General features: G+C 64.8%; 53 protein-coding genes (2 of these 53 only partly in view). 37 read left to right on the top strand and 16 right to left on the bottom strand.

Annotated features, from left to right (window positions below):
• Positions 1 to 1729: the 3' portion of an HdeA/HdeB family chaperone gene (locus tag QMG80_RS10580; protein ID WP_245300278.1), read on the top strand. 101 nt of this gene lie to the left of the window's left edge; 1729 of the gene's 1830 nt are visible here — the last part of the coding sequence; the start codon falls outside the window, past its left edge; it ends in the stop codon at positions 1727 to 1729.
• A 218-nt stretch (positions 1730 to 1947) separates the two neighbouring features.
• Here the strand turns inward: QMG80_RS10580 and clpA are convergent, their stop codons facing one another.
• Entirely contained in the window at positions 1948 to 4431 is a 2484-nt protein-coding gene (gene clpA, locus QMG80_RS10585; RefSeq protein ID WP_085772796.1) for an ATP-dependent Clp protease ATP-binding subunit ClpA, read from the bottom strand.
• 12 nt (positions 4432 to 4443) lie between these two features.
• Complete coding sequence (gene clpS / locus QMG80_RS10590; RefSeq protein ID WP_085772797.1) at positions 4444 to 4845, bottom strand: ATP-dependent Clp protease adapter ClpS; 402 nt, start codon at positions 4843 to 4845, stop codon at positions 4444 to 4446.
• Positions 4846 to 5271: 426 nt separating this feature from the next.
• Here clpS and QMG80_RS10595 point away from each other — a divergent pair, with 426 nt between their 5' ends.
• From QMG80_RS10595 to QMG80_RS10630, 8 genes are all read left to right on the top strand, one after another.
• Positions 5272 to 5505: a hypothetical protein gene (locus QMG80_RS10595; protein WP_085772798.1), complete on the top strand. Its 234-nt coding sequence runs from the start codon at positions 5272 to 5274 to the stop codon at positions 5503 to 5505.
• A 72-nt stretch (positions 5506 to 5577) separates the two neighbouring features.
• Positions 5578 to 7161 carry an OpgD/OpgG family glucan biosynthesis protein gene (locus QMG80_RS10600; RefSeq protein WP_085772799.1) on the top strand — a complete coding sequence of 528 codons (1584 nt, stop codon included), beginning with the start codon at positions 5578 to 5580 and terminating at the stop codon, positions 7159 to 7161.
• Between the two features lie 187 nt (positions 7162 to 7348).
• Complete coding sequence (ruvC, locus tag QMG80_RS10605; protein ID WP_085772800.1) at positions 7349 to 7855, top strand: crossover junction endodeoxyribonuclease RuvC; 507 nt, start codon at positions 7349 to 7351, stop codon at positions 7853 to 7855.
• Positions 7852 to 8457: a Holliday junction branch migration protein RuvA gene (ruvA, locus tag QMG80_RS10610; RefSeq protein WP_085772801.1), complete on the top strand. Its 606-nt coding sequence runs from the start codon at positions 7852 to 7854 to the stop codon at positions 8455 to 8457. The genes ruvC and ruvA overlap by 4 nt, the downstream gene beginning before the upstream one ends.
• 147 nt (positions 8458 to 8604) lie before the next feature.
• On the top strand, positions 8605 to 8775 hold the full coding sequence (locus QMG80_RS10615) for a hypothetical protein (RefSeq protein WP_158658845.1): 171 nt from the start codon (positions 8605 to 8607) through the stop codon (positions 8773 to 8775).
• Between the two features lie 104 nt (positions 8776 to 8879).
• Entirely contained in the window at positions 8880 to 9146 is a 267-nt protein-coding gene (bufA2, locus tag QMG80_RS10620) for a BufA2 family periplasmic bufferin-type metallophore (RefSeq protein ID WP_085772802.1), read from the top strand.
• A 104-nt stretch (positions 9147 to 9250) separates the two neighbouring features.
• Entirely contained in the window at positions 9251 to 10096 is an 846-nt protein-coding gene (gene bufB / locus QMG80_RS10625) for an MNIO family bufferin maturase (RefSeq protein WP_085772803.1), read from the top strand.
• Positions 10093 to 10908, top strand: coding sequence for an HvfC/BufC N-terminal domain-containing protein (locus QMG80_RS10630; RefSeq protein WP_085772804.1), 816 nt, complete (start codon positions 10093 to 10095; stop codon positions 10906 to 10908). The genes bufB and QMG80_RS10630 overlap by 4 nt, the downstream gene beginning before the upstream one ends.
• 24 nt (positions 10909 to 10932) lie before the next feature.
• On the opposite strand, the gene QMG80_RS10635 is transcribed toward QMG80_RS10630, so the two are convergent.
• Positions 10933 to 11472, bottom strand: a complete 540-nt coding sequence (locus QMG80_RS10635) for a formaldehyde-activating enzyme (RefSeq protein ID WP_085772805.1) — start codon at positions 11470 to 11472, stop codon at positions 10933 to 10935.
• Between the two features lie 471 nt (positions 11473 to 11943).
• On the opposite strand from QMG80_RS10635, the gene QMG80_RS10640 reads away from it, so the two are divergent.
• Positions 11944 to 12855, top strand: a complete 912-nt coding sequence (locus QMG80_RS10640) for a DMT family transporter (protein ID WP_085773813.1) — start codon at positions 11944 to 11946, stop codon at positions 12853 to 12855.
• Between the two features lie 19 nt (positions 12856 to 12874).
• On the opposite strand, the gene lipB is transcribed toward QMG80_RS10640, so the two are convergent.
• On the bottom strand, positions 12875 to 13591 hold the full coding sequence (lipB, locus tag QMG80_RS10645) for a lipoyl(octanoyl) transferase LipB (RefSeq protein WP_085772806.1): 717 nt from the start codon (positions 13589 to 13591) through the stop codon (positions 12875 to 12877).
• 72 nt (positions 13592 to 13663) lie between these two features.
• The gene (locus QMG80_RS10650) at positions 13664 to 14119 is read right to left on the bottom strand and encodes an RrF2 family transcriptional regulator (RefSeq protein ID WP_085773814.1); all 456 of its coding nucleotides are present in this window, start codon (positions 14117 to 14119) and stop codon (positions 13664 to 13666) included.
• 203 nt (positions 14120 to 14322) lie between these two features.
• Here QMG80_RS10650 and QMG80_RS10655 point away from each other — a divergent pair, with 203 nt between their 5' ends.
• Positions 14323 to 14628, top strand: a complete 306-nt coding sequence (locus tag QMG80_RS10655; protein WP_085772807.1) for a hypothetical protein — start codon at positions 14323 to 14325, stop codon at positions 14626 to 14628.
• 149 nt (positions 14629 to 14777) lie between these two features.
• Here the strand turns inward: QMG80_RS10655 and QMG80_RS10660 are convergent, their stop codons facing one another.
• Positions 14778 to 18125, bottom strand: coding sequence for an error-prone DNA polymerase (locus QMG80_RS10660; protein WP_245299968.1), 3348 nt, complete (start codon positions 18123 to 18125; stop codon positions 14778 to 14780).
• A 914-nt stretch (positions 18126 to 19039) separates the two neighbouring features.
• On the opposite strand from QMG80_RS10660, the gene QMG80_RS10665 reads away from it, so the two are divergent.
• From QMG80_RS10665 to QMG80_RS10680, 4 genes are read left to right on the top strand one after another with little or no spacing between them, the layout of a single operon-like run.
• On the top strand, positions 19040 to 20464 hold the full coding sequence (locus tag QMG80_RS10665) for an MBOAT family O-acyltransferase (RefSeq protein WP_085772810.1): 1425 nt from the start codon (positions 19040 to 19042) through the stop codon (positions 20462 to 20464).
• A 3-nt stretch (positions 20465 to 20467) separates the two neighbouring features.
• A complete protein-coding gene (locus tag QMG80_RS10670; RefSeq protein ID WP_085772811.1) occupies positions 20468 to 21682 on the top strand; it encodes an alginate O-acetyltransferase AlgX-related protein in 1215 nt (404 codons plus the stop codon).
• A gap of 46 nt (positions 21683 to 21728) precedes the next feature.
• The gene (locus QMG80_RS10675) at positions 21729 to 21983 is read left to right on the top strand and encodes a BrnT family toxin (RefSeq protein ID WP_085772812.1); all 255 of its coding nucleotides are present in this window, start codon (positions 21729 to 21731) and stop codon (positions 21981 to 21983) included.
• Positions 21958 to 22284, top strand: a complete 327-nt coding sequence (locus tag QMG80_RS10680) for a BrnA antitoxin family protein (protein WP_085772813.1) — start codon at positions 21958 to 21960, stop codon at positions 22282 to 22284. The genes QMG80_RS10675 and QMG80_RS10680 overlap by 26 nt, the downstream gene beginning before the upstream one ends.
• A gap of 51 nt (positions 22285 to 22335) precedes the next feature.
• Here the strand turns inward: QMG80_RS10680 and QMG80_RS10685 are convergent, their stop codons facing one another.
• Together QMG80_RS10685 and QMG80_RS10690 are read right to left on the bottom strand one after the other, a co-directional pair.
• Positions 22336 to 22584 carry a hypothetical protein gene (locus QMG80_RS10685; RefSeq protein WP_158658846.1) on the bottom strand — a complete coding sequence of 83 codons (249 nt, stop codon included), beginning with the start codon at positions 22582 to 22584 and terminating at the stop codon, positions 22336 to 22338.
• A 165-nt stretch (positions 22585 to 22749) separates the two neighbouring features.
• Entirely contained in the window at positions 22750 to 23580 is an 831-nt protein-coding gene (locus QMG80_RS10690) for an EcsC family protein (RefSeq protein WP_245299969.1), read from the bottom strand.
• Positions 23581 to 24048: 468 nt separating this feature from the next.
• Between QMG80_RS10690 and QMG80_RS10695 the strand changes: the two genes are divergently transcribed.
• The 4 genes from QMG80_RS10695 to QMG80_RS10710 all read left to right on the top strand — a co-directional run bounded on the left by QMG80_RS10695 (position 24049) and on the right by QMG80_RS10710 (position 31101).
• Positions 24049 to 26247, top strand: coding sequence for a KAP family P-loop NTPase fold protein (locus QMG80_RS10695; protein WP_085772815.1), 2199 nt, complete (start codon positions 24049 to 24051; stop codon positions 26245 to 26247).
• Between the two features lie 161 nt (positions 26248 to 26408).
• The gene (locus QMG80_RS10700; protein WP_085772816.1) at positions 26409 to 27410 is read left to right on the top strand and encodes an AAA family ATPase; all 1002 of its coding nucleotides are present in this window, start codon (positions 26409 to 26411) and stop codon (positions 27408 to 27410) included.
• Positions 27411 to 27412: 2 nt separating this feature from the next.
• Positions 27413 to 28348, top strand: coding sequence for a DUF58 domain-containing protein (locus QMG80_RS10705; RefSeq protein WP_085772817.1), 936 nt, complete (start codon positions 27413 to 27415; stop codon positions 28346 to 28348).
• A complete protein-coding gene (locus tag QMG80_RS10710; RefSeq protein WP_085772818.1) occupies positions 28339 to 31101 on the top strand; it encodes a DUF4159 domain-containing protein in 2763 nt (920 codons plus the stop codon). Before QMG80_RS10705 ends, QMG80_RS10710 begins: the two co-directional genes overlap by 10 nt.
• A 15-nt stretch (positions 31102 to 31116) precedes the next feature.
• On the opposite strand, the gene vapC is transcribed toward QMG80_RS10710, so the two are convergent.
• The gene (vapC, locus tag QMG80_RS10715; RefSeq protein ID WP_085772819.1) at positions 31117 to 31515 is read right to left on the bottom strand and encodes a type II toxin-antitoxin system tRNA(fMet)-specific endonuclease VapC; all 399 of its coding nucleotides are present in this window, start codon (positions 31513 to 31515) and stop codon (positions 31117 to 31119) included.
• The gene (gene vapB, locus QMG80_RS10720; RefSeq protein ID WP_085773816.1) at positions 31515 to 31748 is read right to left on the bottom strand and encodes a type II toxin-antitoxin system VapB family antitoxin; all 234 of its coding nucleotides are present in this window, start codon (positions 31746 to 31748) and stop codon (positions 31515 to 31517) included. Before vapB ends, vapC begins: the two co-directional genes overlap by 1 nt.
• 135 nt (positions 31749 to 31883) lie before the next feature.
• Between vapB and QMG80_RS10725 the strand changes: the two genes are divergently transcribed.
• Together QMG80_RS10725 and QMG80_RS10730 are read left to right on the top strand one after the other, a co-directional pair.
• Complete coding sequence (locus QMG80_RS10725) at positions 31884 to 34337, top strand: phosphoketolase family protein (protein WP_281926443.1); 2454 nt, start codon at positions 31884 to 31886, stop codon at positions 34335 to 34337.
• Positions 34338 to 34481: 144 nt separating this feature from the next.
• On the top strand, positions 34482 to 35072 hold the full coding sequence (locus QMG80_RS10730; RefSeq protein ID WP_085772821.1) for a histidine phosphatase family protein: 591 nt from the start codon (positions 34482 to 34484) through the stop codon (positions 35070 to 35072).
• Positions 35073 to 35209: 137 nt separating this feature from the next.
• Here the strand turns inward: QMG80_RS10730 and QMG80_RS10735 are convergent, their stop codons facing one another.
• From QMG80_RS10735 to QMG80_RS10750, 4 genes are all read right to left on the bottom strand, one after another.
• Positions 35210 to 35797, bottom strand: coding sequence for a hypothetical protein (locus QMG80_RS10735; protein ID WP_085772822.1), 588 nt, complete (start codon positions 35795 to 35797; stop codon positions 35210 to 35212).
• 56 nt (positions 35798 to 35853) lie between these two features.
• Complete coding sequence (locus QMG80_RS10740) at positions 35854 to 36576, bottom strand: DUF3142 domain-containing protein (RefSeq protein ID WP_245299970.1); 723 nt, start codon at positions 36574 to 36576, stop codon at positions 35854 to 35856.
• The gene (locus QMG80_RS10745; protein WP_245299971.1) at positions 36573 to 38720 is read right to left on the bottom strand and encodes a PA5441 family protein; all 2148 of its coding nucleotides are present in this window, start codon (positions 38718 to 38720) and stop codon (positions 36573 to 36575) included. The genes QMG80_RS10740 and QMG80_RS10745 overlap by 4 nt, the downstream gene beginning before the upstream one ends.
• 68 nt (positions 38721 to 38788) lie before the next feature.
• Positions 38789 to 39325, bottom strand: a complete 537-nt coding sequence (locus QMG80_RS10750; RefSeq protein ID WP_085772824.1) for a hypothetical protein — start codon at positions 39323 to 39325, stop codon at positions 38789 to 38791.
• Between the two features lie 180 nt (positions 39326 to 39505).
• Here QMG80_RS10750 and QMG80_RS10755 point away from each other — a divergent pair, with 180 nt between their 5' ends.
• A complete protein-coding gene (locus QMG80_RS10755; RefSeq protein ID WP_085772825.1) occupies positions 39506 to 41056 on the top strand; it encodes an NAD(P)H-hydrate dehydratase in 1551 nt (516 codons plus the stop codon).
• Positions 41057 to 41105: 49 nt separating this feature from the next.
• On the opposite strand, the gene QMG80_RS10760 is transcribed toward QMG80_RS10755, so the two are convergent.
• Positions 41106 to 42200, bottom strand: coding sequence for a hypothetical protein (locus QMG80_RS10760; protein WP_158658847.1), 1095 nt, complete (start codon positions 42198 to 42200; stop codon positions 41106 to 41108).
• Positions 42201 to 42492: 292 nt separating this feature from the next.
• On the opposite strand from QMG80_RS10760, the gene ribH reads away from it, so the two are divergent.
• From ribH to QMG80_RS10830, 14 genes are all read left to right on the top strand, one after another.
• Positions 42493 to 42984, top strand: a complete 492-nt coding sequence (gene ribH / locus QMG80_RS10765) for a 6,7-dimethyl-8-ribityllumazine synthase (RefSeq protein WP_085773818.1) — start codon at positions 42493 to 42495, stop codon at positions 42982 to 42984.
• Positions 42981 to 43439 (top strand): transcription antitermination factor NusB, encoded by a 459-nt coding sequence (gene nusB, locus QMG80_RS10770; RefSeq protein ID WP_085772827.1) that lies wholly within the window; start codon positions 42981 to 42983, stop codon positions 43437 to 43439. The genes ribH and nusB overlap by 4 nt, the downstream gene beginning before the upstream one ends.
• Before the next feature lie 195 nt (positions 43440 to 43634).
• Positions 43635 to 44381 carry a nucleoside deaminase gene (locus QMG80_RS10775; protein ID WP_245299972.1) on the top strand — a complete coding sequence of 249 codons (747 nt, stop codon included), beginning with the start codon at positions 43635 to 43637 and terminating at the stop codon, positions 44379 to 44381.
• A gap of 203 nt (positions 44382 to 44584) precedes the next feature.
• The gene (locus QMG80_RS10780; protein ID WP_085772828.1) at positions 44585 to 44911 is read left to right on the top strand and encodes a nucleotidyltransferase domain-containing protein; all 327 of its coding nucleotides are present in this window, start codon (positions 44585 to 44587) and stop codon (positions 44909 to 44911) included.
• 151 nt (positions 44912 to 45062) lie between these two features.
• Positions 45063 to 46028 (top strand): thiamine-phosphate kinase, encoded by a 966-nt coding sequence (gene thiL, locus QMG80_RS10785; protein ID WP_085772829.1) that lies wholly within the window; start codon positions 45063 to 45065, stop codon positions 46026 to 46028.
• Between the two features lie 184 nt (positions 46029 to 46212).
• A complete protein-coding gene (locus QMG80_RS10790; RefSeq protein ID WP_085772830.1) occupies positions 46213 to 48393 on the top strand; it encodes a sodium-translocating pyrophosphatase in 2181 nt (726 codons plus the stop codon).
• 150 nt (positions 48394 to 48543) lie between these two features.
• Complete coding sequence (locus QMG80_RS10795; protein ID WP_085772831.1) at positions 48544 to 48789, top strand: hypothetical protein; 246 nt, start codon at positions 48544 to 48546, stop codon at positions 48787 to 48789.
• Entirely contained in the window at positions 48786 to 49673 is an 888-nt protein-coding gene (locus QMG80_RS10800) for a hypothetical protein (RefSeq protein ID WP_102938128.1), read from the top strand. The genes QMG80_RS10795 and QMG80_RS10800 overlap by 4 nt, the downstream gene beginning before the upstream one ends.
• Positions 49670 to 50551 carry an alpha/beta hydrolase gene (locus tag QMG80_RS10805; protein ID WP_085772832.1) on the top strand — a complete coding sequence of 294 codons (882 nt, stop codon included), beginning with the start codon at positions 49670 to 49672 and terminating at the stop codon, positions 50549 to 50551. The genes QMG80_RS10800 and QMG80_RS10805 overlap by 4 nt, the downstream gene beginning before the upstream one ends.
• Before the next feature lie 207 nt (positions 50552 to 50758).
• Positions 50759 to 51469: an ABC transporter substrate-binding protein gene (locus QMG80_RS10810; RefSeq protein WP_085772833.1), complete on the top strand. Its 711-nt coding sequence runs from the start codon at positions 50759 to 50761 to the stop codon at positions 51467 to 51469.
• Positions 51454 to 51807 (top strand): cupin domain-containing protein, encoded by a 354-nt coding sequence (locus QMG80_RS10815; protein ID WP_085772834.1) that lies wholly within the window; start codon positions 51454 to 51456, stop codon positions 51805 to 51807. The genes QMG80_RS10810 and QMG80_RS10815 overlap by 16 nt, the downstream gene beginning before the upstream one ends.
• Before the next feature lie 96 nt (positions 51808 to 51903).
• Positions 51904 to 52866: an ABC transporter substrate-binding protein gene (locus tag QMG80_RS10820; protein ID WP_085772835.1), complete on the top strand. Its 963-nt coding sequence runs from the start codon at positions 51904 to 51906 to the stop codon at positions 52864 to 52866.
• Positions 52863 to 53588 carry an ABC transporter permease gene (locus QMG80_RS10825; RefSeq protein WP_085772836.1) on the top strand — a complete coding sequence of 242 codons (726 nt, stop codon included), beginning with the start codon at positions 52863 to 52865 and terminating at the stop codon, positions 53586 to 53588. The genes QMG80_RS10820 and QMG80_RS10825 overlap by 4 nt, the downstream gene beginning before the upstream one ends.
• A gap of 4 nt (positions 53589 to 53592) precedes the next feature.
• Complete coding sequence (locus tag QMG80_RS10830; protein ID WP_085772837.1) at positions 53593 to 54309, top strand: ABC transporter ATP-binding protein; 717 nt, start codon at positions 53593 to 53595, stop codon at positions 54307 to 54309.
• A gap of 27 nt (positions 54310 to 54336) precedes the next feature.
• Here the strand turns inward: QMG80_RS10830 and QMG80_RS10835 are convergent, their stop codons facing one another.
• Positions 54337 to 55149 carry a methyltransferase domain-containing protein gene (locus QMG80_RS10835; protein WP_085772838.1) on the bottom strand — a complete coding sequence of 271 codons (813 nt, stop codon included), beginning with the start codon at positions 55147 to 55149 and terminating at the stop codon, positions 54337 to 54339.
• Between the two features lie 191 nt (positions 55150 to 55340).
• Between QMG80_RS10835 and ppsA the strand changes: the two genes are divergently transcribed.
• Positions 55341 to 55934, top strand: partial view of a phosphoenolpyruvate synthase gene (gene ppsA, locus QMG80_RS10840; protein WP_085772839.1) — the start only. 1821 nt of this gene lie beyond the right edge of the window; the window shows 594 of its 2415 coding nt (coding positions 1-594); it begins with the start codon at positions 55341 to 55343; its stop codon lies beyond the right edge, outside the window.

Here is a 55934-nt window from a genome sequence, read left to right on the forward strand (position 1 = left end):
GGATAGGGTCGAGACGCGGTTTGGAACGCTCAAATTCTTCGACGGCTTTCCCGACCAGGCCAGCACCGAAAAACTATACGACAACCTCGATTTCCAGCGCGCCGTGCAAGCCTATCTGCTGGCCCTTCCTGTCGTCAGTCAGGCCGCCAATCGCGACGCGATTCTCTCCATCGGGCCAGCGAACACGACCGTGCCGATCTGGGAGCAAAGGGTCGACGCCCGTACCGTCGCGCTCACCGCGAACGACAACACGCCTTACACCTGGATCTGGCTCGATCTGCACAACGGTCCGCTCGTGCTGGAGGTTCCGCCCAAGGTCCTCGGGTTCGTCGACGACATGTGGAGTCACTGGGTCGGGGATGTGGGCATGACGGGCCCCGACAAAGGAGAAGGCGGCAGATATCTGCTTATACCGCCCGGCTATCAGGGCAGGATTTCGATGCGGGGCTACAACGTCCTGCGTCCCTCGACATACGGCGTCTGGGCGCCCTGGCGCAGCTTCCTCGTCAATGGCGATCCGAAGCCCGGCGTCGACGCGATCAAGAAGTTCACGAAAATCTATCCGTTCGGACAAGCCGGCCACGCACCGAAGCTCGATTTCGTGGACATGTCCGGCAAGCCGTTCAATTTGGTCCCGAAGGCGGACTATCATTTCTGGGAAATGCTGAACCGCGTTGTGCAGGACGAGCCGACCGACTCGGTCGACGCGACGACGCTCGGCTTTTGGGCGTCCATCGGCATCGTGAAAGGCAAGCCTTTCGCGCCCGACGAGCGCATGAAGAAGATCCTCACGGAGGCGGCCGCCGTCGGCGACTCCACCGCCCGCGCGATCACGTACAGATGGCGGACGGCCAACGGCTACTGGTACCCGGACAGCGCCTGGCGCCGCGGTTTCGTCGGCGGCTACAAGTTCGAGGACGGCGATGCGCGCCTTCTCGACGCTTACTCGGGGTTCTTTTTTTATGCGACGGGCGTCACCCCCACGATGGACACGCGCCTCGTCGGAGTCGGCTCGCAATATCTGGCGGCCTTCGTCGATTCCAAGGGAACGCCTTTCGACGGCGGTAAGAGTTACAAGCTGCGGCTGCCCCCGAACGCGCCGGTGAAGGACTTCTGGTCCGTCACGCTCTACGACGATCAGACGCGCTCCATGCTGCAGACGGACCAGCGATTCCCCAGCGTGAGCAGCCAAACCCAGGGCCTGCTCGTCAACGACGACGGGTCGGTTGATGTCTACTTCGGGCCGAAGGCGCCTGTGGGCAGGGAGAACAACTGGGTTCAGACGATTCCGGGGAGGGCGTGGAACACGCTGCTCCGCCTCTATGGTCCGCTGGAGCCCTTCTTCGACAAGACGTGGCGTCCCGGGGAGATCGAGCTTCAGCAGACGCAGACCGCGGATCTTTCCGTGCGCGCCGACGCTCCTCCAAGCGCCGCTCTTCCGGCTCCGAAAGCGGCCGCCGTCGCTCGCAAGAAGGCTCTGGGCAATTGGACATGCGAGGAATTTCTCGCGGTCGAGACGGATTATCAGCCTAAGGTCGTCTATTGGGCGACGGCTCAGGCGAAAGGCGGCAAGGACAATTCTTTCATCGATATCGAAGGCTCCGAGAGCGTCGTTCCGATGGTCATCGACGACTGCAGGAAGACTCCGAGCGGATCGTTCCTGCAAAAACTGCGCGAGGCGTGGCGTTCTATCGAAGCCGACGCAAAGAAGCTGAGAAAGAACCTCTGAGGACCCGATCGCCTAGATCACGATGCGCTTGAGCGGAATCGCTCAAACACAGATAACGTGATCGATTCCAAAGTTTTAGAGCGCGATTCGCGCGAAAAACCGGTTCCCACTTTTTCGCATCGCGCTCTTGCGTCGCCCCGCGCTCGCGGAGCGCGAGCGGGGACAGCTTAAAGCAGGTGAGGCGAGTGGGCGCGGCGGGGTTTCCGTCGCGCTTCCCTTCATCCTTGCAGCGGGGTGTTCGGCACGCTTTTCGGGGAGGGCTTGGACTCAGCCGCTTCCGCCTCGCGCTCGGGCCCGTCGGTCGGCGGCTCTTCCGAGGCGCGCTCCTTGCGCGCCTCGCCCTCCGTGGCGGCGCGCTTCTTGCCCGCTTCGATGATGTCGCGTTCCGGCCGCGGCAGCACGGGGCCCTCCGGATAGACAAAGCCGAGCGTCTTCTCGCCATCCTCGCTGGCGACGACCACCACATGCACGGCGCCGCCGTTCTTCAGGCGCCCGAACAGCACCTCGTCGGCGAGCGGCGTCTTGATGTGCGTGTGGATGATGCGCGCCATCGGCCGCGCGCCCATCGCTTCGTCGTAGCCGCGCTCGACGAGCCAAGCGCGCGCTTCGTCGGAGAGGTCGATCGTGACGTTGCGGTCGGCGAGCAGCGCCTCGAGCTGCACGACGAATTTGTCGACGACCTTGGCGACGACCTGCGGCGAGAGCTGGCCGAATGGGACGACCGCATCGAGCCGGTTACGAAACTCCGGCGCGAAGAGACGGTTGATCGCCTCGCTGTCGTCTCGTCCCTGCTGCGAGCGCGTAAATCCGATCGGCGTGCGCGCCAGATCGGTGGCGCCGGCGTTCGTCGTCAAGATCAGGATCACGTTGCGGAAGTCGATCGTCTTGCCGTTGTGGTCCGTGAGCTTGCCGTGATCCATCACCTGCAGAAGAATGTTGAAGAGATCGGGATGCGCCTTCTCGATCTCGTCGAGAAGCAGCACGCTATGCGGATGCTGGTCGATCGCATCCGTGAGCAGGCCTCCCTGATCGAAGCCGACATAGCCGGGAGGCGCGCCGATCAGCCGGCTGACCGTGTGGCGCTCCATATATTCGGACATATCGAAGCGCACGAGCTCGATGCCGAGCGCCGTCGAAAGCTGGCGCGCCGCTTCCGTCTTGCCGACGCCGGTCGGGCCGGAGAAAAGGTAGCAGCCGATCGGCTTCTCGGGATCGCGCAGGCCCGCGCGCGCGAGCTTGATGGCCGAAACCAGCAGCCCAACCGCCTTGTCCTGGCCATAGACGACTCGCTTCAAGGTCTCGTCGAGATGCGCGAGCACCTCGGCGTCGTCCTTCGACACGCTCTTTGGCGGGATGCGCGCCATCGTCGCGATGGTCGACTCGATCTCCTTGAGGCCGATCGTCTTCTTTCGCTTGTTTTCCGGCAGCAGCATCTGCGCCGCGCCGCTCTCGTCGATCACGTCGATGGCCTTGTCGGGCAGCTTGCGATCATGGATATGACGCGCCGAAAGCTCCACGGCGCCCTTCACCGCTTCGGCCGTGTAGCGGATCTTATGGAAATCCTCGAAATAGGGCTTCAGCCCCTTGAGAATCTCGATCGCGTCGGGAACGGTCGGCTCGTTGACGTCGATTTTCTGGAAGCGCCGCGCCAGCGCGCGATCCTTCTCGAAATACTGCCGATACTCCTTATAGGTGGTCGAGCCGATGCAGCGCAGCGCGCCTTGAGCGAGCGCGGGTTTCAGCAGGTTCGAGGCGTCCATCGCGCCGCCGGAGGTCGCGCCCGCGCCGATCACCGTGTGGATTTCGTCGATGAAAAGGATCGCCTTCTTGTGCTGCTCGATCTCCTTGACGACCTGCTTGAGGCGCTCTTCGAAATCGCCGCGATAGCGCGTGCCGGCCAGGAGCGAGCCCATGTCGAGCGCGAAGATCGTCGCATCCGCGAGCACGTCGGGAACCTCGCCCTGGGTGATCTTGCGCGCGAGGCCCTCGGCGATCGCGGTCTTGCCGACGCCCGGATCGCCGACGAGGAGCGGATTGTTCTTCTGGCGCCGGCAGAGCACCTGAATGGTGCGCACGACCTCAGGCTCGCGGCCGATCAACGGGTCGATGCGGTTGTCGCGCGCCTTGCGGTTCAGATTGACGCAATAGGCGTCGAGAGCGCCTTCCTTCTTGCGCTGGTCGCCGTCGCGTCCCTCGCGCCCGTCGCCCCGCTCGGATTCGTCCTCGACGCCGCGCGGCGTGCGCGCGGCGTCCGAGAGGCCGGCGCGCTTGGCGATGCCGTGGCTGATGTAGTTGACTGCGTCATAGCGGGTCATTTCCTGCTCTTGCAGGAAATAGACGGCGTGGCTCTCTCGCTCGGCGAAGAGCGCCACGAGAACATTGGCGCCGTTGACGTCCTCCCGCCCCGAGGACTGCACGCTGATGATGGCGCGTTGGACGACGCGGTGGAAACCGGAGGTGGGCTTCGCCTCCTCTGCGTCGCCGTTGACCAGATTGTCGAGCTCTCTGGCGATGTATTCGCGAAGATTGCGACCCAGCAGCTCGATGTCGACCGCGCAGGCGCGCAGGACCGAAGCGGCGTCGGGATCCTCGATGAGGCTCAACAGGAGATGCTCGAGCGTGGCGTATTCGTGCCGCCGCTCCCTCGCCAGCGACAACGCCCGATCCAGGGTTTGCTTGAGATTGCGCGAGATGGCCGGCATGCGTCCTGGCTCCTATTTCTTTTCCATGATGCACTGCAGCGGATGCTGGTGCCGCCTCGCAAACTCCATCACCTGAGTGACCTTGGTCTCGGCGACCTCGTAAGTATAGACCCCGCATTCGCCCACGCCGTGGTTGTGGACGTGCAGCATGATGCGCGTGGCTTCCTCGACGGACTTGTTGAAATATCTACGCAGCACGATGACCACGAATTCCTGCGTGGTGTAATCGTCGTTGAGGAGGAGCACACGATACATGTGCGGGCGGCGAGTGAGCGGCTTGGTCTTGGTGACGAGCGCCGTCCCCGAGCCGGGACCGCCCTCATCGTTCTTGCGAGGATCCTTGCTGGCGCGAGCCGGCGTCCCATTGGGACGAGACGCGGCGCGGCTGCTGCCGCGATTGGGGATCGTGATCATGGAGCGGTCCTGGCGATCCTTCCTTGCTCCGGCGCGGTTCCTTTGCCCCATATAGGAGGCTGGCGAAGACTTCGGCAGAGGGGGCATACAATTTTCGCGCCGCGGCGCTCCCGGCTCTCGGGGCGCCTCTCGGCTCCAGAATTGTCTTTTTCGCGGGCCGCTTGGCAAGCGGGAATTGCCGGACCTGCCAAAAAAAAGATCGAAAGCTGCGGCCATCGCCGCCTAGCGGCCGCAGCCTAAGACCCTGGAAGAGTCGGCCCGACAGCGCTTGCGCCATCGCGCCCGCGCCCCTATAGCTCTCTCTTGTCAGCGGGGCGCAATCTCGCTCCAGCGTTTTGATGTGGCGTGGTTTCTTGCTCCTCGAACGCTTCCGCTCGAGGGACGAGCGCGCGAGGGCAGCTTCCGGGCCGGACGGGTGTGAGCGAAATGAGCGATAAGCCGATCAACCTCGTTAGACTCTCCACACTTGTCGCCGTCGCGATCCTCGTGGGCACCGAGCTCGTTGGCGCATCCTGGGCGGCCGGCTGGGCGCTCGGCGGCCTGTTCCAGCTCGATCCGTTGGTCAGCCGCGCCTTCGAGGTGGTCTTCGCCTTGGCGGGCTTCGTCGGGCTCTATTTTTTCATGCGCACGGCCATCAAGCATGAGCCCATCCGGGGCTGAGGCGGGTCTCGCCTTGTTTTGCCCCCGCTTGATCGGGTCTGCGCCCTTCCCCTGACTGCTAGAGGATCATCGATGGTTGACGCGCCGGATCGCCGCGCCTTTCTCAAAGCTGCCGCGGCGACGGGCGCGGTCGGGGCGGTCGGCGCGTCTCCGGCTTCGGCGCAGTCGCAAGACGAGGGGATCAAATTCGGTCCGGCCGCGCCTTTCTCCTTCGATTTGCTCAAGGAGGAGGCGAAGCGCCTCATTGGCGAGCCCTATCGTCCGCCGGCCTTGCCCGATCCCGAGATCACCAGCAAGATCGACTACGAGGCCTGGGGCAAGATCACCTACAACACGGATCACGCCCTTTACGCCTTCGGCCCCGAGCGTTTCCCGGTCGAATTCTTCCACCTCGGCATGTTCTTCAAGAAGGCCGTGCGCATCCACAAGGTGGAGAAGGGCGAGGCGCGGGAGGTTCTTTACGACCCGGTCTATTTCAACATGCCCGCCGACTCGATCGCCCGCGGCCTTCCGCAGGGCGCGGGTTTCGCGGGCTTCCGCATCCAGGAGGCCAAGGACGGCGAGCTCCCCTGGAAGAAGAACGACTGGGTCGCGTTTCTGGGCGCCTCCTATTTTCGGGCGATCGGCGAGCTGCGCCAATATGGGCTCTCGGCTCGAGGCGTCGCGCTCGACACCTGGGTCGCCAACCGCTCCGAGGAATTCCCCGACTTCACCCATATTTACGTCGGGCCGGAGACCGAGACCGGCGTCGTGCTGCACGCGCTGCTCGAGGGGCCGCACATCGTCGGCGCCTATCGCTTCCTCATGACGCGCGGCAAGGGCGTCGTGATGGACATCGACTGCAAGCTCTATCTGCGCGGCGACTTTGTGCGCTTCGGCGTCGCGCCCCTGACCTCGATGTATTGGTTCTCGGAGACGCGCAAGCCCACGGCCGTCGACTGGCGTCCGGAAGTGCACGATTCCGACGGCCTCTCGATGTGGACGGGAACGGGCGAGCGTCTGTGGCGGCCGCTCAACAATCCCTCGCGCGTGATGGCTTCCGCCTTTGGCGACAATCATCCCAAGGGCTTCGGCTTGATGCAGCGCGACCGCACCTACGATCACTATCAAGACAACGTCTTCTACGATCGGCGTCCGAGCGTCTGGGTCGAGCCCAAGGGCGATTGGGGCAAGGGCGCGATCCATCTCGTCGAGATCCCGACCGACGACGAGATTCACGACAATATCGTCTGCGTCTGGGTGCCGGAAAAGCCCGCCGTCGCCGGCGCTGAGTTCGACCTCTCTTACCGCCTGCACTGGCTCGCCGACGAGCCCTATCCGACGCCGCTCGCCCGCTGCGTCGCGACGCGGCTCGGCAATGGCGGCCAGCCGGGAAAGCCCCGCCCGAAGGGCGTGCGCAAGTTCATGGTCGAGTTTTTGGGCGAGCCCTTGGCGAAACTGCCCTATGGCGTGAAGCCCGAGCCTGTGCTCTGGGCCTCGCGCGGAACATTCTCATACATCTACACCGAGTCCGTGTTCGACAATGTCCCCGGCCATTGGCGCGCGCAATTCGACCTCACCGTCACGGGCGACGAGCCGGTCGAGATGCGGCTCTACCTGAAGAACGGCGACGAGGTGCTGACGGAGAACTGGCTCTATCAGTATCATCCGTTTTAGGCGGCGGATTGCCCCCTCCCGTACCCTCCCCCGCTTCGCGGGAGAGGGCGGCGGCAGACGTTGCGCGAGACCTCTGTGACGCGAGGAGCCAGACTCCTTCTCCCGCGAATAGCGGGGGAGGGCTGGGGAGGGGGCGTTTCGAGGTGATCCCTGCCCCTGGACCAAAACCTTCGCTACACTTCGCCCCATGAGCGCGTCACCGATTCGCATCCTCGGCGTCGATCCGGGCCTTCGCAACACGGGCTGGGGGATCATCGACGCGCAAGGCTCGCGGCTCGTCTTCGTGGCCTCCGGCTGCCTCCGCACCGACACGAACTCGCCGATGGGGGAGCGGCTGCGGCGTTTGCTCGAAGGCTTGGGCGAAGTGATCGCGGCCTTCTCACCCCAGGAGGCGGCGGTCGAGGAGACTTTCGTCAACCGCGATCCGCAATCGGCGCTCAAGCTCGGGCAGGCGCGGGGGATCGCGCTTGCCGCGCCCGCGCTCGCCGGTCTGGCGATCGAGGAATACGCCGCCAATCTCGTCAAGAAGACGGTCGTCGGCAATGGCCACGCCGACAAGGCGCAGGTGGCGATGATGGTGCGCGTGCTCTTGCCGGCGAGCTTCGCCGCGAGCAAGGACGCCGCCGACGCGCTGGCGGTGGCGATTTGTCACGCGCAGCATCGGGAGGCGCTTTCGCGCGCGAGGCGGGCATGATCGGCAAGCTCAAGGGCGTCATCGACAGTTTCGGCGAGGATTTCGTGATCCTCGACGTCAATGGCGTCGGCTATGTCGTGACCTGCTCAAGCCGCACGCTGGCGCATCTGCCGCGCCCGGGCGAGCCCGCGACGCTCGCCATCGAGACGCAGGTGCGAGAGGATTCGATTCGTCTTTTCGGTTTCCTCCAGGAAGCCGAGCGCGACTGGTTTCGGCTCTTGCAGAGCGTGCAGGGTGTGGGCTCCAAGGTGGCGCTCGCCTTGCTCTCGACGCTCTCGGCGGACGCGCTCGCTGCGGCCGTCGCGGGGCAGGACAAGGCGATGGTCGCGCGCGCGCCGGGCGTGGGGCCGAAGCTTGCGGCGCGCATCGTCGCAGAGCTGAAGGACAAGGCGCCGGCGGGCGCCGTCGCCGCTTTCGCAGCTGAGCCCGCGGAAGAAACAAGCGTCGCCTCCGCCGCTCGCGACGCGATCTCGGCCCTCTGCAACCTCGGCTACGGCCGCCCCCAAGCGCAAGCGGCGATAAGCGCCAGCCTCGCCGCGCTCGGCCCCGAGGCGGAAGCCTCGGCGCTGATCCGACGCGGGTTGAAAGAACTCGCGCAATAGTTCTTGAGCGGGCGTCGCGCGCGCTATCTCGTTGTTAACTGCAAGCCCTCGCGAAATCGCGGTCCGATGATATAATCGTGGGGACCGATCGCCGCGACGCCGCAGCACAAGCCGTGATCGCAAGGCGCAGGTCGGGAGGAAATGCGTATGCACAAGAAGATCGCCTCGGGCTCGACGATCGCCGTCGCCGTGGCCGCTTTGCTGATGGCGGGAGCCACGCCCGCCGCGGCGCGCAAGCCTTATCCGGCGAACAAGGCGAAGGCCCCGGAAAGCTCTCAGAAGCACCGCTGCAACGCCAACGGGTGCCCGACCAAGTAACATCGCCTTTCGCCCGACCGAAAGAAGAAGCGCCGGCGGAGCGCGAAGCATCGCCGGGGACGGGCAGACGACGGCAGTTTTACCACTGAAGCGAAGGAGGTCACATGAAACAAGTTTCCCGTACCGGAGCCGCGCTCGCCGTCGCGGCGGTATCTCTGGCGCTCGCCGCACAGGCGACGAACGCTTCCGCGGCCATGAGCGGCAAGGCGGGCAAGGTGCACTGTCTCGGCGTGAATTCATGCAAGGCCAAGTCCGATTGCATGACTCCGAAAAACAGCTGCAAGGGCATGAATGAATGCAAGGGCAAAGGCTGGCTTTTCATGGACTCCGAGGCGGAGTGCACGAAAGGCGGCGGCAAGGTCCTCGACTGATCGTGACAGAAGGGCGGTCCGAGCTCCGGCTTCGGGCCGTTTCTCGATAGGGGGCCGTGCAGGCGCTTTCGCCCCGCGCTCCAGTGTCGAGGAGGAGAAAACCAATGGACTCGCTTCCCCGCCTCGGTTACGGGCTGGGCCTCAGGCCGGCTTATTATGAGGAGATCCTATCGAGCCGGCCTCCGGTCGATTGGTTCGAGATCATCTCCGAAAACTACATGATCCCGGGCGGTCGGCCGCTCGCCATGTTGGAGCGCTTTCGAGCCGATTATCCGATCGTCATGCACGGCGTCTCGATGTCGCTCGCCTCCGTCGATCCGCTCGACATGGATTATCTCGCCGCGTTGAAGCGCCTCGTCGATCGAGTCGAGCCCGCCTGGGTCTCCGATCATCTCGCCTGGACCGGCGTTCACGGCGTCAATCTTCACGATCTGTTGCCAGTGCCGCTCACGCATGAAGCGCTGGATCACGTCGTCGATCGCATCGCGCGCGTTCAGGATTTTCTGGGCCGACGCATTTTGGTCGAGAACGCGTCGACCTATGTTTCCTTCGCGCAATCGGAAATGACCGAGTGGGAGTACCTGGGAGAAATGGCGCGCCGCGCCGACTGTCTCTTGCTTCTCGACGTGAACAACGTCTTCGTCTCGTCCTTCAATCACGGCTTCTCGGCTGAAGATTACATCGACGCCATTCCGGTCGAGCGCGTCGCGCAGTTTCACATGGCTGGACACACCGACAAGGGAAACTACCGGATCGATACGCATGATCATCCGGTCTGTGAGGAGGTTTGGACGCTTTATGCGCGTGCGCGCCGCCGGTTCGGCCCGGTCGCGGCGATGATCGAGCGCGACGACAATTTCCCGCCCTTCTCGGAGCTGCTTGCCGAGCTGCAGCGCATGCGCGAGATCGACGCCGCGATCTCCGGCTCACCCGAGCGGAGCGCCGCATGAAGCTCGCCGAGCTTCAATCCGCCTTTCAATCCGCCGTCCTTTCGGGCGCCGCCAAAGACTCGAAGATGCTCGCGTGCTTGACGAAGCCTGCCGCGAGGGACCGGGCCGCCGGCTTCGGCGTCTATGTGAAGGGCTATCGTCTGCGCGTCGCGGAATATCTCGAAGAGGATTTTCCGGCGCTGAAGAGCCTTCTCGGCGACAAGCGGTTTGACGCCCTGGTTTCCGACTATCTCGCAGCCTCTCCCTCGCGCACGCGCAACGCGCGCTACTTTTCCACGCGCTTGCCGGACTTCATGCAGGAGTCCGACAAGTGGAGGGGGGAGGCGCAAGCCCTTGGCGTCGCGCTGCTGGAGCGCGCGCTGACCGACGCTTTCGATGCGCCCGACGGCGACGCTTGCGCGCTCCAGACGCTCGCGGCCCATGCGCCGCAGGACTGGCCGCGCCTCGTCTTCGCCTTTCATCCGAGCCTGCGTGTCCTCAGACTTCCCGCTGGCGTGGTCGGACTTTACGAGGCCCTTTCTTCCGAAGGAAAGACGCCGCTGCCGGAGGCGCAGGATGGCGAGGAAGCCGCGGCCGTCTGGCGCTCGGGGTTCGACCCGGCGTATCGAGCGCTCGAGACGGACGAATTTTTGGCGCTGAACGAGGCGCTCGCCGGAAAATCCTTTGGCGCCATCTGCCAGCTCGTCGCCTTTCAGCAGGATGAAGCCTCGGCGCCCGAGCGCCTGGCGCAGTTTCTGATCAACTGGTTTTCGGATGGGCTCGTCGTCGCGATCGGCGAAAGCGACGACGCGGAACGCCGCGCCGCGCCTTAGATCGCGCGGCGCTTTGGAACGTCTTTAAGCCTCGAAGACGCCTTCGAGCGCGTAGTGCGAGACCGTCTTGCGGTTCTCGATCAGCGTTTCGATGGTCGGCTCGCCCTTCATCGCGCGTGAGATCGCGAGCTTGGTCGCCTCGTAATTGGTGCGGTAGAGGTCCTTGTGGTCGAGATTCTCGTCCGTCGCACAGCGCGGGTCGAGCCAGACCATGATGATCATGCATAATTCGCCGATTTCGGCCTTGGGCAGAACGCCCTCAGCGACGCAGTCGACGATGGCGTCGCCCGTCGCCGCTTGCACGACGCCGCCGAGCAGCTCGACATAGGCTTCCGACTTCACCGTCATCTTGGTGGTCATCATCGTCGACGGCCGCACCTGCTGATTGAGATCGCGGATCACGAACATGCGCGGATGGCCGGCGACCTGGCCCGCCATGGAGGCGAAGGCGTGGCCCACCGGACCCTTCACATTGCCGATCATGACTTCCGGCATCGCGTCGGTGTATTGCCCATCCGCCGCGAGCACGGTCGCTTCGCCCGTCGCCAGCCAAATTCCGCTCATGGTCTCTCCCTTCCTAGATCACGCTGCGCTCAGGCGGAATCGCCTGAGCGCAGAAAACGTGATCGATTCTAGAAGTTTAGAGCGCGATTTGCGCGAAAAACCGGTTTCCACTTTTTCGCATCGCGCTCTAGCGCTCGGCGCCAGATAGCATTGCCCCCGCGCCCGCGCAAAGGGGCGGCGGATCGCGCCCTGTGCGCTGGCGCACGGCGACGGGGTTAAGACAGTTTTAACCTTCCCAAAATCGAAGAGAGGGAGGAAGACATGCTGATCACCGTTTGCACCCTGGCGACGCTCTCCGCGCTCCTTTTTTGGCTTGGCGCCGCGGCTTGACGCTGTCGTCTCGCCCCTCGAGCGAAATCCTTCGAGCGAAAGAAGCGGCGAGTCCCACAAAAGTTGATGGACTTTTGCGAGATTCGCTTTAGCCCCATCCGCGTCGACGAGGCTTTAACGCACGCGGGGGCAAGACGGATTATGGCGACGGCGGCGATTTGGCTCGGGATCGGGGCCGCCGTGATTGCGGCCTTCTGCCAGACCGCGACGGATATTGGGACGAAGGCTGCGACGCGCGAGGCGGAGGAGAGACTCGTCGTCGCGACGCAATGGTGCGTGGGGGCCGTGATGCTGACGGCGCTTTGCCTCGCGCTGCACCCCGAGCTCCTGCTTCGCCCAATGAGCGCAATGCCCGAGCTGACGCGAGGGAATTTCTGGCCGCTCCTCCTGGGTTCAAGCGTGCTCAATGTGGCGGCCTATTATTTCTTCGTGCGCGCCTATCGGCTTTCCGACGCCTCGCTTGCGGCCCCGCTCCTCCTGATCACGCCGGTTCTCATGCTCGTCACCTCGCCGCTTCTCGTGGGCCAGAGGGTTTCGCCGTTGGGCGCCGCGGGCGTCGTTCTGTCCGTCGCAGGCGGGCTCGTTCTCGCTTCGAGCGAGCCCGGCGCGCGTCCGCGCGCTTCGCTCATGACCTTCGTTCGTGACCCCGGGGTGCGCTCCATGGGCGTCACAGCCGTGATCTACAGCGTGACGGCCAATATCGACAAGCTCGGCATCGAGGCCTCGACGCCGATCTTCTGGATCGCCGCGGTGACCGATGCGATCGCGGCGTCGAGCCTCGTGGTTCTGGTCGCGTCGCGTCCTCGCGCGTTCCGCTTCTCGCAGCTTCGCTATGCTTTCGCGGCCGGCGTGGCGAACGCCGTCGGCAATGCGACGCAGATGTATGCGTTGACGCTGCTCTTCGTGCCCTATGTGATCGCCTTGAAGCGCATGAGCGCGCTCTTCACCGTGATCGTCGGCGGCCTTGCGCTCGGCGAGAATTTTCGCACAAGGCTTCTCGGCGCGGCGATCATGTTCGCGGGCGCCGCGCTCGTCATCCTCGCGCGTCAGTAGGAACAGCGCGCGCCGCGAATCATGCGTCGATCGTCGGCCCGAATATCTCCTCGAAACGTCGGCGCAGCGCCGTATCGACAAGGGTCATTTCGGTGGGCGCGCTGAGCGCCTCAAGGCTCGTCACGCCGAAATGCGCCTCGCGGATCCCGCAAGGCGTGATGCCGGAAAAATGCGTGAGATCCGGCGCGACGTTCAGCGCCAGGCCGTGCGAGCTGACCCAGCGCGAGAGGCGCAGCCCGAGCGCCGCAATCTTGTCCTCGGCCGGCTCGCCGGCAGGACCCCTCGGCTTTTGCGGCCGTTCGACCCAGACCCCGACGCGCCCCTCGCGCGTGAACGCCTCGACGCCGAGATCGGCGAGCGCCGAGATCAGCCAGGATTCGATCGCGAGGACATAGGCCCTTGCGTCGCGGCTGCGGCGCCGCAGATCGAGCATGAGATAGACGATGCGCTGGCCGGGTCCATGATAGGTGAACTGGCCGCCGCGACCCGTGCGAAACACCGGAAAGCGCGCGTCGAGAAGGTCCTGATCCTTGGCCGAGGTTCCCGCCGTGTAGACGGGCGGATGCTCGAGGAGCCAGACGCGCTCGCTCGCTTCCCCCGATTGGATGGCCTCGACGCGCGCCGCCATTTCGGCAAGGGCTCGATCATAAGGAACGAGACCATCCTCCCGCAGCCACTCGACGGGCGCGCCGGGCTCTTGCGGCTTGAAGTCGAGGATTTGGGAACGCTTCGGCATCGAGACTTGGAGGGGTTCCTTCTCCGCGCGGGGGCGGGGCGCTTTGCGCCTCGCGGGATCTCGCGGGCTCGCTCAGATCACCCATTCGACTTCGCCGGCGATTGCGCCGATCTCGCCCAATTCGCTCATTTGCTCGAGGGTCGTCCGATCGAGCACGCCGGCGATCGCCTCGCGCACCTGCAGCATGACCATTCGCACGGGGCAGTGCTTCTCGTCCGAGCAATCGTCGCAGCGCCGGTAGCCGGTCTTGCTCGCGCATTGGATGGGCGCGAGCGGCCCATCGAGCACGCGAATGACCGCGCCGATCGAAATTTCTTTCGCCGGGCGCGCCAGCGCATAGCCGCCGCCCTTGCCCTTTTTGGAATGGACAAAGCCGGCGTTCCTCAAGTCGCCGAGAATCGCGTCGAGAAATTTCTTGGGGATCTGTTCGGCTTCGGCGACGTCGGCGACGAGCGCGGGGCGACCCGGCTCCACCTTTGCTAAACGGACGAGCGCCTTGAGACCGTATTTCGCCTTCTTCGTCAGCACCTTGGTGGCAAGCTCCGGCTGTGCCGCCGACAATGGCGCCGGCTCGAGTCATAGTAGGGGAGGGCCTGACAGCATGGCAAGGCGCGACTATAGATTTCATCAACTTTCGAGCCGGAGGCGTTGCGGGCGCGCCTCGATGATATGCCGGGAAAATGCTAGGAAAGGCTTGGCGCTTTTGAAACCGCTCAGCCTTTGGGGGATCCATGACCGCGAGTCTGCTGTGGAAAGGATTCAAAGGTCTCTGCTACCTGGCGCTGGCCGTGAACGTCGGGGCCTTTGCGGCCGCTGCGGCGCTTGAGGCGAGCGGCCTATGTTCCGCGATCAACGAGGGTTACGCCGACTGTGGAACGCCTGTTCTGAGCCAAATCGCTTACACGGTGGGGATGATCCCCGTGATAAGCATTTTCACGCTCGTCCCGTTTCTTCTGGCGATCCTTGGGGTCGTCTTTCTCGTCGGCGAGATGATTCGAGGAATATTTCGGCGTCGCGGGCCGGAAAAGCTCGGCTGAGGGCTGAGCGCGCGTAGTTCCACGCGATCGGGACGCGCTCTAGCGCGCTTCCCGCTCGAACGGAATCGTTCGAGCGATAAGGAACCGCGCCAAATCAAAAGTTTGGAGCATGTCCCGGGAAACCGCTTCGCACTTTTCCGGGACATGCTCTAATGGAAATCCCGCGCGCGCGGCGTTGCGGCCTTGGCCCGCTCGATGAGGCGCAGCGCGGGAGAGATGTCCTCGACCTTGCGCGCGATAAGATGCAGCACGCCGGCTTCCTCTTGCGCCTCGCCATGCACGGCGACGAGCCGCGCACCCAAAACCTCGGCGCGCTGACGCTCGAAAATCTTGGGCCAGACGATGACATTGGCCGAGCCCGTCTCGTCCTCGATCGTCATGAAGATCGTGCCCTTCGCCGTGCCCGGGCGCTGGCGCATCAGCACGAGGCCCGCGACTGTGAGTCGCGGGCGCAGCGGGCCTTTCACGCGCAAGAATTCGGCGCAGGAGACGATGCCCTTCTCTGCGAGACCCTTGCGCAAAAAGGCGACCGGATGGCCTTTGAGCGAGTGTGACAGCGCGCGGTAATCCTCCATCACCGCCTCGCCGGGCGGCATCGGCGGCAATTGCGCATCGGGCTCGACCGGCGCGAAGGCTAAATCGCGAAGAAGCGGCAGATCGTCCTTGTCGCCGACTCGGTTCAATCCGGCGACCGCCCAGAGCGCCTCGCGGCGCGTGAGGCCGAGGCTTGAAAAAGCGTCGGCGGCGGCGAGCTTTTCCAATACGGCGGGAGGAAGTCCCGTGCGCAGCCACAAATCGCGCACCGAGTCGTAGCCCGCGCCGCGCCGCGCGACGAGGAGCCGCATGTCTTCTTCCGCCAAGCCCTTCGCCTCGCGAAGGCCGAGCCGGATCGCGCGGCCGCCGTGAATGTCGGCGGCCATCTCAGCGTGGCGCGCATGGATGCGACCCGTTTCTTGCGTTTCTTCCAGCGTGCAGTCCCAATCGGAGGCGTTCACGTCGACCTCGCGCAGGACGACGCCGTGATCCTCGGCGTCGCGCATGATTTGCGCCGGCGCGTAGAAGCCCATGGGCTGCGCGTTCAAAAGCGCGCAGGCGAAGACGTCCGGATAGCGGCATTTGAGCCAGGCCGAGGCGTAGACGAGCAGCGCGAAGGAGGCCGCGTGGCTTTCCGGAAAACCATAGGTGCCGAAGCCCTCGATCTGCGCGAAGCAGCGGCTTGCGAATTCCGCCTCATAGCCGCGCGCGACCATCCCTGAGATCATCTTGTCGCGAAACCGGCTCACGAGCCCCGCGCGCTTGAAGGTCGCCATGGCGCGTCGCAGCTCGTCGGCCTCCTGCGGCGAGAAGCCCGCGGCGACGATCGCGATCTTCATCGCCTGCTCCTGAAAGAGCGGCACGCCGAGCGTCTTGCCGAGCACCGCCTCGAGCTCGGGAGAGGGATATTGGATCGTCTCCTTGCCCATGCGCCGGCGCAGGAAGGGATGCACCATGTCGCCCTGGATCGGCCCGGGCCGCACGATCGCCACCTCGATGACGAGATCGTAGAAGCATTGCGGCTTCAGGCGCGGCAGCATCGACATTTGCGCGCGGCTCTCGATCTGGAACACGCCGACGGAATCGGCGCGCGAGAGCATCGCGTAAACGCGCTCATCCTCCGCAGGGATCGACGAAAGGCGATAGGCGATCCCATAATGGGCGGCCAGGAGATCGAGCCCCTTGCGCAGACAGGTCAGCATGCCGAGCGCCAGCACGTCGATCTTGAGGAGGCCCAGCGCGTCGAGATCGTCCTTGTCCCAAAGGATCGTCGTGCGCCCCTCCATTGCGGCGGGCGCGACGGGCACGACCTCGTCGAGCCGTCCGCGCGTGATGACGAAGCCGCCCGAATGCTGCGTCAGATGGCGCGGAAAGCCTGCGATCTCCTCGGCGAGCGAGAGCGCCAGCGCGAAGCGTGGCTCGGTGACGTCGAGTCCCATGCGCGCCATGTCGGCGCGGCGCTGCTCCGCGCTGGAGCCGCCGCGCGAAAGCGCCGAGAGCCTTCCCAAAAGATCGCTCGACAGGCCGAAGACCTTGCCGATCTCGCGCATCGCCGAGCGCGAGCGATAGGTTGTGACCGCAGCGGCGAGCCCGGAGCGCTCGCGCCCGAAACGCCGGTAGATATATTGGATCACTTCCTCGCGCCGCTCATGCTCGAAATCGACGTCGATGTCGGGCGGCTCGTTGCGCGCCGCCGAGACGAAGCGCTCGAAGAGGAGATCGTGCTTCGTCGGATCGACCTCGGTGACGCCCAGACAAAAGCACACGGCGCTGTTTGCCGCCGAGCCGCGCCCCTGCGCGAGAATGCCCTCGCGCTTCGCAAAGCGCATGATGTCGTGCACGGTGAGAAAATAGGCGGCGTAATTGAGCTCGCCGATGAGCTTCAGCTCGTGCTCGAGCAACGTCTCGACGTTCTTCGGAATCCCCTGCGGATAGCGGTTTCTCGCGCCCTCGTAAGCGAAGGCTTCGAGCGCCTGCTGCTCGCTCTCGAAACCTTCGCAGAGCTCCGACGGATATTCATAGGCGAGGTCTGAGAGCCTGAAGGCGAGGCCTTCGAGGAAACGCGCGCTTTCGTCCACAGCCCAAGGCGCGAGCGCAAAGAGGCGCGTCATCTCCTGCGCGCTCTTCAAATGCCGCTCGGCGTTGGCGGAGAGGAGAGAACCCGCTTCCTCCAAGGTCACGCCTTCGCGGATGCAGGCGAGCGCGTCGGCGAGGGGGCGGCGCTCCGGCGTGTGATAATGCGCGTCGTTCACCGCGACGAGCGGCAGGTCGAGCTTTTTTGCTTGCGCGATGCGCCGCTGGAGCCCTGCGCGCATGTCCGGGCCATAGAGCGCGGTGGCGCCGAGCCAGAGCCTTCCCGCGAAAGCCTCGCGCAACGCGGATGGGGGCGGCTTGTCGCCGAGCGCGACGATCTGCTGGCCTTCGCCGAATTCGAGGAGATCGTCGAGAAAGAGCCGGCACTCGCCTTTCGGCGGACGGGCGCGAGGGTCTTCGTCGAGGAAGCTTTGGCCCTCTCCCCAGCCCTCCCCCGCTATCGCGGGAGAGGGAGCTTGACTTCGCGTGTCATCAAGACTTGGCGAAACGTCTGCCGCCCCCTCTCCCGCGATAGCGGGGGAGGGAGGGGGCTCGCGTGATGGACGGCAAAAGCCCCTCGTCAGCAGCCGGCAGAGGCGCCCGTAGGCGGCGCGGTCTTGCGGGTAGCAGAGAAGCTCCGGCGTCTTGTCGGCGAAGACGAGCCTCGCGCCGACCGCGAGGCGGAAGCGCTCGGGCGGAATCTTATGCGCCTTGAGGAAGGAGAAGGCGCGCACGACGCCGGCGAGCGAATTGCGGTCGGCGATTCCAATGCCGACATGCTCGAGCGCTAACGCCTGCGCGACGAATTCCTCCGGATGCGAGGCGCCGCGCAGAAAGGAGAAATTCGTCGTCGTCGCAAGCTCGGCGTAGCGGGGAAGGGCGGAGATCACGGCGCGCTCCGGCGCTGATGTTTTTGGAGTGTTTGTATTTTGTTCTTGTTTTGAGCCCGGAGTCAAGGCGGGGAGCTTAGGTTGTGAAAACCATGCGTGCGCGGACATGCCCCAAGCTTTTGATTTGGAGCTTAGTCCTTTTCGAGCGCGCGATCGGGACGCGCTTTAGAGCCAAGTAACGCTAGAGCCAACTGATGATGCTGGGTTCGACCCCAGCTTTCGCCGCGGCGCATTGCGCCCGCTCGATGCGCGCTCTCGCTCTTCTTTCCGATCGAGATAGACCGTCCTCGAGCAGCTCCTGGCAGCGTTCCAGAGAATGCAGAAGCTCATGGGCCATGGAGGCCGAGAGGCCAGCGGTGTGTAACCCCCCAGCCAGCGCACGCTGGCGCTCTATGCGTCGGCGGCCCGCTTCGACGCGGGCGCGCGCCTCTCGCACTGCGGCAAATTCGGGCATCTCGCGATTCCCTTTTTGTTCGAAGCGCGAGCGTAGCATCGATTAGTGGTCGGCACGATGGCGCAGAGCTGTCAAAATCAAGGAAGATGCATGTTTAAGCGTCATCATGCGAAGGACGAAGATTCCCAGCCGAGAAAGGGCCCTGATCCCCGGACGTTAGCTTTCGGAGCAGACGGAAGCCGGGTCGTTAGATTTCTTTGCAACGCGGCGCCGCCGCGTTCGCGCCGGGTCTTGCTGCGGCGTGACATGCGGTTCACTGCGGCAGATGTCGAGCGCTGGTCGCTCGCGGGGCATCCTCATCGGCGAAATAGCGACCTTGTGGCCCTTGCGGATGCCTTCCCAGGCCTCTCGCCCTAACCCTCTCCCGTGAACGGGGCGAGGGAATACTCGCCGGAATTGGCGCCCCTCCGCGCGCTCTGCTAAGACCCCGCTCGCTCAAAACTCAGCGCCGGGAGAGGGGATGCTATTTTACGAACCGCTGTTTCTGTTCCTCTTCGCGCCGGCGGTCTATCTCCTTTATCTCGCGGTCGAAACGCGCTTCACGCCGCGCATGCTCGTGCTGCTTCTCGCGAGCGTCGTCTTTTACGCCTGGAGCGAGCCGGTCTTCATTTTCGTCGTTTTCGCTTCGGTCGCGCTCGACCTCTTTGCCGCGCGCCAAATCGACGCGAGCGCGGAGGGCTCGCGGGCGCGAAAGCTTTGGTTGACGCTCGGCGTCTGCGGCAATCTCGCGATCCTCGTCTATTTCAAATATGCGGGCTTCATTCTCCAAAACTACAGCGCGCTCATCTCGAGCTTCGGCTTCGCGCCTCTTAGCGCGCCAAATATCGCGCTGCCGATCGGCGTCTCCTTCATCGTCTTCGAGAAGATCACCTATCTCGTCGACGTCCATCGCAAGGTCACGCCGCTGGCAAAAAGCGTGACGCTTTACGCGCTTTATGTCTTCTTCTTCCCCAAGCTCCTCGCCGGTCCGATCATCAAATATCACGACATCGCCGGCCAGATGGAGGCCTGTCCGCCGGCGCATGTCGACGATTTTGTCACGGGCTTCTCGCGCTTCATGTGGGGCGTCATGAAGAAGCTCTTGCTCGCCGACGCCTTCGCCAGCGGCTGCGATCTCGTCTTCGCGCATCCGGCTTCCGAGCTCGGCTTCGCGGAGGCCTGGGCCGGCGTGATCTTCTTCACCTTCCAGATCTATTTCGATTTTTCGGGCTATTCCGACATGGCGATCGGGCTTGCTCGCATGTTCGGCTTCCGTCTGCTCGAGAATTTCAACGAGCCTTACGTCGCGACCTCCATGACCGACTTCTGGCGGCGCTGGCATATGTCGCTGACGAGCTGGATCCGGGAATATCTCTACTTCCCGCTCGGCGGAAATCGCGCGGGCGCGCTGCGCACGCAGATCAATCTGTGGCTGTGCTTTCTCGCGTCCGGCATATGGCACGGCGCGGCCTGGACCTTCGTCGCCTGGGGCGCCTACAACGGCTTTTTCCTCGTGCTCGACCGGCTCTTTCTCGCCCGCTGGCTCGCGAAGCTTCCGGTCTTGCTCGCCAATGCGCTCACCTTCCTGGCCGTGATGGTCGGCTGGACGATCTTTCGCGCGGTCTCGCTCTCTCAAGCCGGAGGCATGCTGGCGCTCATGGCGGAGCCCTGGGCGAAAGCGCCAGGCGGCGAGATGATCCCGAGCTACTATTGGCTCGCGGCGCTGATCGGCTTCGCGGTGGTCGTCGCGCAGCGGGCGGCGCTGCACATCCCGGGCTTCGACTGGATGGCGCTTGCAAGGAAGCATGCGCTGGCGGCGAACACGCTGCTCGCGGCGCTTTTCCTCGCGGCGCTCGCAAAGGGGCTCGCCGACCCGTTCAAGCCCTTCATCTATTTCCGGTTCTAGACAATGAACGCGCGCCTCCTCGCCCGAGCCCCGATCTTCGCCTGCGCGGCGTTGATCGGCTTCCTCTTTCTCGCGAATCTTTGGAACTTCGCGGTCGAGCGCGACTGGCCGAAGCTTCGCATTCGCAGCGCCGAGCCCTTGAACGGATTGTCAGCGGAAAAGCCCATTCCCTGGACGCTCGACGCGTTTCTCTCGGGCGAGACGCAGCACGCGGTCTCGACGCATCTCGATCGCGCTTCGCCGCTCTTTCCTATGTCGGTGCGCCTCAAGAACCAGTTCCTCTATTCCTTCTTCGGCGTCTCGGGCGCGCCCAATGTCGTCATCGGCCGCGACGGCGAGCTCATCTCCAGCGAATATATCAAGGAATTTTGCGCGCGCGGCGCGCCGCCGCCGCAGGACAAGCTCGACGCCTGGGCCGGCGACATCGGCGAGATCGGCGCGACGACCGCGGCGCTCGGCAAGAGTTTCGTCTATCTGATCTCGCCCTCGAAACCGGCCTATGACCCGTCCTGGCTGCCAGCCGGCATGCGCTGTCCGGCGCTCGCGCAACCGCAAGCGGCCGAGAAGCTTGCGCCCTACAGGGCGGCGCTGGCGGCGCGGAATGTTCCCTTCCTCGACGGGCAGGCGCTGCTGCACAACGAGCGCGCGCATTATCCGATCGACCTGTTCCCCAAGGGCGGCATTCACTGGAACCTGCTCGGCTCTGCAATCGCTTTGCGCGAGATCACGCATATCTGGGCGGCGCAGCCGGCGGGCTCGCCCGTCGGCGATTTTGCGTTCGACTGGCGCGAGCGCGACGTGGCGGTCGGAACAGACAAGGACCTCGTCGAGCTTTTGAATCTATTCTGGCCGCCCGTGCGCTATCCGACGGCTTCGATCGAGCGTCAGGGACCGCCGCAGACTTGCACAAAGACGCCGCGGCTGCTGCTCGTCGGCACCAGCTTCCTGCGCGAGCTCATTGTCGTGGCGTCGCAGGCGCCCTGTCCGCCGACGATCGACTATTGGTTCCATGTGCAGGCCGAGGGCCACAGCGAGCTCACGCGCTTCATCACCAAGCCCGGCGAGATCGGCAATGGCGAGCGCGCTCCCGCCGATCTTGCGCTGCTTGCGCAAAGCCTCAAGGAGGCCGACGCCGTCGTGCTGGAGGAGATCGCCCTCAATCTCTCGACGACGCGGCAGGTGGGGAATTTGCTGGCGGGTACGCGGGCGGCGAGGTGAAGGACGCGACGATTCTTGAATTGTCTATACGAATTGTATAGATTCCATGTTTGAATGGGATGAAGACAAACGGTCGAAGAACCTCGTCAAACATGGCCTGGACTTCTTGGCTGCGCGGCTGGTTTTTGACGGCCGGGCGGCCATAACGGCTCCGTCAGTTCACTCCTTCGAGACGCGACACGTCACGACGGCCTTCATCGACGGAAAGTTCTACACCGTCATTTGGACTTGGCGAGACGGCGCTCGCCGGATCATCTCGTTCAGGAGAGCGCGTGATGGCGAAGAAAGAGCGTATCGTTAGATTTACGGATAACGAACTCCGCGCGAAGCAGGCGTGCGGCGAGGATCAGAGCGATTGGAAGCGCGCCGCCGCCATGACGGAAGCGGAGATCGAAGCGGCCGTTGCGGAGGATCCCGACGAGGCGGGCATGACCGTCGATTGGTCGCGAGCCGCCGTTGAATTGCCGCACCCGAAGGCCACGCTCAATATGCGCATCGACCGTGACGTGCTTGAATTTTTCCGCAATCAGGGCAAGGGCTACCAAACCAAGATCAACGCCGTTTTGCGTTCCTACATGGAACAGGCGCGCCACGAGCGGTGACTGCCGCGCGATTTTCGCAAGGCGACAACCATGAGATTTTCTTGAACTCTCTCATTCCGATGCGCCTTGGCCATCACGCACGAGGACCAATCGGAAGTCGCCGAAGCTTTTGTTTTGGATCATTCGCATCACAAAAAACGACCAGACGATTGCGACAAGGAAGCCGACCGCTGTCAAGATTGTCGGCGCGCGGGCGTCGTCGAGCTTCAATTCCCCCGAGAAAAAACCCAGAATGAAGGCGGCGGCGGAACTCAGCACGAGCCAGCCAAGCGCGGTGCGCCACATAAAAGTCCACCACACTCTCAAATTTCGTCGCCAAGTGACTTTTAAGATTTCCACGATGCCTCCGACTTAAATGGGGTTCTCATGAAACCGTTAATCGCCTCGCTCTGCGCAGCGCGGCAAACGCGGAAATCGCCCGCGGTCGCCCGCTAGGCTCAATCGGGCAGCCAGGCCTCCGCCACTTCAAGCGCTGGCTTTCGCCCAATAGCCGGCCTCGCGGGCGATGCGCACATATTCGCTGCGCACCTCATATTCGCCATAGGCGCGCTCCAGCCGGCGCACGGTGAAGTGGCCGCGCGCCAGCGTCTCGAAATGCTCCATGAAGGCGAGATTGACGACGGCGCCGCCGAGCGCGCCGAGGATCGGCGCCGCTTGCGCCGCGGTCTTCTGAGTCACGACGACCCCGAAGCGCGACGAAATCCTCGCGATGAATCGCGTGACGACCGGCGCGCTCTCCGCCGCCACGCCGCCCGCCGCCACATAGCTTGTCGCTCCGGAAACGGATTTCGCGAGAATTCCGCGCAAGGCGAGATAGCCTCCCTCGAACACGCCCTCGCCTTCGCCATGGCCGCCGAGCGCGAAGACTTCGAGGCAGGCGAAGGACACCGCGGGATCGGAGAGGTCCTCGCCCTCGGTGCGGGCGATGTCGGCGATGGCGCGCAACATCAGCGTGGTTGAGACCGGCAGCTCCAGCGCCAGCGCCGCGCCGCCGGCGGCGCCGCCCACCGCGCCGCAAAGCCCGGCGAGCTGTCGGTGCGGCAGGCTCGGGCCGCCGTTCTTGAGCGAGCCAATGGCGAAGCGCAGCGCCGCCTCCAGCGCGCGCCGCGCGGCGATGGCGCTGGCGCGGCGCCATTTTTCCGGCATGACCTTGCCGGCGAAGCCGATTTGCTTGCCGGCGAGCTGCGACATGCGGCGCGCGAAGCTCGTGCGCTCGAGCGCCGCGACGGCGGCCTCCAGCGCCTGCATGTCGGCGCGGCTCAAGCGAGTGGTCAGGGCGGGCAAAGCGGTGTTCACGGACGCGGCTCCGGGGCGCTTGGATTTGGGGTAAAGATCGGGCTTTCCGCTCGGCCGCGCAAGGGGAGGGGGCGTGGGGGAAGGGCGGCGACAAGCTGAGCCTTGAAGCAAGGCGGAAATTACTAGGCGCGTCATGGCCGGGCTTGTCCCGGCCATGACAGGCTCGTTTTGTGGGCCGCGGTAGCGGGAATCAGCAAAACGCGCATGACAGAAATATGGATAAGGAGCCTCATGGGCGTACCGCGAAAGCTGTGGGGCGGGAGCTTCGGCTGGAGCTGGTGTGAGAGTGTTCGATCGGCTCTGCTAGACCCAACTAATTCTCAGGAGACGGCGATTAGCGCGAAGACCGATCGGGCGCTGTTGCGCTGCGCGAGCTAAAACCATACGCAAGCTAAGCTCCCGGCGCGCCTTCGCCTCGCGCAGAATCATCGTTCTGAACGCCGACGATCGCGACGCGGAAATTTTGCAATGAGTGAACGTCTGTTCGCCGACCGCCCGATTTCGCATCCGCAGGATGATGCTTTTGGCTTGTCATCCTTCGCCGATGCCCTGGCGACATCTCTCCTTCAGATGAGCCCAAAAGATGGGCTGGTCATCTCAGTCGAAGGACCCTGGGGCGCCGGGAAGAGTAGCGCCATCGCGTTGGCCGCGCGCACAATCAAATTGCGGCTGCTGGCGGGGCTGGGCGAGGGGCTTGAAGCGCTCGAAGAACTCGCCGAAGACCAGCTTGACGCGAAGTGGGCAGCAAAAGCCAAAATTCGGACCACCCACATTGTGCGGTTCAACCCTTGGAACTTCAGTGGGCAAGAGAACCTTGTTCGGGCGTTTTTCAACGAACTGGCGGCACAGATTGACGCCGAGCCCGAGGGAAAGCTGAAGAAGGCGATGAACAGCGTTGCGGGGTATCTTCCTTCAGTTGCCGGCGTTCTGGCCGCGGGCGGCACGCTGGCTACAGGTCATTTGCCCGCCGCCGCCGCCGCGGGTGCCGCTGCCCGCGCCGCTGGCGAGGCTGCGGAAAGAGCTCTTAAGTCTCAGAGTTCTCTCGAAGGCGCCAAGAAGAAACTCGCCGAAGCTTTGCGCGAAGCGGACCAGCGTATCATCGTCATTATCGACGACCTCGACCGACTTTTGCCGAGCGAGATGCGCGCCGTGTTTTCCCTCGTGAAGTCGTTGGGAGACTTGCCTAATGTCCTCTATGTGCTGTCCTTCGACGAGACCATCGTTCGGAACGCCCTTGAGCAAAGCGCGGAGAAGATCGACCCCGCGTTCCTCGAAAAGATCGTACAAGTGTCGCTCAAGCTCCCCCCACCGTGGAGGGACGAACTTCGTCAACTCTTGTTCACACGCCTGAACGCCATCACTGGCGATGCCGAGTTGGCCGATCTGGATCGGTGGAGACGCGCGCTAATTGGAGCCATAGACCCTTATCTTGAGACGCCACGCGACGTGACGCGGCTCGTGAACACTATTCAGGTGATCTGGCCCAACGTCGAGGGTGATGTCGACGTGACGGACCTAATCGTCATCACGACGCTTCAGCTTTTCGATCCAGATGTCTATGCGCTCATCCGGGAAGAGATTGAGGTTATTACTCACGCCGAGTACCGGTATGAGGACGAAAAAAAATTCGGCGCGCGGTTGGAGCCGACATCCGCCAAAAAGCCGGAAGTCGCGAAGGAGGCCATGGCTCTCTTGTTCCCGCGCCTTGCCAGGGCGTGGAACAGCCTCACCGCTGACGGTGCATATTACATCACGCAGAAGGAACAGCGACGCATCTGCACGAAGCAATATCACCGTAACTACTTCTGTTTCGGACGGGACGCGCGGATGCTCAGCCGCGCAGAAGTCGAGGAGATCGTTCTCGCAGATGATCCGTCGCCCACCTTGGATGCAACGCTGAAGCGATTGGCAGACGACCCGCCAGGGCGAAGTCCGCCAAGGATCGCTACGCTATTGGAACAGATTACCGAAGCGGTCTACGCGAAGCCCCTTCTCACGCCCTCGTTGCTCCGAGCCATCCTGGATCACTCGGATGACCTAATCCGCCGGGAAGATGTGGTGTGGGAGTTCCACGCGACCGACAATTATGAGCGTCTGAGCACAATCATAAGTCTGGGCGTTGCAAAGCTTGATGTTTCGAACCGCCAGGCAATTCTCGAAGTCTTGGTCAACCACAAGGCTGGGCTTCAGACTCGTGCGATTGCCATTGAACGCGATGCGAGGTGCCACGGCCTCTTTAGCAGGGGGCAGACGCACGAATCCGAGCGACTTTTCGCAGCCGACAGGATTGAAGCGGCCGCCTGTGCCGTTCGCGAAGAAATTGCCGCCGCGTGCGAGGATGGGTCCGTTTGGCAAACGCCAAACCCTGTTCGACTAATCTGGATGTGGCGACGAATGAGCGACAAGGATGCGCTGTCATCCTGGTTCGCGCGCGTTCTCGCTGATGACGATCTGGTTGTTCGTCTCGCTAATGAACTGCCAGGGCGAGTTTACCGGTCTGGCGGTCGTGGGACCGGTGTTTTCTGGACGTTCGAACGCGGCAACTGGCACGACCTGTTTGACGTCGACGCCTTGTTCGATCGACTGGAAGCCTTGTCTGCGTCAAGTCCGCAAGCCACGTCAGCTTTAACTCGCCTCCGCGAAGCCGAGCAGGCCGCAAACGATTGACGCTGGCGTGCCGGGAGAGGCCCGCCAGGCCGGGCGCGGCGTCAGAACTGAGGGCTCATGCCTTACTACCCGCTCGCCCCCTCCCCAAAACCCTTGCTTTCGCCGCCGCTTCCCTATTTGCTTTCCGCAGATTCCGCCAATCCCAAAGGACAAGCCATCTCATGTCGCAAGCCGCCGCTCCCCTCTCCCTCGACGACGCCGTGATCGCCTCGGCCGAACGAGCCGTCTCCGAGATCAAGCGGGCGCGCGAGGCCATCGGCGGCGTGGTTTTCGGCCAGGAGGAGGTCATCGAGCAGACGCTCGTGACTCTGCTCGGCGGCGGTCACGCGCTGCTCATCGGCGTGCCGGGCCTCGCCAAGACCAAGCTCGTCTCGACGCTCGGCAAGGTCCTGGGGCTCGACACAAAACGCGTGCAGTTCACCCCGGACCTTTTGCCCGCCGATATTCTCGGCTCCGAGGTGCTGGAGGAGGCGGCGGACCGCTCGCGCGCCTTCCGCTTCATCAAAGGCCCCGTCTTCACGCAGCTCCTCATGGCGGACGAGATCAACCGCGCTTCGCCGCGCACGCAGTCGGCGCTGTTGCAGGCGATGCAGGAGCATCATGTGACCGTGGCGGGCCAGTCGCACGACCTGCCGACCCCGTTCCACGTGCTGGCGACGCAAAATCCGCTGGAGCAGGAGGGCGCCTATCCGCTGCCCGAGGCGCAACTCGACCGCTTCCTGCTGCAGATCGACGTGTCCTATCCGGAACGCGCGGCGGAGCGGCGCATGCTGTTGGAAACAACCGGCGAGGCGCAGGCGGTCCCCGCGCAGGCGCTGACCGCCGAGGAGTTTCTGGCGGCGCAGCGTCTCGTGCGGCGCTTGCCGATCGGCGAGCGCATCGTCGACGCGATCCTTGATCTCGTCCGCGCCGCGCGGCCCGAGGGCGGCGATCCGTCCGTCGCGCCGCATATCTCCTGGGGACCGGGTCCGCGCGCCGCCCAAGCGCTGATGCTCGCCACGCGCGCGCGGGCTCTGGCGCAAGGCCGGCTCTCGCCGACCCTCGACGACGTGGCGGCGCTCGCGGCGCCGGCGCTGCGTCACCGCATGGCTCTGACCTTTCGCGCGCGTCAAGAAATCTCGCTGGCCGAAGTCATCGCCAGACTGGTCGAGAGACTTAGCTGAACATGGGCGAAAACCCCCAGACCGAATGGTTCGATCCGCGCCGGCGCGAGCCCTTAAGGTTCGAGACGACAAAGGCCGCCGAGCTTGCGCATCGTCTGCCCCTCATTCTCGCCAAGGCGCGCGACATCGCCGCGAGTCTCGTGCATGGCGCGCATGGCCGCCGCCGCGCCGGAATGGGCGACACCTTTTGGCAATATCGGCCTTTTGCGAGCGGTGAACAGGCGCAGCGCATCGACTGGCGCCGTTCGGCGCGCTCCGACCAGCTTTTCGTGCGCGAGCGCGAATGGGAGGCGGCGCACAACTGCTTCGTCTGGATCGACGTCACGGCGTCGATGACGTTCAAATCGGCGTTGGCGCATGATTTCAAGATTGACCGCGCGGCGGTGCTCGCGCTCGCGCTCGCCGACGCGCTGGTGAAGGGCGGCGAGCGCGTCGGCGCGCTCGGGCTCTCGGCCCCGACCGCCTCGCGCGACGCGATGATCCGCCTGGCGGAGCTCTTCGCCGCAGCGGCGGCTTCCGGCGAGGCGCCAAAGCTTCCGCCCCCCGCGCCGCTGCCGCCCCGCGCCCGCGTGGTGCTGATCTCCGACTTCTTCTGCGACGCCGAGGCCCTGGCCGAGCGGCTTTCCGGCTACAGCGACTCCGGGGTCCGCGGCGCGCTGTTGATGGTTCTCGATCCGGTCGAGGAGACCTTTCCTTTCGCGGGCGAGACGCTGTTTCGCGATCCTCTGGGCGGCGAGGCCTTTCGGGCCGGCGAGGCGCGCGCGCTGCGTGACGATTACGCGGCTAAGCTTGCGGAGCACAAAGAGGCGTTGCGCGAGGCGGCGCGCCGCGCGGGATTTCTATTTCTGGTTCATCACACGGACCGGCCGGCGGCGGAGGCCGCGCTGGCGCTCTTGATGGGTCTTGGCGACGGGGCGGAGGCGCTGCGATGGGCCTGACCTTTGCCGCGCCGCTCGCGCTCCTCGGTCTTCTCGCGCTGCCGCTGATCTATTGGCTCCTGCGCCTGACGCCGCCGGCGCCGCGCGAGGTCGTCTTCGCGCCGATCGCGATTTTGCGGAAGCTCGCTCCGCAGGAGCGCGCCAGCGCCGTTACGCCCTGGCCGCTGCTGCTGCTGCGTCTCGCGATCGCCGCGGCGGTCGCCCTCGCAATGGCGGGACCGGTCTGGAATTTCTCCTCGGCGTCGATGACGAACGCGCCGCTCCTGCTTGTCCTCGACGATGGTTGGGACGCCGCGCCGACATGGGAGCGCCGGATGGAGGCGGCGCGGTCGTATATCGACGCGGCGGCGCGCAGCGGCGGCAATGTCGCCCTGCTCGCCGCCTCGGAAGCCGCGCTCTCGCCCGAGCCGACCTCGGCTGCGCGCGCGGAGGAGCAGCTCGCGGCGCTGCGCCCGAAACCCTTTCTGCCGGCGCGCGGCGCGGTGGCGACGCGTCTTGCGGCTTTTGCGGAAGCGCGTCGCGGCGCGCATATCGTCTGGATTGCGAGCCCGTTGGATGGAGGCGGCGCCGGCGAATTCGTCGAAACCTTGCGCGCCGCCGGGCGCGCGGGCGCGAGCCTGGAGCTTCTGACCGACGCGAGACAGCCGCTCGCGCTCGCCGACGTCTCGAACGGCGCGAGCGCGCTCGAGGTTTCGGCCTTGTCGGCCGGCGCCTCAGCCTCGGGGGTGATCGAGGCGCTCGACGACAAGGGGCGGGCGGTCGCCCAGAAGTCATTCGCGATTCTCGCGGGGCAGCCCGCCAAGGCGCGTTTCGAATTGCCGGCGGAGCTGAGAAATCAGGTGAGCCTGCTGCGCATTTCGGGGGAGGCCGCCGCGGGCGCCGTGGCGCTGCTCGACGCGAGCCAGCATGTGCGCCGCGTCGCGATCGTGACGGGCGGCGTGGTCGATCGCGCGCAGCCGCTGCTCTCGCCGACGCATTATCTCGAACGCGCGCTGCAGCCTTTCTCGCAGATTTTCCTCCCCTCCGGGGAGGACGAGGATCAGGCGCTCGCCGCGCTGGACGAGCGCCCCGACCTGCTGATCCTTGCCGATGCGAAGGTCGCGCCGGGCGAAGCCTATGAACGGCTCTCGGGCTTCGTCGAAAAGGGCGGCGTGCTGTTGCGTTTCGCCGGTCCTCGACTGGCCAATGATCCAGACGATTTGACGCCGGCGCGGCTTCGCCGCAACGGGCGCGTGCTCGGCGGCGCCATGTCCTGGGAGGAGCCCAAGCGCCTCGCATCCTTCGACGAGACCAGCCCGTTCTTCGGCCTCTCCGTCCCGGACGACGTCTCCGTGTCGCGCCAGATCCTGGCGGAGCCCGATCCGGGGCTTGCCGATCGCACCTGGGCGCGCCTCGCCGACGGCACGCCGCTCGTCACCTTCGAGCGCCGCGGCGCGGGACTGATCGTGATGTTTCACATCTCGGCCGATCCGTCCTGGTCCAATCTGCCGATGTCAGGTCTCTTCGTGGAGATTCTTCGGCGCATTTCGGCCGAGGCGCGGGAGACCGCCGGCTCTCCTGTCGGCGGCGATCATAACGGGGCGCTGCCGCCTTGGCGCTCGCTCGACGGCTTTGGGGCGATCGTCGCGCCGCCGCCGACCGCCAAGCCGCTTCCTCCCGATTTCTCCGGTCCCGCCGACGCCGAACATCCGCCGGGCTTCTACGGCGCGCCCGGCGCATTGCGCGCGCTGCAGACGCTGGCCCCCGGCGCGACGCTGCACGCGCTGGATCTTTCCGCCTTGGGCCTGCCGGCGCGCCCGCTCGAGACCGCCCGCGACGCCTTCGATCTGCGCGGACCGCTGCTCGTCGCGATCGTCATGATGCTGCTCCTCGACTGGCTCGCGTTGCTGTGGCTCTCCGGCCGGCTGCGCTTTGCGCCGGTCGCGCTGGCGCTCGTCTGCGGGCTCGCCTTCGCTCAAGCGCCCCCTGCGCCGCGCGCCGAAACGCCCGTGCGGCAGCCGCCCGCGCGCGATCGCGAGGCCGCGCTGAAGACGCGCCTCGCCTATGTGGCGAGCGGGGATCCGCGCATCGACGAGGCGACGCGGCTCGGGCTCGAGACGCTGACGCGCATCCTCGCGCAGCGCACCTCATTTTCCGGCGGAGACCCGGCGGCCGTCGACCCCGCGCGTGACGCGCTTTCGCTCTATCCGATGATCTACTGGCCCATATCGCCCGCGGCGCCGCAGCCTTCGGCGCAGGCCAAGGCGCGGCTCGTCGCCTATATGAAGCAGGGCGGCATGATCGTCTTCGACACGCGCGACGCGCTCACCGCTCGCGCCAACGCTCAGCCGACGCCCGAGGCGCTGTGGCTGCGCGAGCTCGCGCGCGGCCTCGACATACCGGAGCTGGAGGTCGCGCCGCGCGATCACGTGATCACCAAGACCTTCTACCTGCTCGAAAGTTTCGTCGGGCGCTACACGAATGGCGAGACCTATGTCGAGGCGCTCGCGCCGGAGCCCGAGGAGCCCGGCGTCGCCCGGCCCGTGCGCGCAACCGACAGCGTCTCGCCCGTCGTGATCGTCTCTAACGACCTCGCCGGCGCCTGGGCGGAGGACAAGAACGGCGAGCCGCTCTATCCCCTCGTGCCCGGCGCGCCGCGCCAGCGCGAGATGGCGCTGCGCGGCGGCGTCAATCTCGTGATGTACACGCTGACCGGCAACTACAAATCCGATCAGGTGCATGTGCACGATCTGCTGCAGCGGCTGGGGCAGTGAAGCGGCCGCCGGGCGCTACACCCAATTCTCCACTCTCACGCCCGGCATTCTTGCGAATTCTCGAAAATTGTTGGTGACGACGATGAGCCCCTCGCTGCGGGCATGACCGCCGATCTGCATGTCATGCGGACCACAAGGCGTTCCGGCCCGCTCCAGTTCGGCTCGGACTTGCCCGTAATGCGCGGCAGCCTTCTCCGCGAACGGAAGCACTTCCAGCCGCGCCACGAATTGCTCGATTGCCTTTAAGTTCTCGGTTCGTCGCGCCGACTTCTCCGCGCCATAATGCAGTTCGCCCAGCGTGATGCTCGATATGCAAAGCTGCTCCGCCAACCCATTGAATTTGTCGCGGAGGGCGGGTGGATAAGTCTTCATCACGTAAATGCAGATGTTTGTGTCCAGCATATAGTTGAGCATCAGAAAGGCTCGCGAGTCTCTGCGGGCGGTTGCTCTCGCTCGACCATGAAATCGTCAGTGACGCGCGGCCCGTGCAAGAAAAGGTCGTCCCACCTTTTGCCCTGAGGCGCGATCACGCGAGTGCGGCCGATCTTGAGGATATCGACGTGATGGACCTCCTCCGGGAAGGCGACGGCCTTTGGAAGGCGAACGGCCTGGCTGCGATTGCTGGTGAAGACGGTCGAACGGGTCATGAGCTTTACTTCTTTCTGTGATATCCCTTTGGGATATACGTAGCGCGTAGGGATGGACAAGACAAGCGCGTAGGCCGCGCCAGCTGCGCCGCGGTCGCAACGCCTCGCCCTTGGACGCAAATCGCCGCGACCCATATTTCAGAGCGCGAGGCGCCCGCCACCGCTCAGGCAAAGGACGCGGATATGAACAATGTGCTTTCCGATAACGAAAACGCGTTGATCGACGCCTATTGGCGCGCCGCGAACTATCTGTCCGTCGGACAGATCTATCTTTACGAGAATCCTCTGCTGCGCAGGCCGTTACGAAAAGAGGACATCAAGCCTCGGCTCTTGGGCCACTGGGGCACGACGCCCGGTCTGAACTTCATCTATGCGCATCTCGATCGACTGATCAAAAAGCTCGACCTGGACATGTTCTGCATCACCGGTCCGGGTCACGGCGGCCCCGCGCTCATCGCCAACGCCTATCTCGAGGGGACGTACAGCGAAATCTATCCGAACGTCTCGCTGGATGAAGAGGGGATGAAGCGGCTGTTCACGCAGTTTTCCTTCCCGGGCGGCATTCCGAGCCATGCCTCGCCGGAAACGCCCGGCTCCATCCATGAGGGCGGCGAGCTGGGCTATGCGCTGTCTCACGCATACGGCGCCGCCTTCGACAATCCCGATTTGATCGTCGCCTGCATCGTCGGCGACGGCGAGGCGGAAACGGGGGCGCTCGCGACGAGCTGGCACTCCAACAAATTTCTCAATCCCGCCACGGACGGCGCGGTCCTGCCGATATTGCACCTCAACGGATATAAAATCGCCAGCCCGACGGTGCTCGCCCGCATCCCCAAACAGGAGCTCGAGCAGCTTTTTCGAGGCTATGGCTACACGCCCTATTTCGTCGAAGGGGACGATCCGCGACGGATGCATGAGCTGATGGCGGCCACGCTCGATCGTGTGGCCGCGGACATCCGACGCATCCAAGCCGAGGCGAGATCCAGCGCGTCGATCCGCCGCCCGGCCTGGCCGATGATCGTGCTCAAAACGCCAAAAGGTTGGACCTGCCCGAAGGAGGTCGACGGAAAGCGTGTCGAGGATTACTGGCGCTCCCATCAAGTGCCGATGGGAGAGATGCAAAAAAATCCCGAGCATGTCCGTCTTCTCGAGGCGTGGATGCGAAGCTATCGGCCCGACGAGCTCTTCGAGGAGAGCGGTCGACCGCGCAGGGAGCTTCTCGCCTTTGCGCCCGAGGGAAATCGCCGTCTGAGCGCCAATCCCCACGCCAATGGCGGGGCGCTTCTGCGTGATCTCAAGCTCCCTGATTTCCGCGACTACGCCGTCGAAGTGGGTCAACCCGGAGCCGTGACCGCCGAGGCGACGCGCGAAATGGGCAAATTTCTGCGTGATGTGATGAAGTGCAACTTGGAGGCGCGCAATTTCCGCCTTTTCAGCCCGGATGAAAACAACTCAAACCGTTGGCAAAACGTCCTCGAAGTCACAAATCGCGCCTGGGTTGCGGAGACTCTTCCGTGGGACGATCACCTCGCGCCGGACGGCCGCGTCATGGAGATGTTGAGCGAGCACCAGTGCCAGGGCTGGCTGGAAGGCTATCTGCTCACGGGCCGGCACGGCTTCTTCTCCTGCTACGAAGCTTTCATCCACATCGTCGACTCGATGTTCAACCAGCATGCGAAATGGCTGAAAGTGTGCAACGGAATCGAATGGCGGCGCCCCATCGCCTCATTGAACTATCTGCTGTCGAGCCATGTCTGGCGGCAGGATCACAACGGGTTCAGCCATCAGGATCCCGGGTTCATCGACCATGTAGTGAATAAAAAGGCTGAGGTCGTTCGGGTCTATCTGCCCCCCGACGCCAATTGTCTTCTTTGGGTGACCGACCAATGCTTGCGCAGCCGCAACAAGGTGAACGTGATCGTCGCAGGCAAGCAACCGGCGCCGCAATGGCTGACAATGGAGCAAGCGATCAAACATTGCGCCGGTGGACTTGGAATTTGGGAATGGGCGAGCAACGATCAGGGATGCGCGCCAGATGTCGTGATGGCCTGCTGCGGTGACGTCCCCACCATGGAAACGCTGGCGGCGGTCGAGCTCTTGCGGCGCTTTAAGCCTGAATTGAAGATCCGCGTCGTCAACGTCGTAGACTTGATGAGCCTACAGCCGCCGAGCGAGCATCCGGGAGGACTGTCTGACAATGACTTCGACGTGTTGTTTACGACCGATAGACCGATCATTTTCGCTTTCCACGGATATCCCTGGCTCATCCATCGACTGACCTATCGAAGGCACGGGCACGACAATTTGCATGTGCGCGGCTACAAGGAAGAAGGCACGACCAGCACGCCTTTCGACATGTGCGTGATGAACGACCTGGACAGGTTTCATCTCGCGGAGGACGTCATCGACCGGGTCCCGGGTCTGGCCGTGCGAGCGGCCTATGCGAAGCAGGAAATCCGCGACAAGCTCATCGAGCATCGGGAATATATTCGGCGCCACGGCGACGACATGCCGGAAGTCAAGAACTGGGTGTGGAAGGGCCAGGCGACGAGCCAAGGGGCGAGTTCGACCGAGGCCGATAATCTATAGAGCGCGATGCGAAAAAGTGGAAACCGGTTTTTCGCACAAATCGCGCTCTAAACTTTTAGAATCGATCACGTTTTCTTCGTTCAGGCGATTCCGCCTGAACGCAGCGTGATCTAGCGCGCGCACGAGGCGTGGGATGACGCCGATATGAATGTTTTCGCGATCAGGCATGGTGAGACCGCATGGAGCTTGAGCGGTCGGCATACGGGGACAACGGATCTTCCTTTGACCGATAACGGTCGTCGAGTAGCCGAGCGGCTGCGGCTGGCGCTCAAGGGAATCGATTTCGCTCTCGTTCTCGTCAGCGGAATGCAGCGAGCGCGAGAGACCTGCGAGCTGGCGGGCCTGGGCCGCAAAGCCATCATCGACAATGATCTGATGGAATGGAGCTATGGCGCGTATGAGGGACTGACGCCTTCGCAAATTCTGGAAATGTCGCCGAACTGGCTGATTTTTCGCGACGGATGTCCCGGGGGAGAGACGCCGGAGCAGGTGGGCGCGCGTGCGGATCGCCTCATCGGCCGCGTGCGGGCGGTTCAAGGCGAGGTTGCGCTTTTTGCGCATGGCCACATCCTGCGCGTGCTTGCCGCGCGCTGGATTGGTCTTCCGCCTAGCGAGGGCCAACGGTTTCTTCTCGACACCGGCAGGCTCAGCATTCTCAGCGAGTATCGCGGCGTCCCCGCGATCAAGATCTGGAGCGCGCCTGTCGGCGAGGAGGCGAACGCCTTCAAGGCTTAGCGCGTTTCCCGCTCGAACGGAGTCGTTCGAGCGATAAGGAATCGCGCAAAATTAAAAACTTAGAGCATGTCACGGAAAACCGCTTCGCGCTTTTCCGTGACATGCTCCAGAGCGAATTCCGCAGGTAGAGGGAGTTATCATCCGCGCTTCGGCTCGGGTTTCTTCCCGCGCTGATCCTTCCCCCAGAAGATGACAAATATGGCGAGGAGCCCCGCCACGCCTAGCAGGTAATAGGGCAGGCGCGCCCGATAGGGCTGCGCGACCGCAAAGGGAAAATAGGCGACCCATTGTTCGCCGTTGGGACCGTCGACGGTCACGAGCCCCGCGTAATCGCCGGGCTCCTTGAAGTCATAGGCGAGGCTGAGGCTCCCAGTAGGGTAGACGCGCGGCTCCGTGCGGGCGAGCGTTGCAGCCTCGATCGCCGCCGGGTCCGTCGTCTCGCCGATGTTGCGAAGGACGCGGAACGCGACCTTCATCTCGCGCATCTCGCTTTGCGCAAAGTCGATCGCAAAGACGGTCACGCCTGTTCGCGGCGCCTCCTCGCAATAGCGCTTCTTCGGCTTGTGCGGATCATAGGCGGAAAAATAGGCGTAGTCGGGTCCGATGTAGAGAAGGCAGACGTCCTGATTGAGCGTCAGCGCGCCGCGCGCGCGAGCCTCCGGGGCCGCGATTGCAAGGGAGAGCAACGCTGTCAGAATCCACGCCGCGAGACTTCGCAGAGCCATTTTTGTTTTTCCTTGCGCCGCTCCGGCAGCAATTTCTGACATTTTTGCGCGCGGCGTCAATGATCCTCCGCTTCGTTGCGCAGGAAGACGACATAGCCCAGGAAATGCGGATTGCGGGCAAGCGCCGTGGGCGGCGACCAGGCGGCGCCTTCCGCGATCCCCAGCCGAAAGGGAACATTGAGCCGGCCGAGCCGCGCCAGATAGGCGTCGATGTCGGCGACCGTCTCGCGACCGCGATAAGTCTGGAAGATCAATTCGTCAACGGTTTCCGAGAGCGCCTCGATATCCTCGATCGTCGCCTGCGAGGCCCAGTCCATCAGCCCTGTCACGCCGAGCCAGCAGTCCTTCGGCAGAGCCGCGCGAAGCTTCCCGAGAAAGGCCGCGTAGTTTTTTAGACCATGCGTCGAGGCGTCGAAGTCCACCTGCACGCCGGCGACGCGCGTCGCGTCCCGCCATCGAGCCAGCCGGCGGTTGACCGCTGCGAAGATCTCCGGCGTCCAATCGAGGCTGCGCACGCGATAGACGAGCCAAAGGGTCGGCGCATGCGGGCCGGGCTCGGTTCCGCCCTGCGCTTTTAGGCGCACCTCGCCGAACCGGTCCGGTCCGATCTCGCCCTGCAGCAGATAGAGGGTTTTCGCTTTCTCCAATTCGGGGCGCGTCTTGACGCCGGCCCAAAGCCAATAGGCGTCGTGATCCTGCGCCCGAACGATCTCGCCGGCGGAGGGCGGCGCCGGCCCGAGAAGCAGCAGCGCCAGCGCGAAGAGGCGCAGCCTTCTCACCAATAGAATTTCAGGCTTTTCGCCCAGGGCGTCGCGCCATAGCGCGACTTCAGCTCGTCGTGCCAGGCCTTGCGTTGAGCGAGGTCGACATCCGTCCCGCCGCAGGTGTTGTTGCCCGCGGGCGCATAGCAGTTCACCAAGCGAAAGAGCGCATAGGCCTTGTCGCGCTCCGGCGTCGAGGCTTCGGAGACAAGCTTCTTATAGACCTCGCCGCGGGAGAAGGGCTCGCCGGGGAAGATCGGCTTGGTTCCGCCCAGCTCCTCGGCGGGCGGGTGGACCGACTCAAACCCGTCGAGATCGGCGACGCGGATGAATTCGCCGAGGCACAAGAGACCGTGCGAGGAATTGGCGTTGGCGGAGAGTTCTTTGACGACGTCGCGCAAGTCGGGGCAGGGGTAGGGCGTCTTCGTTCCCGGCCAGAGCAGCGTCGTGGATTTATAGGCGTCGGCGAGCGACCGGCCTTCGACCTCGTCCCGGCTCAGCCCTTCGGCGTTGTAGTCTTGCAAAAAATTACCGTATTGCCCGTGCGTCGCCTCTTTGAAGAGCAGGACGACGCGCGCGAGCCGCCGCTCGGCCGGGGTGGTTTCCGGATTCTCCACCGCCATGCGTAGCAAGATCGGTCCCGCGACGTATCGCAGCAAAAGGGCGCGGATGCGCGGCGAGGCGATGCGCGTGCCCGGCAGGAAGACCTTGTTGACGGTTCCGAGCCGCTCCCAGCTCATGGCGAGGCCGAGCTCGACCGCTTCCTTCCGCCAGGGATCGTCGGCGAGCGGCAGAAGCCGGCGCCATTGCTCCACCGCCCTCTCATATTGGCCCGACGCCATGAGCGCCTGGCCGCGCAAGGTCTCGCGGCTGAAAGCGAGATAGGGCGACGACAAAGGGCCGGGCGCCGGCTCGCCGAGAAGCTTCAGCGCCTGCTGCGAGTCGCCGTCGACATAATAGGCGCGCGCGGCTTTCAAATAATCGAAGAGCGCCGCGCGACCCGTGAAATCCTTCGCCTGCGCCTCCAGTTCCTGGTCGGGAAAGTCGGGCTTGCCCTTGCCGCTCGCCCGCATGCGCATCAGGTCTCTGACGGCGAGCAGATTGGGATCAGGGCTCTCGCCCTTCTCGCCCAGGAATTTGAGGTCGATCTCGTCGGCGAGATCGGGGAGGGCCGAAGCGGAGCGCGCCGCGCCGGCTTGCGAGATCAGCGCGGCATATTCCGCGCCGAGCTTCGCCTTGTCGCGCGCGAGCCAAGAGACGCGGCGGAGCAGTCCCTGCGCCGATGCGGCGTAGCGGCCCTTGGGATAGTCCGAAATATACGCCTTGAACGCATTCTCCGCCGCGTCGAGCGAGGCCTTGTCGGAGACTTTCGGCTCGGCGGTTCCGTCGAATTCGGCGAAGGCGCCGATCTGCGCCTTGTTGAGTAGGGCGCGGCCGCTCATGTAGCGCGCGGTCTCGTTCAACCACGCGTTCCGAGACTTCGCGAGCGACGCGAACTGAGTGAGGGCCGCGTCGAAAGCGCCGTCGTAAAAAGCCTTGGCGCCGGCGAGGTAGGCGGCGAATTCGCGCGCTGTCTCGCTGGGCTTTGCGATCTTGGCGAGCGCATCCTCCGCGGGAGAAGATTTGGCGCCTTTCTCGTCGCAACTGGAGGTCAAGCCGTTGCGCGCCTCGATCAGCGCGGCGCGCTCGCCGTCGCTCAGACCCCTTTCCTCACGCGCCGCCTCGACGAAGGCTCTCTTGCCGGCTTCAAGCGAGAGGCAGCGGCTGCCTTCGCCATCGGCGGCCGGGACCGAGTCGGGCCGCCGCGGCGGACGCCCGCAGGCCGTATCGAGATCCGACAGATCGAAGAGTCCGCTGGCGTTCAGATCGGGGCCGAGATCCGCCGCGGGCGCCTGTGGCGCGATGCGCCGCGACGCCGCGTCGAGCATGAGGAGCTGCAGATTGATGCGGCTGTCGTTGCCGGGACTGAGGAAGGGGAGGCCGCTGTCGCTGGCGTAGGCTTTATGGTCGAGCGTCCAGATCGGCCCCGTATCTCCGCCGCCTGCGCAGGCTTTGGCGGCGTCGAGCGGAAGGAGCAGCAGAGCGGGGAGGGCGCCGAGGCGCGACAGGCGCAGGACGAAGCGACGGGCCTCAGAGGGAATCGAAGCGATTAGGTCGGTCATTCGCGCCTCCAGACGTCTCCGCGGTGGGAAGTTCTAAAGCGGCGCTCGGGCTCGCGCCGTGCGCCAGCTCACGCGCCGCGTCGCGCCCGCGAAACCATCTCGCGCGCCTTGAGAAGGCGCGCGAGGCGTGCGACCTCGGCGCCGCCGGCGTTCAAGAGGGCAGTCTTGCGCGCGAGGAGCCCGACCGGGCGCGCAAGCGACGGGGCAAGCCGGGTCAGCAGTCCTTCCGGCGCGGCCTTGAGCGCCCGCGCCATCTTCAAGCCGCCGAAGGCCGCAATGTCTGCCGCCTCGTCCACGAATCCGCGATCGGCGCAAAAGCCGGCGCAGAGCAGGAAGACGTCCGCCTGGCGCGCCTGAGCGAGCGCCCGCGCAAGTGCCGCGCCGGCGTCCGCCTCCTCGATCATATGACAGCCGGCCTCGTCTGCGATGTCGGCGAGCGACGGAGCGGGCGCGGCGACGAGCGTTGCGTCGGCGATGACGCCGGCGATCGAGGCCTCGACGAGGGAGCCGAGGCTGCGCGCGGCCCGCTCGCGGAGGAGCGCGCCCGAGTCTGTCGCTTCGCGCGTCGGGGAGCGGTCGTGGCAAAGAAGAATGAGCGAAAGCATGCGGTTCTTCTCGTTTTAGGGCGCGATCGCCCTTGCGGTCGACGTCCAGCCGACATGTGTTGATGCATGTATTGATAATTGAGTAGCAAATTCAGGCGCAAAGCAAAAAGCGCCTATCCGCTGCTCAAATAGCTGCCCGCGCCCATTGCTCTCCGCGAAGCCATTTGCGACCATCGGCTCATGCCGCTCGATCCTTTTCCGACCGAGATCCTGACGACCGAAGAGATGGCGCGCGCCGATCGCTTGACGATCGAGTCGGGCCTCCCCGGCAAGGAGCTCATGAAGAACGCCGCCGCGGCGCTCGTCAGCGTCGTGACGCGCATGCTGCAGACGAGCAGCGGGCGGCGTGTGCTCGTGCTCTGCGGGCCCGGCAACAACGGCGGCGACGGCTATGTGGCGGCGCGTCTCTTGCGTCAGGCGCGCATGAAGCTGCGCGTGGGCGCGCTGACGCCGCCGTCGAATTTGCGCGGCGACGCGCTCGCCGCCGCCGCGGCCTGGGACGGGGCCGTGGAGCCGGCGGAGGCCTGCTTGCTCGCCAACGCCGATATTGTGATCGACGCGCTCTTCGGCACGGGCCTCGCGCGCGACATCGAGGGAAAGGCCGCCGATCTGATCCGCCGGCTGAACCAATATCGGCGCGAAAGCGGCGTGCGCGTCGTCGCGGTGGACATCCCCTCCGGGATCGACGGATCGAGCGGCGCGGTGCGCGGGGTCGCTGTCGAGGCGGACGCGACCGTCACCTTCTTTCGGCTGAAAAACGGCCATCTGCTGCTGCCGGGCCGACTCCATTGCGGAGAGCTGACCTGCGCGCACATCGGCATCCGCTCGGCGGTGCTGGGCGAGATCAAGCCGCAAACCTTCGTGAACGCGCCCGGCCTGTGGCGCAATCTCTTGCCTCTGCCGCGCGTCGACGGCCACAAATACTCGCGCGGCCACGCGGTCGTCGTCTCGGGCGGGTTCTCTTTCACCGGCGCGGCGCGGCTCGCCGCGCAGGCGGCGCTGCGAACGGGGGCGGGGCTCGTCACGCTCGCGAGTCCTCGCGACGCCATGGCCGCCAATGCGCCGGCGCTCACCAGCGTGATGCTGCGCGAGGCCGAGGGCGCCGAGGGCCTGGCCGCGCTGCTTTCCGACGCCCGCAAGAACGTCGTCGCGCTCGGGCCCGGGCTGGGCGTGGGCGAAGCCACGCGCCGCCTGGTGGAGACGGCGCTCGAACCCGCGCCGGAGCCGGACGCGAAGCGCGCCATCGTGCTCGACGCCGACGCGCTGACGAGCTTTGCTGGCGAGCTCGAGACGCTCCGGCGGCTTATCGCGAAGGCGCCGGGCGCTGTGGTGCTGACGCCCCATGCCGGCGAATTCGCCAGGCTCTTTGGCGACGCCGCGAATGACGGACCCTCGAAGCTCGACCACGCCCGCAACGCCGCGCGGTTGAGCGGCGCGATCGTGCTTTTCAAGGGCCCGGACACGGTGGTGGCCTCGCCTGACGGGCGTGCGTCCATCCTCGCCGCGGCTTCGCCCTGGCTCGCCACAGCCGGCTCGGGGGATACGCTCACCGGCATGATCGCCGGCCTGCTGGCGCAAGGCATGGAGCCTTTCGCCGCCGCTTCCTGCGGCGCCTGGATGCATGCGCGCGCCGCGACGCTCTTCGGACCGGGCCTCATCGCCGACGATATCGCCGCGACGCTCCCCGCTGTGTGGCGGGAGCTTGTCGGCTGTCTGGAAGCCGTTCTCTGAGACCGAGAATGTTCCCCAGCCAAAGGGGATCTTCTCGCCTCCCCTCAACTCAGGGTTGGAAGATTCCCCTGATCCCATTGACGTTGGCGAGGCCGTAGAGCGCGGCGTCGTGCTGTTGTTGGGCCGCGCGCTCGAGTTGGCCGGTTTTGGGATCCCTCGGCCCGAAAGTGACGATCAGGTCATGAGTGCGTTGGCGTTGCGTGTCGAAGAGGGGCGAGTTTTGATTCGCGGAAACGCGGACCAATCTCCAGCTCGGGGTGACGCTGCCTTCGGTCACGACGAAGAACGCCACCTCATGGGTGATTGCATTTTGGCCGACAGCCGGACTCTTCCCGCTACCTTTGCCGGTGTCCATGGTTCCGCCTCCCATCCCAGCAATGACCTCTTGGATGTGCAAAGCCGACGCCAGCCAGTCGTAGATTTTGAGATCGTTATTTACGATCAAAGAGAGGAACTGAGCCGTCTTTGATGGCTTGCGCCCGTTTTCCTGTTCGTCCGGATATAACTTATCCCGTTCAGCCTCATCAATCGTCTGTTCGCCGCACTGCGCCTGTTCTTTTTCGTATCGGGAGCCAGTTCTGACGTTTTCAAGCTTGGCGTTTTGTAAGAGCTTCTCGACGGTAAAATAAGCGCCTGAGGATTCGATACGCGTCGCTTGCGAACTCGCCTTGCCGCCAAAGCCCAGGGAATAGGCTTGCGGGACCTGGAGCGGCCCAAAAGTGGAGGTCGACGGGTAACCGCTCACGAATGGCGCCCACGGCCCGCCGAATGACGCCGTTGAGGAGCCGAAATACTCGCCGGCGAAATTCACGACGCCGTTGTGCATCTGCGTATTCAACGTGAGCCCAGGAGCGAGCGCGCTGGACTCCTGGATCGTGAGCACGAGCGTCGCCTGCACGCCCCAATTTTTTTTGAAAAGCTCCCTGTTCTTCGGGTCCCTCAGAGGGCCGCTGTCCTGCATGACGCAGACGACGGCCTTTTCGATAGATAAATACACGGTTTTGGAAATCTCGCGGATCAGTAAGTCGCCGTCCTGAGGGCTGTCCCAGGCTTCTTGAATCTCGGGAACGCGCAGACCGAATCCGCATCCGCTCACCGCGAGGGAAGCGAAACCGCTAATCATCAAGTAAAACTTGCGTCTCAATTTACGCTCCCGCTCTCAAGAGGAATCTTGGGGCGAATGAATAGAGGTTACTTAATCATTAATTTTCGAGATTGTCTGTTGCCCAGAGGTCACAGCCGGGCAAATTAACGCCGCCGGCCGAAGGCTTTGGATTTCTCACGTCTTAACAGAGGGTTGCAGGCGTGGAGCGGCCTGAGCGTCCTCCCCAAGCCGCCGCCGCGCCGCCGGCGCTTGCCTCATGCGCGCGCGCGTGTCAGACGCCTTGGCGTGGCGCCCGACGCCATCCTGGCGCTATCGGCACCTCAAGGACCCCATGGCAGGTTTCTCCCGCGCGGATCAGGAATTCGCGCCACTACCCGGCGCGCGCGTGCTCGTCGTCGCCGCGCATTTCAACGCCCGCATCGTCGCGCTTCTGCGCGAGGGCGCGGCGGCGGCGCTTGCGCGCGCAAAAGTCGAAGCGCGCGTGATCGAGGTTCCGGGCGCGCTCGAGATCGCTCCGGCGGCGGCCATCGCGCTGGAGGCCGCCCGCAAGGTCGGCGCGCCCTATGACGGCGTCGTCGCGCTCGGCTGCGTCATCCGCGGCGAGACCTATCATTTCGAGATCGTCGCCAATGAGAGCGCGCGCGCCTTGAGCGATCTTGCCGTCTCGCAGCGCCTACCGCTCGGCAACGGCATACTCACCGTCGAGAACGAGGAGCAGGCGATTGTGCGCGCCGACCCCAAGCAAGGGGACAAGGGCGCCGACGCCGCGCTCGCGGCCCTCGCGTTGATCCGCCTTGCGCGCGAGCAGGGCTCTCGCCGATGAAAGCCGCCGAGCGCTCCAACGCCCGTCTCGCCGTCGTGCAGGCGCTCTATCAGATGGAGGTCGCCGGTAAGGGCCTGCACGAGGTCCAGGCCGAGTTCGAGGCGCATTGGATGGGCCGGGAGATCGAGGGCGCGCAATATCGCCCCGCGGCGGTCGGCTTCTTCCGTGAGGTGCTGGGCGGCGTGCTCGAAGAGCAGCGCCTCATCGACACAAAGATCGATGCCGCGCTCTCAGGCGGCTGGCCCCTTTCGCGCATCGAGACTGTCATGCGCGCGATCTTGCGCGCCGGCGCCTTCGAGCTGATGCGTCGTCCGGACGTGCCGGCTTCCGTCGCGATCAAGGAATATGTGGACGTGGCGGGGGCCTTCTTCGGCCCGACCGAATGCGGAATGATCAACGCCGTGCTCGACCGCCTTGCCCGCGAGACGCGCGCCGCAGAAAAGGCCAAGAGCTGAGGCGAGACGGCGCGTGACTCTGGGCGCATTTTTCCGTAACGCGCTCTTACGCGCGCAAGGCGTTTCAAACCCTGCAAGCTCACGAGAGCGCGGCCGTAGTTTTTTCTCTTATGGCGATGACAAAGCTCTATGTGGTTAGGGCGATCAAGTCCTCGCCATCGACTTCGCGAGGCGAATTGAGGAGGAATGGCGCCTATGATGGAAACCATCTTTCAACTCCCGCACCGTACCAATCTCGGAAGACGCCGCTTCATGACGTGCACGGCGGTCGCCGCGGGAGCCGCCGCCGCAGGCGCATTCGCCACGACGAGCGCGCAGGCGAAGGAGAAAGTCCCCACGCCAGACGGCAAAACGGCGCCCGTCCACGCGACCGAGGCTCAGCGAAAGTTCATGCAGGAGGCGACGGATCTGGCGACGGAATCGGTCGAGAAGGGCTGGGGAGGACCGTTCGGCGCCGTCATCGTGAAGGATGGGGAGATCATCGGACGGGGGCAGAACCGGGTTCTTCTCACCGGATGTCCGGTGTTCCACGCCGAGGTCACTGCGATTATGGACGCCTCGCAGCGGCTCAATCCCAAGACGCTTTTGGGGAGCGATTATGGCGCGGGAACCATCCTCGAAATGATCCCGCGTCCGCCGAACTCTCCCGATCGCGTGCCTCAGCGCGCGAAGATGTTGAAGGGCTGCGAAATCTACATCAATGGCGCCCCATGCCCGATGTGCATGAGCGCGATCTACTGGTCGCGCATCGATCACGTCTATTTCGCCGCGAGCCTGGACGACACGAGCCATATCGGCTTCGACGACGCGTTCCAATACGAGGACTTCAAGCTGCCCTGGGAGAAACGGCGGAACATTGCGGTGACGCCTAACTTCGAGCGAGACACGGGGCTAAAAGCTTACCGTGCGTGGGAAGACAAAAAGGATCGCCATCCTTACTGAGGTCTTGCTCGCTCTGATGTTGGCCCGACCGGGTGGACTGCTTATTTTCGCGAGGCGCTTCCGGGCGCGGCGAAGTCAGTCTTCGCGCCGATCGCACCCGTGGCGCGAGCGCCCAAGGTGACGCTCGCTCATCGCTCGTCTCTCCGGACGCGTCGGCCTCGGGCACAACAGCTGGGGGCTTTGAGGCATGCTATACTGCTCGAATGGCTGCGAAGGACCCCGAAGACCCGGTTCTTGAGCGTTTCCGCGGCGCGGCGCGCAAGCTCTACGGGGAGCGCGTGGCGCGCCTCGTATTGTTCGGCTCGCGCGCGCGGGGGGATGCGCGGCCGGATTCAGATTACGACATCGCCGTGTTTCTACACGGTGACATTCCCGACCGCATCGAGGAGATTTACCGCCTCGCCGACATCAGCTCGGCTATCCTTGAGGAAACCGGCGAGTTCGTTCACGCCATGCCCTACCGCGCTGAGGCTTACGACGAGCGCACCCCGCTCATGCATGAAATTCGCCGGGAAGGCCTTACTCTATGAAGCCGGAGACGGGCGCGTTTTTGGAGAAGGCGCGCGAGTTTCTGGCGAAAGCGCAAACCTTCCTCGACGCCAGTCATTGGGCGGATGAAGCTGGGCGCGCCGCATATCTTGCGGGTTTTCATGCTGTAGAATCCGTGGCCAGCCTCCTTCCATGACACGCCGCTTCACCGAGTTTGAGCTCATCGAACAGCTCTTCGCGCCGCTCGCGGGGCCGGCGGGGCTCGGGCTCGCGGACGATGCGGCGCTGCTGCCGGCGGGCGAGGAGACCGTCGCGACGGTGGATGCGCTCGTCGCGGGCGTGCATTTCTTTGCCGACGACCCGCCCGGCGCCATCGCCAAAAAGGCGCTGCGCGTCAATCTCTCCGATCTCGCCGCCAAGGGCGCCGAGCCCTTGGGCTTCCTGCTGGCGCTGGCGTTGCCGCAGGATTGGACGAACGACTGGCTCGCGGCTTTCGCGCAGGGGCTCGGGGAGGACGCGGGCTCCTTCTCCTGTCCGCTCCTTGGCGGCGACACGGTCAAAACGCCCGGGCCCCTGACGATTTCGATCACGGCGCTCGGCTGCGCTAAGGGGCGCTTCGTGCCGCGCACGGGAGCGAAGGTCGGCGACGGCGTCTTCGTCAGCGGGACCATCGGCGACGCCGCGCTGGGGCTGCGGCTGCGCAAAGACCCGGCCCTCGCCGCGCGGCTTTCGGCCTCCTCGCGCGACTTCCTGCTCGAGCGCTATCTGTTGCCGCGCCCGCGCCTCGAGCTCGCGTCCCAGCTGCGTGCGGGCGCGAGCGCCGCGATGGACGTCTCCGACGGTCTGATCGGCGATTTGGCCAAGCTCGCGCGCGCCTCCAAGGTCGCCGCGCGTGTGAAGCTGGAAGATATCCCCCTTTCCGAGGCTGCGCGCGAGGCGCTCGCCTTCGCCCCGGATCTCCTCGAAACGCTGCTTTGCGGAGGCGACGATTACGAGATCCTCGCCTGCGGCGACGCCAGGCTTTTCGGCGTCAGCCCCGGCGGGCGGCGGGACTTTCGTAGAATCGGCGAAATCGTTGCTGGCGAGGAGCCGCCACGGCTCGTCGACGAGCGTGGAAACATAATTGAATTCAGTGCTTTGTCGTTCAGCCACTTTTAGATTGCGCCGGTTTGCGCCCATTGCCGCCGGCAAAGCTTTCTGGCAAAGGGTGAAGAGAACAACCGCCGCAGCCGCGATTCGGATCGCGGCTGCGCGTCTTTTTTCGGCAAAGCGCGAGGGCGGCGGCGATCCTCGCATATAGCGGCGCCCGCAAGAGGCGCCGGAACAAGAGGGCGGGACCACCATGGTATTGTTTCTCACTATTCTGTTCGGGCTGGCGGCAGTCGCCTATGGGGCGCTGACCGCCAAGGAACTCCTGGCGCAAGACGCCGGCTCCGCGCGGATGCAGGAGATCGCGGGCGCGATCGCGGAGGGCGCGCAGGCCTATCTCAATCGCCAATACCGCACGATCGGCATGGTCGGCGCCGGCGTGGCCGTGCTGCTGGCGCTGTTCCTCGGCCTCTGGGTCGCCTTCGGCTTCGTGCTTGGCGCGGTGCTTTCGGGCGCGGCCGGCTACATCGGCATGAACGTCTCGGTGCGCGCCAATGTCCGCACCGCCCAGGCCGCGACGAAGTCCCTCGCCGAGGGCCTCGACATCGCCTTCAAGGCGGGCGCGATCACGGGTCTTCTCGTCGCGGGCCTCGCGCTGCTCGGCGTCGCGATCTATTACGCGATCCTCACCTGGGGCGCGGGCTATGGTCCCGCCGACCGCACGGTCGTCGACGCGCTCGTGGGCTTGAGCTTCGGCGCCTCGCTGATCTCGATCTTCGCGCGTCTCGGCGGCGGCATCTTCACCAAGGGCGCGGACGTCGGCGCCGACCTCGTCGGCAAGGTCGAGGCGGGCATTCCCGAGGACGACCCGCGCAATCCGGCGACCATCGCGGACAATGTCGGCGACAATGTCGGCGATTGCGCCGGCATGGCGGCCGACCTCTTCGAGACTTACGCCGTCACCGTCGTCGCGACGATGGTGCTCGCCTCGATCTTCTTCTCCGGCCAGGAAGGCCTCTCCAACGCGGTGCTCTATCCGCTCGCGATCGGCGGCCTGTCGATCCTCGCCTCGATCGCCGGCACTTATTTCGTCCAGCTCGGCGACAGCCATTCCTTCGAGCTCACCAAGCTCGCCGCGCCCTGGTTCAAGAAGCTCGGCATCGACGACTCGATCATGGGCGCGCTCTATAAGGGCCTCATCGCCTCGGGCGTCTTCTCGATCGCCGGCCTTTTCCTCGCGACGCTCTTCACCGTGGGCCTCGGCGAGATCGGCAAGGTGAACGGCCAGCCGATCTACGGTTTCTGGCTCTTCATCGACGGCGTCATCGGCCTCATCGTGACTGCGGCGATCGTCTACATCACCGAATACTACACGGGCACCGGCAAGCGTCCGGTCGTCTCGATCGCGCAGGCCTCGGTGACGGGTCACGGCACCAATGTGATTCAGGGCCTCGCGGTGTCGCTCGAGTCGACGGCGGCGCCGGCGCTGGTGATCGTGCTCGGCATCTTGTTCACCTATAATCTCGGCGGCCTCTTCGGCGTCGCGATCGCTGTCACGACGATGCTCGGCCTCGCCGGCATGATCGTCGCGCTCGACGCCTTCGGTCCGGTGACCGATAACGCCGGCGGCATCGCCGAAATGGCGGGCCTGCCGAAGGAGGTGCGCCAGTCGACCGACGCGCTCGACGCGGTCGGCAACACGACCAAGGCCGTCACCAAAGGCTATGCGATCGGCTCGGCGGGCCTCGGCGCGCTCGTGCTCTTCGCCGCCTACACGAACGACCTGAAGCACTTCACGGAGCAGGGCCTCCCCTTCTTCAAAGGGATGGAGACCGTCGACTTCGCGCTCTCCAATCCTTACGTCGTCGCGGGCCTGATCTTCGGCGGCCTCATCCCTTACCTTTTCGGCGGCATTGCGATGACCGCCGTCGGCCGCGCCGCCGGCTCGGTCGTCGAGGAGGTGCGCCGTCAGTTCAAGAATCCGGGCATCATGGCCGGCACGGAGCGTCCCGACTATGGCCGCGCCGTCGACTTGCTTACCCAGGCGGCGATCCAGGAAATGATCGTTCCCTCGCTCCTGCCCGTGCTCGCGCCGATCGTGGCCTTCCTCGTGGCCTGGATCCTGGGCGGCAAGGCCAACGCCTTTGCGGCGCTGGGCGCGCTGCTGCTGGGCGTCATCGTCAACGGCATTTTCGTCGCGATCTCGATGACCTCGGGCGGCGGCGCTTGGGACAACGCCAAGAAGAGCTTTGAAGACGGTTTCGTCGACAAGGACGGCGTCACCCATGTCAAGGGCGGCGACGCGCATAAGGCGGCGGTGACCGGCGACACGGTCGGCGATCCCTATAAGGACACCGCCGGCCCGGCCGTGAACCCGGCGATCAAGATCACCAATATTGTCGCGCTGCTGCTGCTCGCCGTGCTGGCGCACTGAGCGGCGGAGAGCGGTCGAGATTTGGAAGGGCGGGGGAGACCCCGCCCTTTTGCTTTCAGCGGCCGGGCCTGCGGTCGGGAGTGGACGCGGCGAATTGCGGCGCGCGCCGAAATGACATTTCTAGATATTTAAAGAAGCCAGAATCCTAAGGTGAGCGGAGTATTCCTCGTGTCGGGAACGCGCGAGAAATTCGCGACGCAGGTGGATGGCGAAGTCCTCGCCGCCATTCGAAAAATCGCCAGGAACGAAGGGCGACAATTGCAAGCGGTCGTCGAGGAGGCGCTCAAGGCGCTTATCGAGCAGCGCACGGGGAGCCGCCCGCGTGAGCATGTGCTCGCCGCTTACAAGGCGAGCGTGCCGCGCTACGCTGCGCTTTGCGAGAAGCCGGCCAAGTGAGCGACTATCTCACGGTCGTCGAAATTCTGGCGATCCACGAGGATCAGCTTGATCGGTTCGGCGGCGCTGCGGGCGTTCGAGACTTGGGCCAGTTGGAGGCGGCTCTGTTTCGCCCACAAACGGGCTGCCTTGCGCTCTTCGCGCATCGGACTATCTTCGCGCTCATGGCGATGCGAAAGACGCTTCCTTTCCTCCTTGGGCTCGCGCTTCTCGCCGCGCCCAATATTGCGGGCGCCGCCGACGAGCCCAACGGCGGCTTCATCGAGATCCCGGGCTTCGGCCGCATCCCTTTGCCGCCCCCCCTCGAGCAGGAGCCTGCCCAGGGGCAGGCGCCGCGCGACGCCCCGAAGAAGCCCCCGCGCGTCATCAAGCCCGCGGTTAAGTCGACGCCCGCGCAAGCTCAGGCGACGGTGACCGACGAGCTTGCGGCGCGCTTGAAAGCCGCGTCGGACTCGTCGGAAGCCGAGGCCGTCATGGGGCTGCTGCGCCAGGCCTTCGCCCATGCGCCCTCCGACACCTCTGGGCTGATCGCGACGCGCGCCGCGACGGCCGAGAAGGCCGGCGCCTCAGCCTTGGCGTTGGCGCTGCTCAACGACCTCGTCAGCATTGATCCCACTTGGTCAGAGGGCTTCGTCCAGCGCGCCCGGCTGCGGGCCGCCGAAGGCGACGTGCGGGGCGCGCGCGCCGATCTCGAGACGGCGCTGAGCCTCGAGCCGCGCCGTTACGACGCGCTCATGGCGCTCGGGTCGCTCAAGGAGGAGGCCGACGACAAGAAGGGCGCGCTCGACGCCTATCGCCGCGCGCTTGCGCTCGCGCCCAAGCTCGAGAGCCTGCGGCGCAGCGAGCAGCGGCTTCGTGTCGAGGTCGAGGGCCGCGACATTTGAGGGACATCTCGCCGGCGCTCGCCTGTCGCTTTCTTCGTCGCCGGGTGAAGCCGCGACTGAGCTTCGCGCAGACGCTCACCGAGGCGGCGCGGGCCTTCGCGCTCGAGTTCCCCTATGAGACGCCCGAGGGCGGCTTCAGGCGCCAGCGGCTCGGCGGCGTGCCGACAGAAGTTTGCGGCGTCGGAACGCCGCTGCTCTACCTCCATGGCGGCGCCTTCTTCGCCGGAACGCCGAAGTCCTATCGGCCGATCGCCACGGCCTTCGCCGCGATGGGCTTTCAGGTCTTCACGCCCGCCTATCGTCTCGCGCCGCGACATATTTTTCCCGCAGCCTTCGAGGACGCGCGCGCGTCCTTTGCGGCGCTCGCCCAAGAGCATGCAGCCGTCGCGCTCGCCGGCGACTCGGCCGGCGCGGGCTTGGCGCTCGGCCTCATGGCGGCGCGGCGCCAGGACGGCGAGACGCTGCCCCAGGCTGCGGCGCTCTTCTCGCCTTGGACCGATCTCGCCGTGACCGGCGTCTCGGCGCGCGAGAACGAGGGGCGCGATCCGCTCTTCACGCGCAAGATGCTGAAAATCGCCTCTCGCGCTTATCTTTCCGGCGCGAGCCCGAGGGACCCGCGCGCCTCGCCGCTTTACGCCGAGCTCTCCGACCTGCCGCCGCTCTTGATCCATGTGGCGGAGGACGAGCTCTTGCGCGACGATGCCCTTCGCTTCGCCGCCAGCGCCACGGAAGCCGGCGTCGAGACGAGGCTCTCCCTCTGGCCGGCCGTCCCGCATTGCTGGCAGCTTGCCATTGGCGTGATGGAGGAGGCGCGCGCCTCGCTTCGGGAGGCCGCGGATTTTTTGAGGGAGAGGGTAAAAAGCTCAACAGGCCCATAGGTTAGAGCTTGGTCCGACTGATTGGCTCGCCCTCCTGAATTGCCTCGCCCTAGCGATTTCCCGCTCGAACGGAATCGTTCGAGCGATGCGAAACCGCGCCAAGCCAGAATCTTAGAGCATGTCCTGACCGTAAAACCGCTCCGCACTTTTCCGTGACAGGTTCTAAGCGGCTCGATAGTTTGGCTGCAGGCAACGGAGGGAGCATCTGTGACCCCCAGCACTGTCACACCGGGCGTCCTTCGTGTGGGGTCGGCGTTGCCCGATCCTCCCTTCGAGTTCTTGGAAGCCGATGCGCCTCGCGGATTCGACATCGAGCTGACGCAGGCCATCGCCGCCGAGCTTGGCCTCGAATGGCGGCTGAGCGCTTATGCCGGCGCCGACTTCAACGGCATTTTCGACGGCCTCGCGAGCGGGAACTATGATTGCGTCGCGTCGGGCGCGACGATCACGCCTGAGCGCGAGAAGCTGGCGAGTTTCTGCACGCCCTATCTGCGCTCCGGCCAGAGCCTCGTCTGCAATGTCGAGGCGACGCCGCACGTCAAATCCATCGACGATTTGAAGGGGATGATCCTCGGCGTGCAGCACGGCAATACGTCGGAGCCCGTGGCGCAGCGGCTCAAGGAGGAGGGCCGGATCGCCGAGATCCGCACTTACGCCTACCATGACATCGGCGTGATGCTGGACGACTTGGCCGCAGGGAAAATCGGCGGGGTGATGAAGCTCGCTCCCGTGATGCGCTGGCTGATCAAGGATCGGCCGCGATTGCGCTTGGTGCAGGAAGGCATAACGGACGAAACGCTCGGCGTCGCCGTTCGTCTGGGCGACAGCGCCGTGCTAGACGCGATAAACAAGGCTCAGGCGCGACTGCAGGCGAGCGGCGCGCTGCAACGATTGGCGCAAAAATGGCTTCTGACGTAATTCCCTGCATCCACCTTTTCACCGGCGCCGATGGCCGCTCTCATGTGGAGCGCAAAGAGCTTCCTCTTGGGACCGCTTGGCTGACGAGCAAAGCGCATTTTGAGGAGACCGCGGCGGGCTCCTCGCTGGAATGGCACAGGGCGCCCTGCGAGCAATTCGTCATCACGCTGTCCGGCACGCTGGAGTTTGTCACGCGCGACGGCGAGACGTTCATTCTGCATCCGGGCGATATTCTCTTGGCGTCGGATACGACCGGAACCGGGCACCGGTGGCGTCTCATCGACGATCAGCCGTGGCGACGGCTTTATGTCGAGCTTGAGACTCCCCTCTCTTCCTAAAAAGCCCGGACTTCGGAAGCGTTCCTTGGGGCATCGACGCGCTCTCGCGCCTGCGATATGAGGCTCCAATCACGCCTCTCGTCGGGAAAACCCCCCATGCGTCCAGTCTTTCTCGCCCTCGTCGCGCTCGCCGCGCTCCTGGCGCAGCCCGCGCACGCGGCCGACCCATTGCGGCTCGCCTTGCAGGCGACCGGCACGACGGTGTGGGAGATGGCGGTCGTCTCCGCCTATGGTCTCGACAAGGAGGCCGGGCTTGATCTGAAAATCACCGAGCTCGCCTCGCCCGAGGCCGGCAAGATCGCGCTCATGGGCGGCTCGGCCGACGTCATCGTCTCCGACTGGCTCTGGGTCGCGCGCGAGCGCGCGGGCGGCCACGGCCTTGCCTTCTCCCCGGTCTCGACCGGCATCGGCGCGGTGATGACGAAGGACCTGGCGATCAAGTCCGTCAAAGACCTCGCGGGCAAGAAGCTCGGCGTCGCCGGCGGGCCGCTCGACAAGAGCTGGCTCTTGCTCAAAGCCCATGCGCTCAGGCAGGGCGTCGATCTCGAGAAGGCCGCCTCGATCGTCTATGGCGCGCCGCCGCTTCTCGCCGAGAAGGCCGCGCAGGGCGAGATCGACGCGGTGCTGGAGTTCTGGAACTTCGCGACCGATCTCGAAGCGCGCGGCTTTCGCCGCGCCATCGACATGGCGCAGGTCGAGAGGGCTCTGGGCGCAACGAGCGATCCGGTCGTCACGGGCTATGTGTTCGACGAAAAATTCGCGACGGCGCACGGCCAGACGCTCGCGCGCTTCTTCGCCATGATGAAGAAAGCGAAGACGCTCATCGCAACGAATGACGAAGCCTGGGCCAAGGCCGCTCCGCGTGTCCCCGCAAAAGACAAGGCGACGCTCGATCTCTATCGCAAGCGCTACGTCGAGGCCTTTCCCAAAGGCTCGCTCGCGGAGCAAGAGGCGGATGCCGCAAAGCTCTTCGCTGTCCTCGCCGCGACCGGCGGGGAGGCGCTGGTCGGATCCGCCAAGAGCTTGCCGCCGGGGACGTTCTACAAGGCCGCTCCTTGATCAGGCTTCTCTCCTTCGTCGCGATGCTGGGGCTGTGGCAGGGGGCGGCGCTGTTCAGCGATCCGCGCCGTCTGCCCGGGCCGCTGCCAGTGCTTGCGGCGATCTTCGAGGAAGCGCGCTCGGGCGCGCTCTTTTCCAATCTCGGCGTCACGCTGGCGCGCGTCGCGGCGAGCTTCGCGCTGGCGATGACGCTCGGCTCGGCTCTGGGTTATTGGATGGGGCGCCGTCGCGTCGCCGATAAAATCCTCGACCCGTGGCTCGTCGCGCTTTTGAATTTGCCGGCGCTGGTTGTGATCGTTCTCGCCTATCTCTGGGCCGGCTTGACCGAGGTCGCGGCGATCGGCGCCGTCGCGCTGAACAAGCTTCCTGGCGCGATGGTGCTGGCGCGCGAAGGCGCGCGCGCGCAGGATCCGCTGCTCGATGACATGGCGCGGGCCTTTCGTTTTCCGGTCGCGACGCGGCTGCGCCATGTCGTGCTGCCGCAACTTGCGCCTTATCTCGCCGCGGCCACGCGCTCGGGCCTTTCGCTGGTGTGGAAGATCGTGCTGATCGTCGAGCTCCTGGGCCGTCCAAACGGCGTCGGCTTCAAGATCTACACCGCGTTCCAGCTCTTCGATGTGCGCATGCTGCTCGCCTATGCGCTTCCTTTCGTCGCTCTGATGCTCTGCGTCGAAACTTTCGTCGTGCAGCCTTTCGAGCGGCGGGTCGCGCGCTGGCGTTGAGACGATGCTGCTCGACGTCGACATCGCGGCCAAGGAATTTCTCTCGCCGGACGGACGCAAGACGACGGTCATCGGCGGTCTTCGCTTTGCGCTCGCGCGCGGCGAGGCCGGCGCGCTCGTCGGGCCTTCGGGATGCGGCAAGACGACGCTTCTGCGCATCATCGCCGGTCTCGACGCGGATTTTTCCGGCCGCGTCTCCTTGCCGCGCGGAAGCCGGCTTGGCATGGCGTTTCAGGAGCCGCGGCTTCTGCCCTGGCGTAGCGTCTTCGACAATCTGAAGATCGCCGCCCCAGACGCGAGCGACGCCGAGATCGACGCGCTGCTTGCCGGCTTTGACCTGGCGGCGCATCGCGACGAATTTCCCGGGCGCCTATCGCTCGGCCTTGCGCGTCGCGCCGCGCTCGCCCGCGCGCTCGCCATCCATCCCACGCTCCTGCTGCTCGACGAGCCGCTCGTCTCGCTCGACGCGGCCTTGGCCCTCGAGCTGCGCGAGCGCATCGCGCGGCTCATCGACGAGACGCATGTGACGACGCTGATTGTGACGCATGATCTCAACGAGGCCATCGCGCTCGCCGACCGCATATTCATCCTGACCCCGCGGCCGACGCGTGTGGCGGCCACGCTTGCGATCGCGACGCCGCGCGGGAAAATGACAGAAGGTCGCGCACGCCACTATGCCGAGGAGGCAAAGGCGATGATTAGCCGACTGCGAGCGCCGTGATCCGATCAAATTGGCGACCTTGCCGTCCTACACGCTTCCCACAACGCCGCTCGCCTCGACGATGCTGAGGGCCGCGAGAAAGATCCCCTTCTGCGACGCCTGCTGGGATAGGGACCACCAATTGTCTACATCCTCCTGGGCGATCAAGTCGGCCTCCGCGCATTGATCGGCGACTTTGCGGACATCGAAAATCACATCGGCCTCTTGCACCTTGCCGGTCCAATAAGCGTGGACATGCGTCTCGAGCGGCTCGACGCCGCTTTGATTCATGAGTGACGCGAGTTCCCGCCCGATGAAAGGGTGGCGAATGGAGCGTTGAAAAAAGCCGGCAATCTTTCGGCTGTCGTCGAACTCGCCATTGAACAAGACGAATGTTTCCCAGTCGGGCTCGCAGGCGACAATATGGCCGCCGATCTTGGTGACGCGCGCCATCTCCTTCATGACGGCGGCGGGGGCCTCCACATGTTGTAGCGAGCGATCGATTCGCGCGCCATGCGCCCGCCGGTCCTCCAGCGGGATTTTGTGGGCGTCGCCGGGCAGAAACTGAAGGTTCGCCCTGGACCCCGCCCGCTCCTTGGCGACGGCGAGGAAGCTCTCGCTCCTTTCGACGCCGATGAAATTTGTCTCGGGGTATCGGTCGGCGAGCTGGATCAGATCCGAGCCCGTCCCGCAGGCGACATCGAGAATCGTTTGCCCGGGCTCGATTTTGAGCGACGCCCACGAATGAGATTTGTAGGCTCTGAAGAAGGGGATCTCACCCATGAAATCCAGGCATTGAAGCAGCCTGCCGAAGAGCTCGCTGTCCGCGTCGCGAAATCCGCTGCCGATGTTTTTCGTCATCCGATTCTCGCCGGGTGCTGAGGTGGGGGCTTTTGCCGGCCGCCAAGGACGGAGGGTGCGGCGATGCTAGCGCATCGTCGGTTTCGGGGCCAGGACCGGAGCCATAAAGGAGCTGCATCGTCCTGCGTCCTCTTGTTATCATTGTCCCGGCGCCCGGCGCCGCTATGCTAGAAGCGATCAGGGAGGAAGGCATGGCGGATCGGTTCATTCGTTTCTTCGGCCAGATCGGCATTGAGGACGTTCCCCTCGTCGGCGGGAAGAATGCCTCTCTCGGCGAAATGTATCGGCAGCTCGCGCCTCGGGGCATCCTCATCCCCAATGGCTTCGCGATCACCGCCGAGGCCTATCGCGACGCGCTCGACTCCGCCCGAGCCTGGCCAGCGCTCGAAGAGGCGCTTTCCGGTCTTGACGTGACGAATGTGCAGGATTTGGCCCGCCGCGCCAAGCAAGCCCGCGAGATCGTGCGCCGCGCCGGCCTGCCCGAGGCGATCGCAGAGGAAATCCGCCAAGCCCTGGCGAAGCTCGTCGAGGAATATGGGCCGGAGCTTTCTGTCGCCGTGCGCTCCTCGGCGACGGCCGAGGACTTGCCCCATGCGAGCTTCGCCGGCCAGCACGAGAGCTATCTGAACGTGCGCGGCGAGGCGGGCGTGCTGGAGGCCGTCGTGCATTGCTTCGCGAGCCTCTTCACCGACCGGGCGATCCGCTACCGCGTCGACAACGGCTTCGATCATTTCAAGGTGTTCAATTCCGTCGGCGTCATGAAGATGGTGCGGTCCGACATCGCG

The organism is Methylocystis bryophila (assembly GCF_027925445.1).
In the GTDB taxonomy this organism is placed as follows: Bacteria; Pseudomonadota; Alphaproteobacteria; order Rhizobiales; family Beijerinckiaceae; genus Methylocystis; species Methylocystis bryophila.

Excerpts from the sequence above, each read along its gene's own strand:
- clpA (WP_085772796.1), bottom strand. The coding sequence starts at position 4,431 with ATGCCGGCCATCTCGCGCAATCTCAAGCAAACCCTGGATCGGGCGTTG.
- clpS (WP_085772797.1), bottom strand. The coding sequence starts at position 4,845 with ATGATCACGATCCCCAATCGCGGCAGCAGCCGCGCCGCGTCTCGTCCC.
- QMG80_RS10595 (WP_085772798.1), top strand. The coding sequence starts at position 5,272 with ATGAGCGATAAGCCGATCAACCTCGTTAGACTCTCCACACTTGTCGCC.
- QMG80_RS10600 (WP_085772799.1), top strand. The coding sequence starts at position 5,578 with ATGGTTGACGCGCCGGATCGCCGCGCCTTTCTCAAAGCTGCCGCGGCG.
- ruvC (WP_085772800.1), top strand. The coding sequence starts at position 7,349 with ATGAGCGCGTCACCGATTCGCATCCTCGGCGTCGATCCGGGCCTTCGC.
- ruvA (WP_085772801.1), top strand. The coding sequence starts at position 7,852 with ATGATCGGCAAGCTCAAGGGCGTCATCGACAGTTTCGGCGAGGATTTC.
- QMG80_RS10615 (WP_158658845.1), top strand. The coding sequence starts at position 8,605 with ATGCACAAGAAGATCGCCTCGGGCTCGACGATCGCCGTCGCCGTGGCC.
- bufA2 (WP_085772802.1), top strand. The coding sequence starts at position 8,880 with ATGAAACAAGTTTCCCGTACCGGAGCCGCGCTCGCCGTCGCGGCGGTA.
- bufB (WP_085772803.1), top strand. The coding sequence starts at position 9,251 with ATGGACTCGCTTCCCCGCCTCGGTTACGGGCTGGGCCTCAGGCCGGCT.
- QMG80_RS10630 (WP_085772804.1), top strand. The coding sequence starts at position 10,093 with ATGAAGCTCGCCGAGCTTCAATCCGCCTTTCAATCCGCCGTCCTTTCG.
- QMG80_RS10635 (WP_085772805.1), bottom strand. The coding sequence starts at position 11,472 with ATGAGCGGAATTTGGCTGGCGACGGGCGAAGCGACCGTGCTCGCGGCG.
- QMG80_RS10640 (WP_085773813.1), top strand. The coding sequence starts at position 11,944 with ATGGCGACGGCGGCGATTTGGCTCGGGATCGGGGCCGCCGTGATTGCG.
- lipB (WP_085772806.1), bottom strand. The coding sequence starts at position 13,591 with ATGCCGAAGCGTTCCCAAATCCTCGACTTCAAGCCGCAAGAGCCCGGC.
- QMG80_RS10655 (WP_085772807.1), top strand. The coding sequence starts at position 14,323 with ATGACCGCGAGTCTGCTGTGGAAAGGATTCAAAGGTCTCTGCTACCTG.
- QMG80_RS10665 (WP_085772810.1), top strand. The coding sequence starts at position 19,040 with ATGCTATTTTACGAACCGCTGTTTCTGTTCCTCTTCGCGCCGGCGGTC.
- QMG80_RS10670 (WP_085772811.1), top strand. The coding sequence starts at position 20,468 with ATGAACGCGCGCCTCCTCGCCCGAGCCCCGATCTTCGCCTGCGCGGCG.
- QMG80_RS10675 (WP_085772812.1), top strand. The coding sequence starts at position 21,729 with ATGTTTGAATGGGATGAAGACAAACGGTCGAAGAACCTCGTCAAACAT.
- QMG80_RS10680 (WP_085772813.1), top strand. The coding sequence starts at position 21,958 with ATGGCGAAGAAAGAGCGTATCGTTAGATTTACGGATAACGAACTCCGC.
- QMG80_RS10695 (WP_085772815.1), top strand. The coding sequence starts at position 24,049 with ATGAGTGAACGTCTGTTCGCCGACCGCCCGATTTCGCATCCGCAGGAT.
- QMG80_RS10700 (WP_085772816.1), top strand. The coding sequence starts at position 26,409 with ATGTCGCAAGCCGCCGCTCCCCTCTCCCTCGACGACGCCGTGATCGCC.
- QMG80_RS10705 (WP_085772817.1), top strand. The coding sequence starts at position 27,413 with ATGGGCGAAAACCCCCAGACCGAATGGTTCGATCCGCGCCGGCGCGAG.
- QMG80_RS10710 (WP_085772818.1), top strand. The coding sequence starts at position 28,339 with ATGGGCCTGACCTTTGCCGCGCCGCTCGCGCTCCTCGGTCTTCTCGCG.
- vapC (WP_085772819.1), bottom strand. The coding sequence starts at position 31,515 with ATGCTCAACTATATGCTGGACACAAACATCTGCATTTACGTGATGAAG.
- vapB (WP_085773816.1), bottom strand. The coding sequence starts at position 31,748 with ATGACCCGTTCGACCGTCTTCACCAGCAATCGCAGCCAGGCCGTTCGC.
- QMG80_RS10730 (WP_085772821.1), top strand. The coding sequence starts at position 34,482 with ATGAATGTTTTCGCGATCAGGCATGGTGAGACCGCATGGAGCTTGAGC.
- QMG80_RS10735 (WP_085772822.1), bottom strand. The coding sequence starts at position 35,797 with ATGGCTCTGCGAAGTCTCGCGGCGTGGATTCTGACAGCGTTGCTCTCC.
- QMG80_RS10745 (WP_245299971.1), bottom strand. The coding sequence starts at position 38,720 with ATGACCGACCTAATCGCTTCGATTCCCTCTGAGGCCCGTCGCTTCGTC.
- QMG80_RS10750 (WP_085772824.1), bottom strand. The coding sequence starts at position 39,325 with ATGCTTTCGCTCATTCTTCTTTGCCACGACCGCTCCCCGACGCGCGAA.
- QMG80_RS10755 (WP_085772825.1), top strand. The coding sequence starts at position 39,506 with ATGCCGCTCGATCCTTTTCCGACCGAGATCCTGACGACCGAAGAGATG.
- ribH (WP_085773818.1), top strand. The coding sequence starts at position 42,493 with ATGGCAGGTTTCTCCCGCGCGGATCAGGAATTCGCGCCACTACCCGGC.
- nusB (WP_085772827.1), top strand. The coding sequence starts at position 42,981 with ATGAAAGCCGCCGAGCGCTCCAACGCCCGTCTCGCCGTCGTGCAGGCG.
- QMG80_RS10775 (WP_245299972.1), top strand. The coding sequence starts at position 43,635 with ATGATGGAAACCATCTTTCAACTCCCGCACCGTACCAATCTCGGAAGA.
- QMG80_RS10780 (WP_085772828.1), top strand. The coding sequence starts at position 44,585 with ATGGCTGCGAAGGACCCCGAAGACCCGGTTCTTGAGCGTTTCCGCGGC.
- thiL (WP_085772829.1), top strand. The coding sequence starts at position 45,063 with ATGACACGCCGCTTCACCGAGTTTGAGCTCATCGAACAGCTCTTCGCG.
- QMG80_RS10790 (WP_085772830.1), top strand. The coding sequence starts at position 46,213 with ATGGTATTGTTTCTCACTATTCTGTTCGGGCTGGCGGCAGTCGCCTAT.
- QMG80_RS10815 (WP_085772834.1), top strand. The coding sequence starts at position 51,454 with ATGGCTTCTGACGTAATTCCCTGCATCCACCTTTTCACCGGCGCCGAT.
- QMG80_RS10820 (WP_085772835.1), top strand. The coding sequence starts at position 51,904 with ATGCGTCCAGTCTTTCTCGCCCTCGTCGCGCTCGCCGCGCTCCTGGCG.
- QMG80_RS10830 (WP_085772837.1), top strand. The coding sequence starts at position 53,593 with ATGCTGCTCGACGTCGACATCGCGGCCAAGGAATTTCTCTCGCCGGAC.
- QMG80_RS10835 (WP_085772838.1), bottom strand. The coding sequence starts at position 55,149 with ATGACGAAAAACATCGGCAGCGGATTTCGCGACGCGGACAGCGAGCTC.